Source organism: Methyloceanibacter methanicus (assembly GCF_001723285.1).
In the GTDB taxonomy this organism is placed as follows: domain Bacteria; phylum Pseudomonadota; class Alphaproteobacteria; order Rhizobiales; family Methyloligellaceae; genus Methyloceanibacter; species Methyloceanibacter methanicus.
This window is the reverse complement of the sequence record NZ_LPWG01000001.1, coordinates 1-56,368: the sequence shown is the minus strand read 5'-3', so window position 1 is coordinate 56,368 and position 56,368 is coordinate 1. Positions and strand designations below refer to the sequence as shown.

49 protein-coding genes and 3 pseudogenes (1 of these 52 cut by a window edge) are annotated in these 56,368 nt (G+C 65.8%); 24 read left to right on the top strand and 28 right to left on the bottom strand.

Annotated features, from left to right (window positions below):
- Nucleotides 1-489, top strand: partial view of a vWA domain-containing protein gene (locus AUC68_RS00255; protein WP_204376929.1) — the 3' portion only. It extends 282 nt beyond the left edge of the window; 489 of the gene's 771 nt are visible here — the last part of the coding sequence; its start codon lies beyond the left edge, outside the window; it ends in the stop codon at nucleotides 487-489.
- Here AUC68_RS00255 and AUC68_RS00250 read toward each other — a convergent pair.
- Nucleotides 483-1,640: an exo-beta-N-acetylmuramidase NamZ family protein gene (locus AUC68_RS00250; protein WP_083240246.1), complete on the bottom strand. Its 1,158-nt coding sequence runs from the start codon at nucleotides 1,638-1,640 to the stop codon at nucleotides 483-485. The genes AUC68_RS00255 and AUC68_RS00250 overlap by 7 nt on opposite strands.
- Before the next feature lie 348 nt (nucleotides 1,641-1,988).
- Here AUC68_RS00250 and AUC68_RS00245 point away from each other — a divergent pair, with 348 nt between their 5' ends.
- Complete coding sequence (locus AUC68_RS00245) at nucleotides 1,989-2,990, top strand: Gfo/Idh/MocA family protein (protein WP_069435812.1); 1,002 nt, start codon at nucleotides 1,989-1,991, stop codon at nucleotides 2,988-2,990.
- Nucleotides 2,991-3,003: 13 nt separating this feature from the next.
- Here AUC68_RS00245 and lpxB read toward each other — a convergent pair whose 3' ends face one another.
- Nucleotides 3,004-4,170: a lipid-A-disaccharide synthase gene (lpxB, locus tag AUC68_RS00240; protein ID WP_069435811.1), complete on the bottom strand. Its 1,167-nt coding sequence runs from the start codon at nucleotides 4,168-4,170 to the stop codon at nucleotides 3,004-3,006.
- A gap of 368 nt (nucleotides 4,171-4,538) precedes the next feature.
- Here lpxB and AUC68_RS00235 point away from each other — a divergent pair, with 368 nt between their 5' ends.
- The 4 genes from AUC68_RS00235 to AUC68_RS18475 are packed head-to-tail and all read left to right on the top strand — an operon-like array spanning nucleotide 4,539 to nucleotide 6,562.
- Nucleotides 4,539-5,411, top strand: coding sequence for a xanthine dehydrogenase (locus tag AUC68_RS00235; protein WP_069435810.1), 873 nt, complete (start codon nucleotides 4,539-4,541; stop codon nucleotides 5,409-5,411).
- Between the two features lie 11 nt (nucleotides 5,412-5,422).
- Nucleotides 5,423-5,791 (top strand): ArsC/Spx/MgsR family protein, encoded by a 369-nt coding sequence (locus AUC68_RS00230; protein WP_083240244.1) that lies wholly within the window; start codon nucleotides 5,423-5,425, stop codon nucleotides 5,789-5,791.
- A gap of 49 nt (nucleotides 5,792-5,840) precedes the next feature.
- On the top strand, nucleotides 5,841-6,395 hold the full coding sequence (locus tag AUC68_RS00225) for a DUF2478 domain-containing protein (protein ID WP_069435809.1): 555 nt from the start codon (nucleotides 5,841-5,843) through the stop codon (nucleotides 6,393-6,395).
- Nucleotides 6,392-6,562: a hypothetical protein gene (locus tag AUC68_RS18475; protein ID WP_425283201.1), complete on the top strand. Its 171-nt coding sequence runs from the start codon at nucleotides 6,392-6,394 to the stop codon at nucleotides 6,560-6,562. The genes AUC68_RS00225 and AUC68_RS18475 overlap by 4 nt, the downstream gene beginning before the upstream one ends.
- A gap of 165 nt (nucleotides 6,563-6,727) precedes the next feature.
- On the opposite strand, the gene AUC68_RS00215 is transcribed toward AUC68_RS18475, so the two are convergent.
- Nucleotides 6,728-7,240: a TOBE domain-containing protein gene (locus tag AUC68_RS00215; RefSeq protein ID WP_083240243.1), complete on the bottom strand. Its 513-nt coding sequence runs from the start codon at nucleotides 7,238-7,240 to the stop codon at nucleotides 6,728-6,730.
- Between the two features lie 32 nt (nucleotides 7,241-7,272).
- On the opposite strand from AUC68_RS00215, the gene AUC68_RS00210 reads away from it, so the two are divergent.
- Nucleotides 7,273-7,479, top strand: coding sequence for a TOBE domain-containing protein (locus AUC68_RS00210; RefSeq protein WP_069435808.1), 207 nt, complete (start codon nucleotides 7,273-7,275; stop codon nucleotides 7,477-7,479).
- Between the two features lie 15 nt (nucleotides 7,480-7,494).
- On the opposite strand, the gene AUC68_RS00205 is transcribed toward AUC68_RS00210, so the two are convergent.
- The 8 genes from AUC68_RS00205 to AUC68_RS00170 all read right to left on the bottom strand — a co-directional run bounded on the left by AUC68_RS00205 (nucleotide 7,495) and on the right by AUC68_RS00170 (nucleotide 14,961).
- Nucleotides 7,495-8,415, bottom strand: a complete 921-nt coding sequence (locus AUC68_RS00205; protein WP_083240242.1) for an aldose 1-epimerase — start codon at nucleotides 8,413-8,415, stop codon at nucleotides 7,495-7,497.
- Between the two features lie 25 nt (nucleotides 8,416-8,440).
- Nucleotides 8,441-9,352 (bottom strand): PhzF family phenazine biosynthesis protein, encoded by a 912-nt coding sequence (locus tag AUC68_RS00200; RefSeq protein WP_083240241.1) that lies wholly within the window; start codon nucleotides 9,350-9,352, stop codon nucleotides 8,441-8,443.
- Nucleotides 9,349-10,206 (bottom strand): N-carbamoylputrescine amidase, encoded by an 858-nt coding sequence (gene aguB, locus AUC68_RS00195; RefSeq protein WP_069435807.1) that lies wholly within the window; start codon nucleotides 10,204-10,206, stop codon nucleotides 9,349-9,351. The genes AUC68_RS00200 and aguB overlap by 4 nt, the downstream gene beginning before the upstream one ends.
- A gap of 76 nt (nucleotides 10,207-10,282) precedes the next feature.
- Nucleotides 10,283-11,338 carry an agmatine deiminase family protein gene (locus AUC68_RS00190; RefSeq protein ID WP_069435806.1) on the bottom strand — a complete coding sequence of 352 codons (1,056 nt, stop codon included), beginning with the start codon at nucleotides 11,336-11,338 and terminating at the stop codon, nucleotides 10,283-10,285.
- A gap of 248 nt (nucleotides 11,339-11,586) precedes the next feature.
- Nucleotides 11,587-11,799 carry a hypothetical protein gene (locus AUC68_RS00185; protein WP_069435868.1) on the bottom strand — a complete coding sequence of 71 codons (213 nt, stop codon included), beginning with the start codon at nucleotides 11,797-11,799 and terminating at the stop codon, nucleotides 11,587-11,589.
- 227 nt (nucleotides 11,800-12,026) lie between these two features.
- Complete coding sequence (locus tag AUC68_RS00180) at nucleotides 12,027-12,980, bottom strand: NAD-dependent epimerase/dehydratase family protein (RefSeq protein WP_069435805.1); 954 nt, start codon at nucleotides 12,978-12,980, stop codon at nucleotides 12,027-12,029.
- A 144-nt stretch (nucleotides 12,981-13,124) separates the two neighbouring features.
- Entirely contained in the window at nucleotides 13,125-14,093 is a 969-nt protein-coding gene (locus tag AUC68_RS00175) for a SphA family protein (protein ID WP_069435804.1), read from the bottom strand.
- A gap of 175 nt (nucleotides 14,094-14,268) precedes the next feature.
- Nucleotides 14,269-14,961, bottom strand: a complete 693-nt coding sequence (locus tag AUC68_RS00170) for a Crp/Fnr family transcriptional regulator (RefSeq protein WP_069435803.1) — start codon at nucleotides 14,959-14,961, stop codon at nucleotides 14,269-14,271.
- Nucleotides 14,962-15,141: 180 nt separating this feature from the next.
- On the opposite strand from AUC68_RS00170, the pseudogene AUC68_RS00165 reads away from it, so the two are divergent.
- The 5 genes and pseudogenes from AUC68_RS00165 to AUC68_RS00145 all read left to right on the top strand — a co-directional run bounded on the left by AUC68_RS00165 (nucleotide 15,142) and on the right by AUC68_RS00145 (nucleotide 20,848).
- Nucleotides 15,142-16,811: pseudogene (locus tag AUC68_RS00165) on the top strand (arylsulfatase).
- A 101-nt stretch (nucleotides 16,812-16,912) separates the two neighbouring features.
- Nucleotides 16,913-17,953 (top strand): HAD family hydrolase, encoded by a 1,041-nt coding sequence (locus AUC68_RS00160; protein ID WP_069435802.1) that lies wholly within the window; start codon nucleotides 16,913-16,915, stop codon nucleotides 17,951-17,953.
- 14 nt (nucleotides 17,954-17,967) lie between these two features.
- Nucleotides 17,968-18,360, top strand: coding sequence for a hypothetical protein (locus tag AUC68_RS00155; protein ID WP_069435801.1), 393 nt, complete (start codon nucleotides 17,968-17,970; stop codon nucleotides 18,358-18,360).
- A 170-nt stretch (nucleotides 18,361-18,530) separates the two neighbouring features.
- Nucleotides 18,531-19,700: a patatin-like phospholipase family protein gene (locus tag AUC68_RS00150; RefSeq protein WP_069435800.1), complete on the top strand. Its 1,170-nt coding sequence runs from the start codon at nucleotides 18,531-18,533 to the stop codon at nucleotides 19,698-19,700.
- Between the two features lie 122 nt (nucleotides 19,701-19,822).
- Nucleotides 19,823-20,848 carry a class I fructose-bisphosphate aldolase gene (locus tag AUC68_RS00145; protein WP_069435799.1) on the top strand — a complete coding sequence of 342 codons (1,026 nt, stop codon included), beginning with the start codon at nucleotides 19,823-19,825 and terminating at the stop codon, nucleotides 20,846-20,848.
- 181 nt (nucleotides 20,849-21,029) lie between these two features.
- Here the strand turns inward: AUC68_RS00145 and AUC68_RS00140 are convergent, their stop codons facing one another.
- From AUC68_RS00140 to AUC68_RS00125, 4 genes are all read right to left on the bottom strand, one after another.
- Nucleotides 21,030-23,705 carry an HAD-IC family P-type ATPase gene (locus tag AUC68_RS00140; protein ID WP_244500310.1) on the bottom strand — a complete coding sequence of 892 codons (2,676 nt, stop codon included), beginning with the start codon at nucleotides 23,703-23,705 and terminating at the stop codon, nucleotides 21,030-21,032.
- 183 nt (nucleotides 23,706-23,888) lie between these two features.
- Complete coding sequence (locus tag AUC68_RS00135; protein WP_069435798.1) at nucleotides 23,889-25,136, bottom strand: ABC-type transport auxiliary lipoprotein family protein; 1,248 nt, start codon at nucleotides 25,134-25,136, stop codon at nucleotides 23,889-23,891.
- A gap of 31 nt (nucleotides 25,137-25,167) precedes the next feature.
- Nucleotides 25,168-25,947, bottom strand: coding sequence for an ABC transporter ATP-binding protein (locus AUC68_RS00130; RefSeq protein ID WP_069435797.1), 780 nt, complete (start codon nucleotides 25,945-25,947; stop codon nucleotides 25,168-25,170).
- A gap of 7 nt (nucleotides 25,948-25,954) precedes the next feature.
- On the bottom strand, nucleotides 25,955-27,103 hold the full coding sequence (locus tag AUC68_RS00125; RefSeq protein ID WP_069435796.1) for an ABC transporter permease: 1,149 nt from the start codon (nucleotides 27,101-27,103) through the stop codon (nucleotides 25,955-25,957).
- Nucleotides 27,104-27,968: 865 nt separating this feature from the next.
- Between AUC68_RS00125 and AUC68_RS00115 the strand changes: the two genes are divergently transcribed.
- A complete protein-coding gene (locus AUC68_RS00115) occupies nucleotides 27,969-28,277 on the top strand; it encodes an Rdx family protein (RefSeq protein WP_069435794.1) in 309 nt (102 codons plus the stop codon).
- A 55-nt stretch (nucleotides 28,278-28,332) separates the two neighbouring features.
- On the opposite strand, the pseudogene malQ reads toward AUC68_RS00115, so the two are convergent.
- From malQ to AUC68_RS00090, 5 genes and pseudogenes are all read right to left on the bottom strand, one after another.
- Nucleotides 28,333-30,011, bottom strand: a pseudogene (malQ, locus tag AUC68_RS17260) (4-alpha-glucanotransferase).
- Between the two features lie 157 nt (nucleotides 30,012-30,168).
- A complete protein-coding gene (gene treZ / locus AUC68_RS00105) occupies nucleotides 30,169-31,977 on the bottom strand; it encodes a malto-oligosyltrehalose trehalohydrolase (protein WP_083240238.1) in 1,809 nt (602 codons plus the stop codon).
- A gap of 97 nt (nucleotides 31,978-32,074) precedes the next feature.
- Nucleotides 32,075-34,048: pseudogene (glgX, locus tag AUC68_RS00100) on the bottom strand (glycogen debranching protein GlgX); the annotation flags it as partial.
- Nucleotides 34,049-34,088: 40 nt separating this feature from the next.
- Nucleotides 34,089-37,382: a maltose alpha-D-glucosyltransferase gene (gene treS, locus AUC68_RS00095; protein ID WP_069435793.1), complete on the bottom strand. Its 3,294-nt coding sequence runs from the start codon at nucleotides 37,380-37,382 to the stop codon at nucleotides 34,089-34,091.
- 200 nt (nucleotides 37,383-37,582) lie between these two features.
- Complete coding sequence (locus AUC68_RS00090) at nucleotides 37,583-39,013, bottom strand: alpha,alpha-trehalose-phosphate synthase (UDP-forming) (protein WP_069435792.1); 1,431 nt, start codon at nucleotides 39,011-39,013, stop codon at nucleotides 37,583-37,585.
- 390 nt (nucleotides 39,014-39,403) lie between these two features.
- Here AUC68_RS00090 and otsB point away from each other — a divergent pair, with 390 nt between their 5' ends.
- The 3 genes from otsB to AUC68_RS00075 all read left to right on the top strand — a co-directional run bounded on the left by otsB (nucleotide 39,404) and on the right by AUC68_RS00075 (nucleotide 42,684).
- Nucleotides 39,404-40,135, top strand: coding sequence for a trehalose-phosphatase (gene otsB / locus AUC68_RS00085; RefSeq protein WP_069435791.1), 732 nt, complete (start codon nucleotides 39,404-39,406; stop codon nucleotides 40,133-40,135).
- 200 nt (nucleotides 40,136-40,335) lie between these two features.
- The gene (locus AUC68_RS00080; protein WP_069435790.1) at nucleotides 40,336-41,661 is read left to right on the top strand and encodes a hypothetical protein; all 1,326 of its coding nucleotides are present in this window, start codon (nucleotides 40,336-40,338) and stop codon (nucleotides 41,659-41,661) included.
- 753 nt (nucleotides 41,662-42,414) lie between these two features.
- Nucleotides 42,415-42,684 (top strand): hypothetical protein, encoded by a 270-nt coding sequence (locus tag AUC68_RS00075; RefSeq protein WP_069435789.1) that lies wholly within the window; start codon nucleotides 42,415-42,417, stop codon nucleotides 42,682-42,684.
- On the opposite strand, the gene AUC68_RS00070 is transcribed toward AUC68_RS00075, so the two are convergent.
- Nucleotides 42,671-43,606: a metallophosphoesterase family protein gene (locus AUC68_RS00070; RefSeq protein ID WP_069435788.1), complete on the bottom strand. Its 936-nt coding sequence runs from the start codon at nucleotides 43,604-43,606 to the stop codon at nucleotides 42,671-42,673. The genes AUC68_RS00075 and AUC68_RS00070 overlap by 14 nt on opposite strands.
- A gap of 149 nt (nucleotides 43,607-43,755) precedes the next feature.
- On the opposite strand from AUC68_RS00070, the gene AUC68_RS17255 reads away from it, so the two are divergent.
- Both AUC68_RS17255 and AUC68_RS15370 read left to right on the top strand, forming a co-directional pair.
- Nucleotides 43,756-44,052, top strand: a complete 297-nt coding sequence (locus AUC68_RS17255; protein WP_069435787.1) for an NUDIX hydrolase — start codon at nucleotides 43,756-43,758, stop codon at nucleotides 44,050-44,052.
- A complete protein-coding gene (locus AUC68_RS15370; protein ID WP_244500309.1) occupies nucleotides 43,989-44,354 on the top strand; it encodes an NUDIX domain-containing protein in 366 nt (121 codons plus the stop codon). Before AUC68_RS17255 ends, AUC68_RS15370 begins: the two co-directional genes overlap by 64 nt.
- On the opposite strand, the gene wrbA is transcribed toward AUC68_RS15370, so the two are convergent.
- Entirely contained in the window at nucleotides 44,323-44,940 is a 618-nt protein-coding gene (wrbA, locus tag AUC68_RS00060) for an NAD(P)H:quinone oxidoreductase (protein WP_069435786.1), read from the bottom strand. The genes AUC68_RS15370 and wrbA overlap by 32 nt on opposite strands.
- A 367-nt stretch (nucleotides 44,941-45,307) precedes the next feature.
- On the opposite strand from wrbA, the gene AUC68_RS00055 reads away from it, so the two are divergent.
- Nucleotides 45,308-45,808, top strand: a complete 501-nt coding sequence (locus tag AUC68_RS00055) for a GNAT family N-acetyltransferase (protein ID WP_069435785.1) — start codon at nucleotides 45,308-45,310, stop codon at nucleotides 45,806-45,808.
- 15 nt (nucleotides 45,809-45,823) lie between these two features.
- Here the strand turns inward: AUC68_RS00055 and AUC68_RS00050 are convergent, their stop codons facing one another.
- The 5 genes from AUC68_RS00050 to AUC68_RS00035 all read right to left on the bottom strand — a co-directional run bounded on the left by AUC68_RS00050 (nucleotide 45,824) and on the right by AUC68_RS00035 (nucleotide 52,717).
- Nucleotides 45,824-47,917 carry a hypothetical protein gene (locus AUC68_RS00050; RefSeq protein WP_069435867.1) on the bottom strand — a complete coding sequence of 698 codons (2,094 nt, stop codon included), beginning with the start codon at nucleotides 47,915-47,917 and terminating at the stop codon, nucleotides 45,824-45,826.
- 3 nt (nucleotides 47,918-47,920) lie between these two features.
- The gene (locus AUC68_RS00045; protein WP_069435784.1) at nucleotides 47,921-50,770 is read right to left on the bottom strand and encodes a DUF4159 domain-containing protein; all 2,850 of its coding nucleotides are present in this window, start codon (nucleotides 50,768-50,770) and stop codon (nucleotides 47,921-47,923) included.
- On the bottom strand, nucleotides 50,767-51,291 hold the full coding sequence (locus tag AUC68_RS17250) for a DUF58 domain-containing protein (protein WP_244500321.1): 525 nt from the start codon (nucleotides 51,289-51,291) through the stop codon (nucleotides 50,767-50,769). The genes AUC68_RS00045 and AUC68_RS17250 overlap by 4 nt, the downstream gene beginning before the upstream one ends.
- Nucleotides 51,267-51,428: a hypothetical protein gene (locus AUC68_RS17245; RefSeq protein ID WP_244500320.1), complete on the bottom strand. Its 162-nt coding sequence runs from the start codon at nucleotides 51,426-51,428 to the stop codon at nucleotides 51,267-51,269. Before AUC68_RS17245 ends, AUC68_RS17250 begins: the two co-directional genes overlap by 25 nt.
- Before the next feature lie 293 nt (nucleotides 51,429-51,721).
- A complete protein-coding gene (locus AUC68_RS00035) occupies nucleotides 51,722-52,717 on the bottom strand; it encodes an AAA family ATPase (protein WP_069435783.1) in 996 nt (331 codons plus the stop codon).
- Between the two features lie 238 nt (nucleotides 52,718-52,955).
- Between AUC68_RS00035 and AUC68_RS00030 the strand changes: the two genes are divergently transcribed.
- The 5 genes from AUC68_RS00030 to AUC68_RS00010 all read left to right on the top strand — a co-directional run bounded on the left by AUC68_RS00030 (nucleotide 52,956) and on the right by AUC68_RS00010 (nucleotide 55,793).
- Nucleotides 52,956-53,429 carry a DUF1285 domain-containing protein gene (locus AUC68_RS00030; protein ID WP_083240236.1) on the top strand — a complete coding sequence of 158 codons (474 nt, stop codon included), beginning with the start codon at nucleotides 52,956-52,958 and terminating at the stop codon, nucleotides 53,427-53,429.
- A gap of 123 nt (nucleotides 53,430-53,552) precedes the next feature.
- Complete coding sequence (locus AUC68_RS00025) at nucleotides 53,553-53,813, top strand: DUF6111 family protein (RefSeq protein WP_069435782.1); 261 nt, start codon at nucleotides 53,553-53,555, stop codon at nucleotides 53,811-53,813.
- A 30-nt stretch (nucleotides 53,814-53,843) separates the two neighbouring features.
- A complete protein-coding gene (locus AUC68_RS00020) occupies nucleotides 53,844-55,115 on the top strand; it encodes a CCA tRNA nucleotidyltransferase (protein WP_069435781.1) in 1,272 nt (423 codons plus the stop codon).
- 67 nt (nucleotides 55,116-55,182) lie between these two features.
- The gene (locus AUC68_RS00015; RefSeq protein ID WP_069435780.1) at nucleotides 55,183-55,437 is read left to right on the top strand and encodes a type II toxin-antitoxin system HicA family toxin; all 255 of its coding nucleotides are present in this window, start codon (nucleotides 55,183-55,185) and stop codon (nucleotides 55,435-55,437) included.
- An 8-nt stretch (nucleotides 55,438-55,445) separates the two neighbouring features.
- Complete coding sequence (locus AUC68_RS00010) at nucleotides 55,446-55,793, top strand: type II toxin-antitoxin system HicB family antitoxin (RefSeq protein WP_193407067.1); 348 nt, start codon at nucleotides 55,446-55,448, stop codon at nucleotides 55,791-55,793.
- A gap of 130 nt (nucleotides 55,794-55,923) precedes the next feature.
- Here the strand turns inward: AUC68_RS00010 and AUC68_RS00005 are convergent.
- On the bottom strand, nucleotides 55,924-56,368 hold a 445-nt coding region (locus tag AUC68_RS00005), incomplete at its 5' end, for a TCP-1/cpn60 chaperonin family protein (RefSeq protein ID WP_280138487.1).

The following is a 56,368-nucleotide window of genomic DNA, read 5'->3' as shown; positions in this document are numbered from 1 at the left end:
CAGAACCGGAAGATCGGTTTGGTGACCTACGGTGCCGGCGCCTACAATCAATGCAACGTGTCGCTGGACCTGCGGCCGACACCAAACGCGGCGGAGCCGATCATGCGCGTCGTCGATGGCCTCCGTCCCGCGGGCAAGACGCCGCTGACGCAGGCGATCGAACAGGCCGCAGAGGTGCTGGACTACCGCAACAAGCCTGGCGTTATCGTCGTCCTGACCGATGGCCAGGAGACATGCGACGGGCATCCTTGCGAGCTGGGCAAGAGATTGGGCTCAGAGGCGCCCAACCTGACCGTCAACGTGATCGGCTTTCGGTTGCAGTCCGACTCGTGGCTCGGTGCGCAGAGCTATCTCGACGCGAAGTGTCTCGCCGAAGAGACGGGCGGAACGTATCTGAACGTGCACGGCGAGGACGATCTCGTCAAAGCGTTCGAGCAGACGCTGGGGTGCCCCATGATGTCGGCCTGGGATGGGCGTGTGCCTCAGTAGAGCAGGTAGGGCGCTCTCAGCGCTTCGAAGTCGGCGACGCCTTTCGTCCAGCTCGCCGCGATTTCGGCGACCGGAACCTGCGCTTCGACCTGTTCGCGCAGCTGGGGCGAGCCGGCGAGAATGTCGATCGGCATCTTTTCGTGCTCATACTCGTACGGCCCTTCGCGCCATTGGAACTGGTCCGGTGCCAGGCCAATGCATTCGCGGATCAGCGCGGCGCCCGCAATGACGGGTGCGAAGGTTTCGCGCGCGGTGACATGCAGCTGACAGCCGCCGCACGGCGTCTTGGCGTGCTTCTGGAACGTGGGCTCGAACACGGCCGGCCGGAAATAGACGCCTTGGAGCCCGTGCGCGTTCATGCGCATAGCGAGGGCGTCGGCATCGAGATAGGGCGCGCCGATCAGCTCGAAGGGCCGTGTCGTGCCGCGTCCCTCCGAGACCATCGTGCCCTCGAACAGGACGGTTCCGGGATAGACGATTGCCGTATCCAGGGTCGGCATGTTGGGGGAGGGCATGATCCACGGCATGCCGGTCTCGTCGAAATACTGCGCGCGCGACCAGCCCTCCATGGTCACGATCTCGAGCGGCGCGCCGATTCCGAAATGCTCGTTGAAGAGCTTTGCGAGCTCGGCCACGGTCATGCCGTGGCGCATGGGAATGGGATACTGGCCGACAAAGGACTCGTAGCCCGGTTCCAGCATCGGCCCTTCGACCTGCAGGCCCCCGATGGGATTGGGACGGTCGCACACGATCACCGGCGTGCCGGTCTTGGCGGCGGCCTGCAGGCAGTTCGCCATCGTGTAGATGAAGGTGTAGATGCGCGCGCCGACGTCCTGGAGATCGATCACGAGGACGTCGATCGGATCGAACATCTCCTTGGTCGGCTCGCGGGTCTCGCTGTAGAGCGAGAAGATCGGGACGCCCCGTTTGGGGTCCGTCGCATGGGGCGTCTCGATCATGTTGTCCTGAAGATCGGAATTGAAGCCGTGCTGAGGACCGAAGATCGCCGCGAGCTTGATGTCGGCCGCGGCCGCGAGCCGGTCGACGATATGGCGGTAGTCGCGGTCGACCGAGGCCGGGTTGGCCAAGATCCCGACATTCAGTCCCTTGAGCCGGTTCGAGGCGAGCAAGCGTTCGGAGCCGAGCAGCATGGACTAGAGCCCTCCGCGGGGGCCGTGACACCGTCGCCGGGACGCAAGCCGGGCAGACGCATCGAGAATCGAGTGGTGCGGCATTCTGTTCTCCCTCGCTGGCCGGCCGGGTCTCGCGGCCAGGCCCTGCTTATCGCCAAGCGCCGCCAAGGACTTAACCGGAGTCGCCCAAACTTTCCACGGCACAATTTCCGCCCGCCCCGCTGAGGCCGCCGTCTAGGGGCTGGCGAAGGGGCCAATTTTGCGACAAAAAGCCCGGCAAGGAACATCCTCACAAGAGGGGCAGCGGGCCCGGCAGGGTCGTGACCCCGCCCGGGGCGGGCGGACAGTATCAAAAGGAAGATGGGAATGGCGGATCAGATTCGCACCGCGGTCGTGGGCACGGGGTATTTCGGGCGGTTCCACGCCAATCACTACACGAAGAACGCCGATGCGAAGCTGGTCGCCGTGGTCGATGCCGATCCCGAACGCGCCAAGGCCATGGCCGAGGAGTTCGGCGCCGAGCCCCTGACGGACCACCGGGACATCTACGGCAAGGTCGACGCGGTGAGTGTCGCCGTGCCGACGCCGTTCCATTTCGATGTGGCGCGCGATCTGATCGATGCGGGGCTCCACGTCAATATCGAGAAGCCGATCACCGAGACGGTCGAGCAGGCGCAGATCCTGACGAAGCTTGCGGAGGAACGCGGCACCGTGCTCCAGGTGGGCCATATCGAGCGCTACTCGGCCGCCTATCGGGTCATCTCGGAAAAGATCGATTTGCCGCTCTATCTCGAGAGCTACCGCATCGCGCCGTGGAAGGCGCGCGGGGTGGACGTGGACGTCATCCTCGATCTCATGATCCACGACATCGACATGATCATCGGCCTGGTCGGCTCGCCTGTGTCGAGCGTGGACGCGGTCGGCACCGGCGTGATGGGCCGCAAGGTCGACATCGCCAATGCGCGGATCAATTTCGAGTCCGGCTGCGTGGCGAATGTCACGACGAGCCGCATCAGCTACAAGACCGAGCGTCGTCTGCGCGTGTTCTCGCACAGCCAGTACCTCAATTGCGATTTGGGGGAGCGCAAGATCTTCGGCTACAGCCTCCGCGGCGATCCCATGACGGAGGGGCTGGCGGCCATCGCCACCGATACCGTCGACATCCCGCAGGAGGACAGTCTCGGCAACGAGATCGCCTCGTTCCTCGATTGCGTCAGGACCGGCAAGAAGCCGTTCGTCGACGGCTATGCGGGCTCGGAAGCCTTGCGGGTCGCGGTGATGATCAACGAAAGCATCGATGCGCAGCTGAAGAAGGTGCAAGCCTGGCTTACGCCCGGTTCGCCCGTCACGGTGACCGCAAAGGCTTAAGCGCCGCGCGCGGTCAGGTTTCCCGCGTCCCGATCAGGTCGAGCACGAGCTGCGCGGCGCGCCGGCTCGGCGGCGGATCCGCGTCGCCAAGGACGTGCAGCACCTCTTCGAAGCCTTCCTGTTGCGCCGCCCGCGCCTCGGCCGATCCGAGCAGGTGTCCGACCGCGTCGGCCACGGCTTCGGGCGTGCAGGCCTCCTGGATGAGTTCCGGCACAACGTCGCGGTCGGCGAGGAGGTTCACGAGCGAGGCGTATTTCACGGCGATCGGCATGCGCCGCACGATGAACGCGGTGAGAGCGCTCACCTTGTAGCCGACGGCCATGGGGACGCGCGCAAGGCCGAGTTCCAGGGTGACCGTGCCCGACTTCGCCATGGCCACGTCGGACGCCGCGAACGCATGAAACCGTTCGGCGGGGTCCGTCACGCGCACGACCGGCAGCGGCCAGTCCTTCGTCTGCGCTTCCACCAGGTCGGCGACGTTGGGCGCCACGGGGATCACGATTTGAAGATCGCGATAGCGCTCCGACAGGCGGCCTACGGCCTCGGCGAACACCGGCAGCATGCGCCGCACTTCGCTCGTGCGGCTGCCCGGGACGACGCACAGGATTCTGCGCGTCATCGGCGATGCATGGGCTTTGCGGAAGGACTTGCCGTCGCCGGCCAGCGCCGACTCGATGGCCGGGTGGCCCACGTAAGTCGTCGGCAGTCCGTGCTCGGCAAAGAAAGGGACTTCGAACGGCAGCAGCGCCATGAGATGGTCGACGCGTTTGCCAAGGGTCTTGGCGCGGCCCGCGCGCCAGGCCCAGGCCTGCGGCGCCACGTAATGGACGATGGGAATGCCGGACCCGCGCAGCTTGTTGGCGACCCGTAAGGTGAAACTCGGCGCATCGACCGTCACCACGATGTCGGGCCGCATCTCGCGGATGGTCGCGGCGGTCTGGTTGATCCGTTTCACGAGGCGCGGCAGGTGCGGCAGAACCTCAGCGATGCCGATCAGGGCCAGCTCGCGCATGGGGAACAGGCTTTTCAGCCCCTGAGCTTCGCTCTGCGGGCCGCCGATGCCGGCGATCCGGATGCGGCCGTCCGTCAGCTCCCGCAAGGCGCCGATTAGCCGCCCGGCGAGATTGTCGCCGGACGGTTCGCCCGCGATGATGAAGATCAGCGGCTCCCGCCGGCTCATCGTGCGCTTCTCCCCACTCTCATGCCGGGTAGGACTTAGGCTAGGACCGCCGCGCGGCGCTAGGGGTTTTCGTCACAAACTTCGTCAATGGGCCCTTCCATGGGCCGTTCCATGGGCCCTTCCATGGGCCGAGATTCTCGGCGCGCCCCGTCCCGGGAGCCCGATTTGTTGTATTCGCGACAATATAGGTTCTCTCGTAAGGGCCGGGTTTGTTGTATCCCCGACAATATAGCAGGGGCGTTCGTGCGAGGGCACAGGCCGGTCTGGCGCCTGTCGTACAAATGACTGAAATTACGGTATTTTTTAGGGGGCGCTTGGGTTGGCCTGCAGCTTGCTACGAGGACCGTGAACCGAACCACGCCACGCCCATGAACCGCAATCGTCAATCTCCCGTCCCGTCAGCGCGCCAGCCCCTCGCCGTGGTGCTCGGCACCAACGAGATCGCTTCGGCCGTGGCCGTCCATCTCAAGGGCGGCGGCTTTTCCGTCGTGCTGAGCCACGATCCGTTTCCGCCGGTCATCCGGCGCGCGATGGCGTTTCACGACGCGCTCTATGGCGACCCGGCGGTGCTGGCGCTCCTTCATGGCGAGCTTGCGGAGACGGGGCCCGAGCTTGCGGTGGTCTCGGAAAAACCGGATCGCATCGCCGTGTCGCCGCTCCATCTCAGCGAGATTCTCGCTTGGCGCACGCCGCAGGTCTTGATCGATGCGCGGATGCAAAAGCACCGCGTGACGCCGGACTTACGCGGGATCGTGCGGCTGACGGTCGGTCTCGGACCCAATTTCGCGGTCGGGCGCAATTGCGACGTGGCGATCGAAACCCGGCCCCGGAAAGCGGGCGGCATTGTGGTTCGCGGGCGCACCGACGCTGCGGACGGCGTCCCGCCTGCTCTCGGCGGCGTGGGCAAGGAACGGTTCGCCTATGCCGAGACCGACGGGCTCTGGCACACACCCATCGAGATCGGCATGCGCATCTACAAGGACTTCGTCGTCGGACATCTGGGACGCTGTGCGGTGCGCGCGCCGATCGACGGTCACGTGCGGGGCATCGTCCGCGATTCGGTCAAGGTCGAGGCGGGCGGCAAGCTGCTCGAAATCGATCCACGCGGGCGCAAAGCGGTGTGGACGGGCATGGACGACCGGGGCCGCGCCATCGCCCGCGCCACGATGAAGGCGATCCGGCTCTATGCCGGGGAGCGCGCGAACGCACGCGAGGCGGCCGAGCCGCGGGCACGAACCTAAGGAGGCCGGCGATGGCGAAGGTGATCTTCTACGAAAAACCGGGTTGCGGGGGAAACGCGCGGCAAAAGGCGCTGCTCCTCTCGTCGGGCCACGAGCTCGAGGTGCGCGACCTGCTCACGGAGCCCTGGACGCCCGAGCGTTTGCGTCCGTTCTTCGGGAACCGGCCAGTCGCCGGCTGGTTCAATGCCTCGGCGCCGGCCATCAAGTCCGGCGAGATCGACCCGGAGACGCTGACGCCCCAGCAGGCGATCGCCCTGATGCTGGCCCAGCCGATCCTGATCCGTCGACCCTTGATGCAAGTGGCGGAGCGGCGCGAAGCCGGTTTCGACGCTGAACTTGTCGATGCTTGGATCGGTCTCGAAAGACCGCCACGCCTGTGACCGACGCCTGTCCGAAAGACGCCGCTACGGCCGACCGGGAGGTGCCGTGATGGCGAGAATCGCCGCACTGCGCGGGTCGTCGTCGGCCCATCAGGCGCTGCTCGCCGCGTTCGCGCGTCAGGTCAGCCACAAGGGCTATCGCGTGGCGGGACTGGTGCAGATCGCCAAGCCGTGTCCGAGCGGGTGCGCCGGCCTCGCCCTGCAAGACCTCTCGACTGGCGACATTGTCCCGATCTCGCAAGATCTCGGCCCGGGATCGAGCGCGTGCAATCTCGATTCGGCCGCGCTCGCCGATGCCTGCGGGCGCGTGGAACGAGCGATCGCCTGCGGCGCCGATCTCGTGATCCTGAGCAAGTTCGGCAAGCTCGAGATCGCGCGCCACGGCCTTGCCGATGCGTTTCGCGCGGCGCTGCTGGCCGGCGCCCCCGTCGCCACGTCGATCGCTGCCGAGGCGTTTTCCGCCTGGCAGATCTTCGCCGGGCCGCTCGCGGACTTCGTCCCCGCCGATGTGGACAGCCTCGATGCGTGGTGGGCGGCCGCGCGGGATTTGTCCGGACCGGAAGCGTTGGCGGACTCGATGAGCGGCGAGGGAGGCCTGGCGTGATGGGACGTAAAGCACCGGACGCGACGCAGTTGGAGCTCACCATCCGCTTCGCCAATGGCGGAACCGTCACGGCGGAGGATATCGATCTCATCGAAGCCGTCCGCCGGGCGCGCTCGATCCTCGCGGCGAGCAAGGCAACGGGCGTGCCTACCGGAAATGCTGGCTGACGGTGGATGCGCTCAACCGCTGCTTCGAGACGCCCGTGTTCGAGACGTTTCCGGGACGGCGCGGCGGCGGCACGGCGCTCACGGATTTCGGTGCCCGGCTTGTGGCGCTTTACCGGTCCGTCGAGAGGCGCGCGGGGAACGCCGCGGCGCCCGCCCTCGCCGAGCTCACGTCGGCTCTCGATCCGGACTATCGGTCCCGCGCCACGTCCGGGGCCGAGGCAGGTCGTGCGGCTCAACCGCGTCCTTCCCGATGGCAACGGTCTTGATCATGGCCCAGGCATTGAGATGCGGCTCCAGACCGAGCCGCTCAACGGATTCGCTGGTGACCAAAACATCGAGCACGGTCGAGCCGAGATTGAACCCAATCCGGACGAACGGAAGCGCCAGCGGTTCGAGCGCCACGATCGTGCCTGGCAGACGATTGGTGATGGAGACGTCCATGGGCCGGGACAAGGCGATGGAGACGTCGCGCGCGCAGATCGTCACGCGCACCCCTGAACCGGCCGGTGCGTCGACCAGGGGAACCCGCAACTCTCCGTCACCGAAGAAAAGCGTCGAGAGGCCGTATCGCGTGTCGTGGCGCAGGACGCGCGCCACAAGGGTCGTCGACAAGGCCGGCGGCGTCCCCGGCGCTTCAGCAACGTCCGCCGTGCCTGGGGTCTCGGTGACGTGAGTCATGACATGTTTATTACCACCAAGGAGCACACAGCATGAAGATATCTGCACGCAACGCGATTTCCGGCAAGGTCGTCGAGATCAAGACGGGAGCCACCACCGCGCATGTGCGCATTGACGTCGGGGGCACCGTCGTGACCGCCTCCATCACCAACGAAGCGGTGGAAGATCTCGCCTTGGAGGTGGGCGACGACGTTCGCGCCATCATCAAGGCGTCCGATGTGATGGTCGCGAAGGGCTGAGGCGAAGGCCGGGTCTCAATCGACGCAGATACGGAATGTCGCGCCGAACGTATCGCCAGGAGACACCAGCCGCAGCCCGTCTCGGCTGATGAGCGCGTTGGCCGGCGCGGTCATGGGCTCGAAGGCGATGTAGTTCTGGTCGTGCGGCGCATAGACCTGCGCGTGGGTGTAGCCCTCCAGCAGGTCGACGGAGATTTGGTGTCCGCCATAGCCGATCGAGAGCGTGGCGCTGGGCTCCAGCAAGGCAAAGCCGTCGTCGAAGCTTCGTGTACGGAGCAGATCGTCTAGTCCCGGAAATGGAACCGACGTGCCGGTCGGGATCTGCCGCGCATCCAGCGTGAGGTGGCGCATCCGTGGAAGGCGGATGCGCCAGTCCGCACGATCCGCGTCGAACCCGAAATAGGGATGGAAGCCGAAGCTCACCGGCACATCGATATCGCCCGTCGCGGACAGGGCCGTCTCGATCGTCAGGCTGCCCGGCTCGAGACTGGCGCTCATGGACAGCAGGCACGGATAGGGGAACACCGCGAGGCCTTGCGGGTGAGACCAGTTCAACCGGGCCGACACCGTCGAGTCCGACGTGCCGATGACCTCCCAGCTGAGATGGGGCCACATCAGCCCGTGCATAGGCAGGCCGTTCTCGTCGTAGCGCAGCACGAGGGATTGCGGCGGCAAGGTCACGCCCCTCCCGGCGACCTCGTAGCGGAAATCTGCGAGCCGGTTGGCGAAGGGAAACAGAAACGGGATCCCGACCGTTCGGTTGGCCGCCGCGGCGACGATGAGGTTGTCGATCCGCCGCAACGCCTCGATTCCGTCCCTCTTGAGGGAAATGCCGATCATCCCGTAGCCGGGCAGGAAAATGGCCTCGGTGTCGCCCGCAACGATGCGCGTGGCGTTGGGATCGCCGAGCAGGTTCGGAACGGGTCTCTGCGTCACGTGCGCCTCCTTCCGCGTGGCGCGATCAACGGAGCGTCAGCGTACCGCTCATCACCGGGATACACCGCCCGCCCACCTGGGTCGCTGTGACGACGCCATTGCGCTTCGCCGCCATGGCCTGGAGAAGGCTCGGACGCCCCATGTCGACGCCTTGCCCGATACGGGCTTTCAGGACCAAGTCCGGCTTGCTGTTAAGATGCGCCAAAAGGCCGATCAGCGCCACATTTCCGGCGCCCGTCGCCGGGTCTTCGGGCACGCCCAGCAGCGGCGCGAACATCCGGGCCTGGATGGGCGGGTCGCTCTGAGGCTCGCGCACATACAGGAACAGACCGCTCGCCAGGTCGGGCGGAAGGTGCTGGAAGAACGCATCGCGGTTCGGGGCCGCCGCCGAGAGGGATGCGCGGTCCCTCAGCTGGGCGAAGACGAACGGCATGCCGGCACTCGCGATCAACGGAAGATGCCGGCTCTGTTCGATGCTATGCGTCGGCAGGCCGCAAAGGGCCGAGACCGATGCCGGGCGCGAGGCCCGAGCCGACGCTGAGCGGTTTCGGCGCCGCGACCTGGGCCCCTTCGATCCCCGCGCTGTTCCGCAACACGTTGACCGTGACCAAGCCGCCCGCTCTTCGAAGATCAGCCTGTCGTTCGCCAAGGGACGTCCCCGGCGTTCCGCTTCCGTGGCCAGCACATAGGCGGTGCCCACATTGGGGTGGCCCGCGAACGGCAATTCCGCGCGCGGCGTGAAGATGCGGACCCGCGCCGCGTTCGCGGGGTCCTGGGGCCGTTGCACGAAGGTGGTCTCCGACAGATTGAATTCCGAGGCGAGCCCCTGCATTTGCTCCGTGGTCAGCCCATCCGCGCCATGGACGACCGCAAGCGGGTTGCCGCCGAACTGCTGCTCGGCGAAGACATCGACGGTGTTGAATCGAAGCAGGGTCATGTCAGCGCGGGTCCATAGAGGTCGGTGCGGCGGTCCCGGAAGAACCCCCAATCGGCACGATAGGCGGCGATGTCGTCGAGGTCGAAGCGCGCCGTCAGCACGCCTTCGGTTTCGTCTCCGAGACCGGCGACGATCGCGCCCGTATGGTCCGCGGCGAAGGAGTGTCCGTAATAGCGTTGGCGCGTGCCGTCATTGTCTTCCTCGCCGACGCGGTTCGTGGCGACGACAGGGACCGCATTGGCGACGGCGTGGCCCTGCATCACCCGCCGCCAGCGCTCATGGGTGTCGAGCGCGGCGTCATAGGGTTCCGAGCCGATGGCCGATGGATAGAGAAGGATCTCCGCGCCCTCGAGCACCATGGCCCGCGCCGCTTCCGGGTACCATTGATCCCAGCAGATCCCGACGCCGAGCGTGCCGTGCTTCGTGCGCCAGGCTTTGAATCCGGTGTCGCCCGGACGGAAATAGTATTTCTCCTGGTAGCCCGGACCGTCGGGGATATGGCTCTTGCGGTAGACGCCCAGGATCGCACCGTCCGCGTCGGCCACGGCGACGCTGTTGAAATAATGCGGGCCGTCCTTCTCGAAGAAGGAGATCGGAATGACGATGCCCAGCGCCTTCGCGAGTGCGCTGAGAGAACGAACGCAAGGGTGCTCGTCCGCGCGATGCGCCGTCGCGAACCATTTCGGATCCTGGCGCGTGGGGAAATAGATGCTCTGGAACAGTTCCGGCGGCAGGACCACCTGCGCGCCCCGGCCTGCGGCCTCGCGGATCAGCGCTTCGATCCGTTCGAGGTTCGCGGCCATGTCGTGACCGAAGGCGGCCTGGACCGCCGCAACCGTCAATTCGCGCGCCATGGACTGTCCTGGTTGTTCCGGCCTGACGTGGTCTTCACAGATTGGTTTTCACAGATTGGTACTCACCGATTGGCTCTCACCGAGATCCGAGGCTTCCCCGAGCGAAGACGGGTTCCTCACGGGTGATGCAATGGAAGGCGCCGCCTCCGGCGTCTCCGGCACCTAGCAGGCCCGAGGCGGGAAGCCCGACGACTTTGCGGTCCGCAAACACCGCTTGCAAGCACGCGAGCGCGTCCGATTGCGTATTTGTGCCGAAGACCGGCACCACCACAACGCCGTTCGCGATGACAAAGTTAAGGTGCGAGGCCGGGGCGATCTCGCCCAGCGCGTTGAGGACGCGCCCGGGACTTGGCACCTGGACGATCTCGATCGGCCGCCCTTGCGCGTCGGTCGCGCCTTCGAGCGCGCGCGCGGCAGCCTCCAGCACGGCGGCATTGGGGTCGTCCGGTCCGGCCGGCCGTTGGCAGACGATGCGGGCGGGCCCCACGAACCGTGCGATATTGTCGACGTGACCGTCCGTATGGTCGCCCGCGAGCCCGTCGTCGATCCACAGAATCTTTTTGGCGCCCAAGGCGGCGCCGAGCGCGGCTTCCGCATCTCCTTGCGACCAGCCGTTCCGGTTCGCGTTTAGCAGCGTCTGCCGTGTGGTGACGATCGTACCCGCGCCGTCGTGGTCGATGGCGCCGCCTTCGAGAACGAAATCCGCCCTGCGCGCAGGCACGCCCGCAAGCCGTGCGATCTCGCGACCGACGGTCTCATCGCCCGGCAGCGCGAACTTGCCGCCCCAGCCATTGGTGCGGAAGCACAGCGCAACGGGGCCGGTCGGGCCGGCCGCGAAGAGGGGCCCCGTATCCCGGAGCCAAATATCCCCGTAGGAGGCCGCCACGATGTCGGCGACGTCACCCAGCGCATCTTGCGCCGAGTTGAGCGCTTCGTGGCCATTGGCGAGAACGCGGACGCGATTGTCCGGTGCCAGCGTACGCACGAGCGCGGCAACGTCGCGGCGCGGGGCCTCGAGGTCGCCGTTCCATTCCTCATGCGAAGCCGGCCAGGCCGTCCATAGGGCGTGCTGCGGCGCCTCGGCGACAAGGCGCGCATCGGGCACAAGGCTCACGTCGGGCAGGAGGCTCATATGGGGCACGGGTCTATCGGTCGTGGAGGGTGGCGGCGGTGGCCGGAGACAAGGAGCGCAGGAAGGATGGCGTCAGCGTGCGACCGAACAGGCAGGCGCCGCCGCGCGCAGGAGCGATGTTAAGGACAAGAAATTCGGTTCGGCAAGGACGCAGTTCCACAGATGCAGGGTCAGCGCGGCGGCTGAACTCCGGCGCAGAGGCGTTCGCGCGCGCCAAGGAGCCCGTTCGAATGTCCTTTTCTCGAAACCTAGGCCGAAGCCACCCACACGCCGGCAACGTAACCGAACGCCACTGCGTCGGGATTCTTTTGCGCGGCCGCCAACAGCTGCTCTTCCGCGTCGACCTTGAGGCGATAACCGCCAAGCCGTTGCGCCTCGCGAACACCCTTATGGTCGTCTTTGCAGTAGCCGCTCAGCAGAATGACCTGCTTGCCGCGAACGACAATCTTCGGGAGTGCCATACCCGCCTCCAAATGCGCCATCCTCGAGATGCGCCCCGCTCGTTCAAGCGTCGGAGACGGTTCATGCTCTCAGACAGCAATTCTACAACAGCGACCCCCACGTCAGCCTTATTGGACTATAGGGGCAGAATGCGACATTGGTAAGACGCATAACACGAAAAGTACTTAAAAATCCGTGTGTTGCGCGGTGCAACATCGACGCGGTGCAGCATGGGCGTAGCGCTTGATCAGTCAGGCATTTGCCGGGCGAGCGCGGCCAGTCCCTGTTGCGTTGCAACAGGGGGCGCCCAGTCCAGCGCCCGCAAGGCGGCCGGATCGGCGATGAGGGAGTCGAACAGCGCGGCGGTCTCGACAGGCGCCCCGACGGCTCTCAGCGCGGCCTTGAGCATGGGCGGGGGCACGTAGAACAGACCGGCCCGCCGTCCGAGCCCCTGGCGCAAGGCGCGGACGATCTCGGCGATCGTGACGGGGGCGGGATCGGCCACGATAAAGGGCCGGTTGAGCGGTGCGGGCGCGGCCAGAACCCGATCCACGGCCTCCACCAGATTGTCGAGACCGAGAAGCGAATGGCGGGCTTTCAGTCCGGCCAGCGGCAGCGGGTAGGGCGCGCGGGCCAGTTTCAGGAGCTTGGCCACATTGCCGCCCACGCCCGGGCCGTAGACCAGGGCCAGCCGCAAGGCGGCCCAGTCGAGGCCCGTCTCGGCGAGGCCTCTTTCCGCTTCGAGCTTGGAGCGTCCGTAGGCGTCGGTCGGCCGTGGCTCCTGATCTTCGGTCAGGACGCCGGACGCGGCCGGTCCCGACTGGGCGCGGATCGACGACAGGAAGAGGAACCGCTTCACGCGGGCGCGCTTCGCCGCCTTCGCGAACTGGACCGTCGCCTCAGTATTGAACAGGCGGTAGTCGTCTTCGGGGAGGCCGGTCATGGCGCGGGGAATGCCGGCCGAGTGGATCACGGCATCGACGTCCGCGAGGGCCTCGGACATGTTGTAGGGCTTGGTGATGTCGCCGATGAGGACGCTGGCGCACGACTCCGGCATCATGGTGGGACGCCGCAGCAAGACCCGCACCCGGTAGCCCCGCGCGGTGAGACCCTGCAACAGATGCCGGCCGATGAAACCCGTCGCGCCGGTGAGCGCCACCAGCGGTCTCCGGTCCGGTTGCTGTCCTCGCGCTCCGGTCATGCCGTTCCACGGTTCCCGGCGGGCGGGCGCCCGCTTCCGATGGCAGAGTTCACAACCACAATTGGGCCAGAGCAAGCCCTGGGACGGAAGAGGCGGGGCGGAACGAGGGGAGGCCGGCGGTCCGGGAGGCCGGACGCGGACTAATCAGAACTTGAAGCTGATCGCCGCATCGAAGGTCTCGCCTTCGAATGCGTTCTTGGCGTCAAACTCCTTGTAGTACTTCAAGATCACGGTCAGGGCCTTGGTCGGATCGGCGCTGGTGGTGAAAGTCGCGATGGGCCCGAGGCCATAGATCTCCGACTCGAACGACCCCAGGCGCGCCCCAGCGCCGCTGTCGCCGGTCACCTGGACCATGCCGTAGCCCACGACGCCCAAACCCAATGGGCCGAAATTCTTGGTGATCGACCCTTCGAAATTGACGAGGTCACCGGTGGTGTAGTTCGTCGCGGTGTTCTCCGTGTTCCAGGTGTAGAGCACGGCGCCCGTCGCCTGCCAGCCGGTCTGCGGATCGAAATAGGTGGCGGCGAAACGCGGCATGAAGGACCAGTGATTGAGGCTCGTGTTCGCGAGCTGGCGGGTGCTGTAGTCCCCGGTCGGCGCGAGGACGAACATGGCGACGTTCCAGTGGAAATTGCCCTCGTCCCAACCGAGGATCGCCGGCGCGAACACGGTGTCGCCCAAGTCCAGATTGGTGTCGCCCCGGTTCACGGTGAAGCCGCCGAACGTGTTGCCGCGCGGTCCCGTGAAGGTGGGAATCCCCAGGCCGAGGCCGACGTCCATGGTGACGACTGTCGGTGTGACGTTGACGGCGAAGGTGCCGCCGAGGGGTTTCCACGGGGTCACATAGGTCAGAGAGGCGACGGTGGCGGTGAAGTCCTGATCGACGCCCAAGTTGACCAGCCCGTTGAAGATCGTCGCGCCGGCGCTGCCGCTATAGGTGTAGGCGTCGGCGCGGAAATAGAAGCCCGGGACGGACGGGATGACCCCCCCGAAGATATCCGTGTAGCCCTTGAGCCACGGGCTGGCGCCGAACTCGGCGCTTTGCGCCGCACCCGGCACGGACATGGCGGCCATCAGCGCCAACCCGCCCGCAACGAGACTCCGCTTTGCCATTTCCCCCGCCTCCGAACGATGCTTCCCCGTTGTTTTGGCGTCAGTCTAGCGCCCCCGCGCCGTGCGTCACCATGGCATTTTGCGACAGCATCACCGACCGCGTGCGGGCGTGCAAATTTGCAACAGCCTGTGCCCCCAATAATACGCGCTATGGGCCCGCGGAACGACCGCGCCGTCAACAACCGGTGAGTTTCCGGAGGCCCTTTGGGTCGATGAGTTTGACCCGGCCATAGCCTTGCTCCACGAGTCCGGCGTTCGCCAACCGTCCAATCGTCCGCCGCAAGGTCGGCAGGGAGACCGCCAAGAGTTGCGCCAGTTCGGGCTGGGAGATCTGAATCCAGCCATCGGCCTTGGGATGGGCGGCCGCTTCGAGGAGCAGCCGGTCGGCCACGCGCTTGTCGACGGAGACGATCGCCAGGTTTGCGATGATGTCGAGCGCAGTCCTGAAGTTCTCGTATGTCAGGACGTAGAAGTCCGTATGCAGCCTCGGATCTTCCCGCAAGAGTCGCTTGATCCCCTGGGGCTGGAGCTGAACCATCGTTGTCGGTTCGGCGGCATGGATCGAGACGAGCCGGGGTGCGCTGGCAAAGAATGCGAGGTCGCCGGCCCAAAAGCCCGAACCGGCGTGGTGGGCAATGTAGTCCTCGCCGTCGTTCCTGGGAAAAGCGATCTTGATCGACCCATCCACGAGACCGAAGACGCCGTTCGGAACCTGGCCGGTCAAATAGATTGGTTGACGGGTGTCGAAAGTCCGAAGCCTGGCTATGCCCGCCAGCTTCTTCTGCGTTTCCTTGCTGCGTTCGGAATACCAGCCGTGCGCTTGCAAAACACGAAGGGCGCCGTCCAGGTCCCAAGGGGCCTTCTTCATGGAGGAATCTCGTCAGGTGAGCAGGTTTTGATTGGGCGAGCAGAGTACCATCCGGTTATTCTCTTCGCGAGAGGAGGCGTTCCGTACGGTTCTTTTCACGGTCCGGACGTCGCCTGCGGCCCTTCTCTTCGCGTCTCCAGACTTCGCACAACGTGTATCAAAGCAAGAAGGAGTGCTAGCATGAGTCTCGGCTTACATAAGCAGCTATGGGGCTTGGCGCTTGGCGCGCTGGTGGCCTGCGGGGGCGTTGCCCACGCGCAGGATACCCAGAGCAGTTCCGGCGGGGAGGAAAAGAAGCCCAATATTCTTTTGATTGTTTCAGACGATACGGGTTGGGGCGATCTCGGGCCCTATCTCGGCGGTGCGGCGCGCGGCATGCCGACGCCGAATTTCGACAAGCTTGCCGAGGAAGGCATGGTCTTCACCAACTTCTACGGCCAGCCGAGTTGCACGCCGGGCCGGGCCGCGATCCAGACCGGACGCATCCCCAACCGCTCAGGCATGACTACCGTGGCCTTCCAGGGTCAGGGCGGCGGCCTCCCGCACGCCGAGTGGACCTTGGCGTCGGTGCTGAAGAAGGCCGACTACAACACCTACTTCACCGGCAAATGGCATCTGGGCGAAGCGGACTATGCACTGCCGAACGCCCAAGGCTACGACGTGATGAAATACGTCTTCCTCTACCATCTCAACGCCTACACCTACCCCGATCCCAAATGGTTTCCGGCCATGAGCCCGAAGCTGCGTGAGATGTTCCAGAAGGTGACCAAGGGTGCGTTGTCCGGCAAAGCCGGCGAACCGGCAAAAGAAGATTGGAAGGTCAACGGCGAGTACGTCAACACGCCGGAGAAGGGCGTGGTCGGCATCCCCTATCTCGATGAGTATGTCGAGAACGCCGCGCTCGAGTTCCTCGACGAAGCGGCGAAGTCCGACAAGCCGTTCTTCATCAATGTCAACTTCATGAAGAACCACCAGCCGAACATGCCGGCGCCGGAGTTCGAGCATAAGTCGATCTCGAAATCGAAATACGCGACTCCGTCGTGGAGCTCGATGCGCGTGTGGGCAACGTCCTCAAGAAGCTCGACGATCTCGGTCTCGCCGACAACACGATCGTCTTCTACACCGTGGACAACGGCGCCTGGCAGGATGTCTACCCCGATGCCGGTTATACGCCGTTCCGGAGCACGAAGGGCACCGATCGCGAAGGCGGTAGCCGCGTTCCCACCATGGTGCGTTGGCCCGGACATGTGAAGCCCGGTTCCAAGAGCGACGATATTGCTGGCGGGCTCGACCTCATGGCCACCTTCGCCTCGGTTGCCGGCGTGGATCTGCCGAAAGAAGACCGGGACGGCCAGCCGATGATCTTCGACAGCTACGACATGACGCCTATCTGGGAAGGTACCGGGAAATCGGAGCGTAACTGGTGGTTCTACTTCACCGAGGACGAGCTCTCGCCCGGAGCCGTGCGGCTCAACCAGTTCAAGTACGTGTTCAATCTCCGTGGCGACGATGGCGCACACACCGGCGGCCTGGCCGTGGACACGAATCTCGGCTGGAAGGGCGCCAGCAAGTATATCGCGACGGTGCCGCAGGTGTTCGACCTTCTGGCCGACCCTCAAGAGCGCTACGACATCTTCATGACGACGTTCACCGAGAGCACCTGGGCGGTCGTTCCGGCCAACGAGACGGTGGCGAAGCTCATGAAGACCTACGTGAAGTACCCGCCGCGTAAGCTTCAGAGCGAGACCTATACCGGTCCGATCACCATCTCGAAGTATCAGCGCTTCGAGTCCATTCGCAAAGAACTGGAGAAGCAGGGCTTCAGCATCGGAATGCCGACGGGCAATTAGGCTGCGAACGGCGAGGCTCCGGCTAACGAGGCTTCGAACAATAGGCTATAAGAGGGGCGGTCCGGCGACGGGCCGCCCTTTTTGCGACCGGAGTAGCGTCAATGTTCAACACTGTCCGCTTGGCGACGCTCGCGGCCCTGCTTGCCGTCCTGATCGCGCCGTCCCCTCTGCGCGCCGACGACGAGGCCGATCCGTTGCCGTCCTGGAACGAAGGCGGGGTCAAGGCGGCCATCCTCGACTATGTCGCGCGCGTGACGACCGAGGGGAGCCCGGATTTCGTGCCGGCAGCCGACCGCATCGCCACGTTCGACAATGACGGCACGCTCTGGGTCGAGAAGCCGCTCTATACGCAATTCGTCTTCGTCATCGACCGGGTGAAGGCGGTGTCGAACCAGCACCCGGAATGGAAGAACAAGGAGCCGTTCAAGTCCGCAATCGACGGCAACACGGAGAAGCTCCTGACCTATGGCGAGAAGGGCGCCATGGCGCTCGTGACCGCGACCCATAGCGGCATGACGACGGTCGAATTCAACGACATCGTGTCGAACTGGCTGAAAACGGCCAAGCATCCGCGCTTCAAGCGTCTTTACACCGACCTCACCTACAAGCCGATGATCGAGCTGCTGGAGTACTTGCGTGCCAACGGTTTCACGACGTTCATCGTCTCCGGCGGGGGCACCGCCTTCATGCGCGCCTACACCGAGCCGTGCTACGGCGTCCCGCCTTGGCAGGTCGTCGGGTCGGCCGGGGAGACCGAGTTCCGCTATTGGGATTCGAGCCCGACGCTGGTGAAACTGCCGGACCTGCTGTTCTTCGACGATGGGCCGGGCAAAGCCGAAGGCATCAACACTATATCGGGCGGCCAGCCGGTCTTCGCCTTCGGCAACTCCATCGGCGACAAGGAAATGCTCGAGTGGACGGCGAACTGCAAAGGCCTGTGCTTCATGGGCCTCGTGCATCATGACGATGCGGCGCGCGAGTATGCGTACGGGCCGGAGTCCGACGTGGGGCGATTCCCGGTCGAACTCATGGAGCATGCCTTGGCGAACGGATGGAACGTCGTCAGCATGAGGGACGACTGGAACCAGATCTTTTCCTGGGGCGAGGCGGAGACGCCGGGCGCCGAAGCCGGACCGCAATAGGAGGGGCAAACTCGATGGTGCCGCTGCTCGTTCTCGTCTCCGGATGCATCGAACTTGCGTTCGGCGTGTCGGCGATCCTGATGCCGGCCATGGTCGTCGCGGGCGTCGGCGGGGCCGAGGCCGATTTGGCGAGCCTGTCGCTGATCCGGTTGCTCGGCGTCGCAACCTTCGCGCTCGGCGTGGGGGCCTTGCTGGGGCGGAATTGGGCGGCCGCGAGCGGCGATCATGCCATGGCCTACGGGCTCGGTTCCTACGCAGCGATTTCGCTCGCCGTCTACAACATTCTCGCCGCGCCCGCGCTGCTTTTCGGCGCGCTGCAGACGGGCAGCCAAGGCCTTTGGGCCGGTGGTCTGCTCCATGGCGTGATCGGGTTGCTGTTCCTCTATGCCTTGGCGAGGCGCCGCTGACGGGCGTCCGCGCTTGCCCCCGTGGAACTGTCCACTAGCAAAGCCCGCCTGCACTGCTGTAAGTTGCCGGCGGGTAAAGGAAAGCCGGGTCCGTTGGCCGCGTTTCCGGGGGGAAAGACTTGGGGACATCACGTATTGCGTTTGCCGCCCGGCCATTGGGGCGCGCTCTTATGCTTCTGACGGTTGCATCCGTGCTTGTGGGCTGCGCCGTCGCGGGCGCCCGCAATGCCGTTCCGGTCGCGCTTGAGAGCGACGCAAACGTGGCCGGGATGGGGCCCGAGACCATCCGCTTTTGGGGCGATGAACTTCCTCCCAACGCGGCCGCTTATCAGGCGAAGCGCGCATCCCAACTGGCTCGGAGCCGTCCGGAATTGCGCGGCGGCGGGGGCCGGCCGGTGCTGAATTCCTTGGCGCTGTCCGGCGGAGGCCCTTATGGAGCCTATGGTGCGGGTCTCCTGGCGGGTTGGACGGCGGCCGGCACGCGGCCCAAGTTCGATGTGGTGACCGGCGTCTCCACCGGCGCGCTGAGCGCGCCGTTCGCCTTTCTCGGGCCGAGATACGACCACGCACTGAAACAGGTCTTCACCCATTCCCACACCAACGACATCGCCATCATGCGCCCGGTCAAGGGCTTGCTCGGCGGCAGTTCGCTCTCCAGCAATGCGCCGCTAGCCAAGTTGATCGCACACTATGTGACGCCGTCCTTTCTCGCCGAGGTGGCGGCGGAACATCGCAAGGGCCGCAGATTGCTGATCGGCACGACCAACCTCGATGCGGGGCGCCCGGTCATCTGGGATATGGGCGAAATCGCCGCGAGCGGCCGTCCGGGGTCCGTCGAGCTCTTCCGTAATGTGCTGCTGGCCTCGGCCGCCATTCCGGCCGCGTTCCCGCCGAGCTTCATCAAGGTCACCGCCGAGGGATACAGCTTCGAGGAGATGCACGTGGATGGCGGGGCGACGCGGTCGGTCTTTCTCGCGCCCACCCAACTGACATTGGGAGGGATGGACCGCGATCTTGGCGCCACGCCCATCCGGCGCTTCTACGTGATCCTGAACGGCTACTCGGCGCCCCATTACAAGGCGGTGAAGCCGCATACGCTCGACATCGCCGGCCGGGCGGTTACGACCCTGCTCACAAACCAGGGTGTGGGAGATCTCTACCGGCTGTACGAGTTTTGTCGCCGCAACGGTGTTGCCTACAACCTGGCCTATATTCCCGAGGACGTTCCGGATACGAGCACCCAGGCCTTCGATCCGGTGTTCATGTCCCATCTCTACGATGTCGGCTACCAGATGGCCCGGCGCGGCTATCCCTGGCAGCACCAGCCACCCGGACTGTAGCCGTGCGACCGGCGGGCATAGGTCCGCCGAAGTTCCAATTCGTGGCTTGTAACGCACGCGCGAGCATGGCTTATGGGCGTCAAAACTGGGCTGAAATTTTTGCGTGATAGGGAGAATACGACATGGACCTCGCGGCCTTGAACAAAGTCGCCACCGCCATGACCCAGCCGGGCAAGGGGCTCCTTGCGGCGGACGAATCGAGCGGCACGATCAAGAAGCGGTTCGATGCGATCGGCGTTGAATCGACGGAAGAAAACCGGCGCGACTACCGCGAATTCCTGTTCCGGACCGAGCCTGCCATGAAGGACCGGATTTCGGGCGTCATCCTGTTCGACGAGACCATCCGCCAGAAGGCCGCCGACGGTACGCCGCTGGTGAAGGTCATCGAGGCGGCCGGGTCCATTCCGGGGATCAAGGTGGACAAGGGCGCCAAGCCGCTTGCCTTCTGCCCGGGCGAGACCATCACCGAAGGCCTCGACGGCCTGCGCGACCGCCTGATCGAGTACCGGGAGCTTGGCGCCAAGTTCTGCAAATGGCGCGCCGTGATCGATATCGGCGCCGGCATCCCCAGCCACGACGCCATCAACGCCAACGCCCATGCGCTCGCCCGCTACGCCGCGCTCTGCCAGGAACAGCAACTCGTGCCGATCGTGGAGCCTGAAGTCCTGATGGACGGCGACCACACGATCGACCGCTGCGAGGGCGTCACCATGTGGACGCTGAAGACCGTGTTCATGGAGCTGTACTACGCTAAGGTCCAGCTCGAAGGCATGGTGCTAAAGCCCAACATGGTCCTGCCGGGCAAGAAATGCGCGACGCAGGTCTCCGACGAGGAGATCGCCGAGACGACCGTGCGCGTCTTGAAGGATTGCGTGCCGGCGTCCGTGCCAGGGATCGCGTTCCTCTCGGGTGGCCAGGACGATGTGGAGGCTACGGCGCGCTTGGACGCCATGAACCGCATCGGCGGGTTCCCCTGGCATCTCAGCTTCTCTTACGGGCGGGCGCTGCAGCACGCACCGCAGGTCGCCTGGTCGGGCAAGGCGGACAACGTGGCGGCGGCGCAGGCGGCGTTCTCTCATCGTGCCGAAATGAACGGCCTTGCCACTCTCGGCGAATGGACGGCCGATATCGAGAAGAAGGCCGCCTAGGCCGGGCGCACGAGATACCGCAGAGACGAAAAGGGCGGGGGCTGGGCTCCCGCCCTTTGTCTTGCAGGCTCGGCCGAACCCGTTCGCGTTGCCTTGCCCGTGTGGGACCTGGAGCCTTAGCGGCTTGCGCGACCGCGCCGTGCGAAGAAGTGGAAAATGGCCTTCTCCAGCTCCACGATGATCAGAGCGCCGCGCCGATCCCGACGATTAGCAGCCCGTCCAGTGGCGCGATGGGCTCGGTCGCGAACACGGCTTGCAGCGGCGGCAGGTAGGTGAAGGCAAACTGCGCGACCACGGTGATCGCGACACCGGCCAGCACGGCCGGTGTGCCCAACACGCCCTGCCATGTGAGCGAAGCGCCGTGGACGTAGCGCACGCTGAACAGATAGGCCATCTCCATCACCACGATGGTGTTGACCACCATGGTGCGCGCTACCCCGACGCTCAGGCCGCGTTCGATTGCATAGTAGAAGATGCCGAAGGCGCCCAGTACAAAGAGGAGCGAGACGAACAGCGTTCGCCACACGAGCGTTCCCGAGAGCAGCGACTCGCCGGCTTTGCGCGGCGGACGGGTCATCGTGCCCGGTTCCGTGGGCTCGAAGACGAGGGTGAGGCCGAGCGCCACCACCGTGACCATGTTGATCCACAGGATCTGGATGGCGGTCATCGGCAGGGTGAGGCCGAAGGCGATGGCAGCAATCAGCGCGGCGCCTTCGCCACCATTGGTGGGTAGTGTCCAAGCGATGACTTTGCGGAGATTGTCGTAGACCGTGCGGCCCTCGCGCACGGCCGCGACGATGGACGCGAAATTGTCGTCGGCCAGGACGATCTCCGCCGCCTCCTTGGCTGCGTCCGTGCCCTTCCGGCCCATGGCTACGCCCACGTCGGCCCGCTTCAAGGCGGGCGCGTCGTTGACGCCGTCGCCGGTCATGGCGGTCACGGCCTGCTCCTCCTGCAGGGCCTTGACGAGGCGGAGCTTGTGCGAGGGGGTGGTGCGGGCGAACACCGTGGTCGTGCGAACCCAGTCCGGAAGGCCAACGTCGTCGATATCGTCGAGCTGGTTTCCCGTGAGGGTTTGCGGCTCGGGTGCCAGCGCGAGCTCTCGGGCGATGGCCGTCGCCGTGGCGGCATGGTCCCCGGTGATCATCTTCACGTCGATGCCGGCGGCGCGGCACTCCTGGATCGCCGGGAGGACTTCCTCGCGGGGCGGGTCGATGAAGCCGACCAAGCCGATAAGGGTCGCGCCGGTAGTCACATCGGTGACGTTCAAGTCCTGCTGCCCCGCGGGCAGGTGCTTCATGGCCAGGGCCAGCATGCGCTGGCCTTGGTGGGCGAGGGAATTGGTCCGCGCGTGCCAGAGCCCGGCATCCAGCGCGTCGGGCTCGGGCCCGATCTGCCGGTCGCACATATCCAAGATCTGTTCCGGCGCGCCCTTGATGTAGGCGACGCTGCCCCCGTCTTCGTGGCCGTGATGGAGCGTGGCCATGAAGCGATGCTCGGTATCGAAGGGAATCTCGTCGGTCCGCGGCAATTGCTTGCGCAGGAGCGCGGGATCGAAACCGGCTTTCATGCCGAAACAGACCAGCGCCCCCTCCATCGGGTCGCCGTGGACGGTCCATTCTTCGCCGCTGTGGCGCAGTTCGGCGTCATTGCACAGGATGGCCGCGCGCGCCGCCTCAATAAGTGCGGTGCGACTGCCGGGATCGACGGGCACGTCGCCCGCGCTGAAGCCGCCATGCGGCCGGTACCCGGCGCCCGATACCTCGATCAGGCCATCGGCGGTCTGCACGCTCCGCACCGTCATCTCATTGCGGGTGAGCGTGCCAGTCTTGTCCGAACAGATCACCGACACCGAGCCGAGCGTTTCCACGGCCGGCAGCCTGCGAATGATGGCGTTCCGGGCCGCCATGCGCTGAACCCCGATGGCCAGCGCGACGGTCATGACGGCGGGCAGTCCTTCGGGGATCGCCGAGACGGCAAGGCCGATCACGACCATGAACGCCTCCTGCCAGGGGTAGTCGCGCACATAGACCGCGAACAGGAAAACCGCCGCGCAGCCGGTGAGGATCACCACGGTGAGCAGGCGGGCGAAGTGGTCCATCTGCCGTAGGAGCGGCGTGGTGAGCTTCTGCACCGTGCCCACAAGTGCGCTGATGCGGCCGAGCTCGGTTTGAGGTCCCGTGGCGACGGCGACGCCCGTCGCCGTGCCGTTGGTGACGAACGTGCCGGAGAACGCCATGGAGGTTCGATCCGCGAGCGCCGCCTCGGGGGGGACCGAGTCGATACGCTTGTCGACGGGCAGGGATTCGCCGGTCAGCGCGGCCTCGTCGATGCGAAGATTGCGGGCGCGCACGAGGCGCAGGTCCGCCGGCACGCGGGTCCCCGGTTCCAGCAAGACGAGATCGCCCGGCACGATGTCCTCGGCCGCAATATTCAGGCGCTCCCCGTCGCGAATGACGGCTGCACGGGGATCGATCATGCCGCGGATGGCTTCGAGCGCGCGTTCCGCCCGCCCTTCCTGGATGAAACCGATAATCGCGTTGAGGATGACCACGGCGACGATGACCGCCGCATCCACCAGATTGCCGATCACCGCGGCCAGCACAGCGGCGGCAAGCAGCACGTAGATCAGAAGATTGTGGACCTGCAGCAGAAAGCGCATGAGGGCGCTGCGCTGCCGGATATCCGGAAGGCGGTTGGGTCCGCATCGCTCCCGCCGGGTGCTTGCTTCGCCGACGCTCAGGCCGTGTCGAAGGTCGACATCCTGCTCGGCCAGGACTTCGCCGGCGCTCAGCGCGAAGGGCGCGCGCGCCTCGGGCGGTGGCGGATCGTCGCGTTGTGCCGGAACTCGTGCCAATGGTCCTATCAGCTTTTCCGGGAGTCGATCTCGTTGAGGGCTGTTTCGTACCCAAGGTCGTCGTACGGAGCGGTGCGGTGCGGTATGGCTTACCCCGTGGCGACGCGCCCAATCAATCCTACCGTGCCGGGCCCGCGTTGACTCAGATCATGAGTCCGCGCGTCCTGCGACTTTAACGCCATCTTACTGCGCGGTTTCGTCCTGCTCCAGCGGCACGCCCATGTCGTCGAAGTCGGCGGGCGGGGGCGGCATGTCCGCATCGTCCGGCGGGGGCGGTATGTCCGCACCGTCTGGGGGCGCCTGCTCCGCCGCGTTGGCGAGGGTGTTCGTGGTCCAGTCGAGAATGTCGCGCGACGCGGTCTCGAAGGCCGCGCGCATGGCATCGACATAGTCGCTCGGCTCGCTCCCTTGAGCCGGGGCCGTCGCCTCGAACTTCCTGGACTCGATGACGCTTCCGTCCGGCCCCTGAAGCTTCGCCAGAATAACGATGGTGGCCTTCGGGTCGCCGTTCGTGGAGACGTCGAAGCGCCGGATATCGATGGTGAGCTGGTCGCTCTCCGGGAAGTCGCCGAGGGTGCGGCTGACATGGCTGGCATAGCCGGCGTTCTCGAAGGTCTCGATCAGTTTGGCCTGGACCAGGATGGGCAGGCTGTCGCTCCAGCGCGGGCCTTCCAGCGCAAGACTTTGATCGGGCGCCGGACGCGTCATGATCTTGTCGGTGTTGAACGCCAGCAGCGTGCTCGGCTCGGGAACGGTGAGCTTCCAGGCCGGCGGGGTCTCCGGCGGCGCCGGCAGGTCTTGGGCGGGCTTGAGCGAGTAGCGGAGGTCGGTGTCCTTGCCGCCGCCCGTCATGCGTTCGATGCCCTTGAGGATGCCGTCGACCTTATCCGAGTTCCGGGCCAGGGCATCGGTGAAGACCTCGATGTTCTCGATCGCCTCTTTGAGCGGCACCTTGTTCTCGTCCAGGATCTCCTCGACCTGTTGAAACGCGTCTCTCGCGCTTTGGGTCCAATCGCGGCCCACGCTGGGCGGCGCGACCAATGTTGCGACGCCGCCGTCCGCAGGCAGAGGGTCGTTGGATTGGCCGCCGGTCAGGGTCACGGCGACACCGCCGGTCAAGCCCTGCTGCTCCACATTCACATGCGTGTCCTCGCGGATGGGCGTGTTCTTCATAACCGAGATCGTCGCCAGAACTTGCTGGGGCTGGGCGGGATTGAGGCTGACGCTGGTCACGTCGCCCACGCGGATGCCGTTGAAGAGAACCGCCGAACCCACGTAGAGGCCCGGGACCGCGCTTTCGAACTGGATGCGATAGGTCTCGCGTTCGCCGAAGCCGCCTTTGTTCTCCAGCCAGTAGACGAAGCCGAAGCCCGCGCCGATGACGGCGAGGATGAAAAATCCGATCAGGGCGTAACGGGCACGGGTTTCCATCGATCAGCGTCCTTTTCGTTCGGTCACGCGTCTACTGCGTCAGTTCACGGTCGGCAAGGCTGCTGCCCCGCTTCCCTTGGAAATACATCTTCACCCAGGGGTGCTGCGATTCGAGCATGACGGAGATCGTGCCTTCGGCGGCGACCTTTCCGTCGGCGAGAACCGCGATCCGGTCGCACGCGTTGTAGAGACTTTCAAGGTCGTGGGTCACCATGAAGACGGTAATCTCCAAGGTCTGCTGCAGCGTGCGGATCAGTTCGTCGAAGTCGCCGGCCGAAATCGGGTCGAGGCCCGACGTGGGCTCGTCGAGAAACACGATCTCCGGGTCGAGCGCGAGGGCGCGCGCGAGCGCCACGCGCTTGGTCATGCCGCCCGACAGTTCCGATGGGAACTTTTCGCCGTCGCGCGGCGAAAGGCCGACCAACTCGAGTTTGGCGTAGGCCATTTCGTCCATGAGGCGCTGGGAGATATCGAGGTTCTCGCGCATGGGGAACTGAACGTTCTGTTTCACCGTCAGCGAGGAGAAGAGGGCGCCTTGCTGGAACAGAACGCCCCAGCGCCGCTCCAAGGCGCGCCGCTCGTTCTCGTCCACCCGGTCGAGGTCCTTGCCCAGCACCTCGATGGAGCCTTCCCGCCGGGGGATGAGCCCGATAATGGTGCGCAGCAGGACCGACTTGCCCGCGCCCGAGGCACCGACCACGCCGAGAATCTCCGACGGGCGTACGTCCATGTCCAGATGATCGAGGACGGTCTGGGTGCCGAACCCCACGACGAGGTCGCGCACTTTGATGACCGGCGGTGTCTCGCTCATGTGCGGATCACATTCCAATCGAGGCGAAGAAGATCGCGAACAGGCCGTCCAGCACGATCACCATGAAGATCGACTCCACCACGGACTTGGTCGTCTGGATGCCGAGGGATTCGGCGCTGCCTTTCACGCGCAGGCCCTCGGCGCAGGCCACGAGGCCGATCACCAGCCCCATGAACGGCGCCTTGATCATGCCGACCTTGAAATGGGTGAGCGAGATCGCATCCGTCAGCCGTGCGATATAGATGTCGGGGCTCATCCCGCCATAGAGCCAGGCCACGATGCCGCCGCCATAGAGCGCCGCCATGGAACCCAAGAACGTCAGGGCGGGAAGCGCGAGCACGAGAACGATGATGCGCGGCAGGACGAGCACCTCGACGGGGTCGAAGCCCATTGTCCGCAGCGCGTCGATTTCCTCGCGCATCTTCATTGAGCCGAGTTCGGCGGTGTACGAACTGCCGGAGCGTCCCGCCACCATGATGGCCACGATCAGCACACCGATCTCGCGCAGCACGAGGATGCCGACAAGATCGACGGCGTAGAGTTCGGCGCCGAATTTCCGGAAATGAAAGATGCCCTGCTGGGCGAGAATGGCACCGATCAGGAAGGTAATCAGCGCGATGATGGGGACGGCCTGCAATGCGACCCGGTCGAACTGGTGAACCGTCGAGGTGAGCCGGTATTCGCTGGGACGGACCAGGACCCGGGCCGCGGCGAGGCCCGTTTCGCCGAGCATTTGCGCGAAGGTGTGGAAGCTTCCGGCAAAGCCCGTCGTTCCGCGTCCGATCGCGGCGAGAACCGACACGATGGGGTTGTGACGCGGGGCCGGCGGCGGCGGCTCGCGGTTGACCCCATGCATCTCCTCGACGAGGTCGGCGCCGTGCTGGGGCAAGCCCACGACGACCGCGTCGCGGCCCGCACCGGTCCATTGACGGGTCAGGCGCTCGAGCAGCCAGGCGCCGAACGTGTCGAGTTCGCGCACGCCGCCCATGTCGATGGACACGTCCGTGGTCTTGGTGGATTTCGCGCCGGACGGCCCCCCGGCGACCCGGTCGATCTCGGTCTCAAGCTCGCCCGCGTACGGGGCCGTCCAAGACCCGCCGGCCACCAGTTCCAGCCGGTCGCCCACCAGTTTTTGGGTCAGTAACGCCTCGCCCATTGCCGTCTGCTCCTCGTCCCCCGGTTCGCGCCGCCCAACCTACCGCCCGAGAGGCCCGTAAGAAGGGCCCCGGAACGCAGTACACTATAGGGAAATGCGGAAGGCGAGGGCGGCCAATCAGCCGCTGCGGCTGAGCGCCATTGAAACGCCCCGCAGCGATGTGCCCGTCGTCGAGATCGAGACGCTCTGCCGGGACTCGTGTAGTTGACCGTCATGCTTCCGTTGACCGTGCCGGAAATCCGAATGCTCAGCCGGCTCGGTGTGACGGAGCCGGAGGCGCGTCCCTGGGCGTTGAACGTGCGCTCTTCCCAACTGCCCGAGAGCTTGCCGCCGCTCACGCTGAGGTTGCTTCGGATGTGCACTTGGGAACTCGGAGAGTTGCAGATAACGGCCAGCCTCAGACTGGAGCCGCCGCCTGTGTAGTACGCGTTGCAGCTGAGGCGTTCCGTCCCGGAGGTATATCTGGCCGTGCCGCTGCCGCGCCAGGACCCGATGAGTCCGTCGACCGCGCTGGCCGAGGCCACCTCGAAGGTGTGAACATGAAGACGCCCGCAATGACAGCGGTGGCGAGCAGAACGGGGGCAGCTTTGCGAATCAGAGTTATCATGGGGTCGATCTTCCCGCAGTTTTGACGTCTGAAGCAAGTCAGGATGGTGTTACCTGGTGATGGCTGACGCACGGCCGGTGCCGTCCGAAACGGGTTTCATGGAACAGTGATGTTGCGCGCAGGTGACATCCCCTCCGGAAACACCTTCGAACGGTGAACCGATCGCCAGCATGCTCCAATAGGAATGGGGCTGGAATCGGTCGCGCTGCCCAGTCTACAGTCTCCCGCGGCAGTTGGCATCACCTTGGAGCCCGCAGAATGGTCGCGCCTCGTCCCAATATTGCCATAACCTATTGCCGGCTCTGCAATTGGATGCTCCGGGCCGCATGGATGGGGCAGGAGCTTCTCTCCACATTCGCCGAGGAGGCGGGCTCGCTCACGCTGATTCCCGACGACACCGGCGGTGTTTTCGAGGTGCGAATCGACGGAACGCTGATCTGGTCCCGAAGCCAGCAGGGCCGGTTTCCGGAGATCACCGAACTGAAGCAGATCGTACGTGACCGGATCGCCCCGGCCCACGATCTCGGCCATGCGGACAATCGTCCGGAGGGGCCGGACGAGACGTAACTGCCTGTAGTCGTTGGCTTCAAGCCGCTTTCGGGGGCGTGTCCGCGGGCGCGGGCTATGTTTTCGGCCGCTCGATGGCCACGGCGTCAGCAACCGCGCGCAGCAGAGGCTGGTCGTTCAAGGTCTCGATCGGGACTGCGATCTTGCGCCGCCAATTGGGGTGCTCGTCGACAGTGCCGGGCAGGTTGGCCTGTTCCACGGTGCCCAGCGCATCGTCGAGTTGCACCGCGAGCAGGCGGCACGGGGTCGCGGCCAGGAAGCGGTGCACGGCCACGATGACATTGTCCGGCATTTCGGCGGCCCCTGCATAGGCGGGATCGGGGGGCAGCGCTTGCGCGCCCATCAGCGCGTCTAACAGCCGCTTGCGATCCCGCTCGCGATCCTGCCGTTGAAGCACGGCTTCGGTTTCGGTGGCGCGGCCGCACTTGACGCGCCAGTTGATGTCGCCGCAGACCCACCAACCACGAAGTGTGGGCAGGTCATGGGTGGAGGCGCAGACCATGGCCTCACGCCGATAAGCATGGGGCGCGCGCCAGACGTCATCTTCTTCGCTGAAATAGAATACCTGGTAGCTCAACAGCCCCGCGCGGACCATCGTGTCCGTGAAGCCCGGTGGGACGGTGCCCAGGTCCTCGCCGATGACGACGGTCTGGGAAATCCAGGATTCGGCGGCGACGCCCTCCAGGAGTTCGCGGAAAGGATAGGCGACATAGGCGCCATCCACGGCGGTATTGCCCTCGGGAATCCAGTAGAGCCGTTGCAATCCCATCGCGTGGTCGATGCGCAGCGCGCCCGCATGCTGCATGTTCGCGCGCAGCACCGCCTTGAAGGGCTCCAGGCGCGCCTCGGCGAGCCCCACCGGAGAGAAGGGCACAAGGCCCCAATCCTGGCCCTGTGTGCTGAACGGATCCGGCGGACAGCCGATCCGGGCCGAGCGCGCGATCTCCGAGCCGTTCTGCCAACAGACCGACCCGTCCGGCGAGATGCCGACCGCGAGGTCGAGATAGAGGCCGATACGCATGCCGGCCGCGCGGGCGCGCGCTGTGCGTCCGCCAATTGCTTCTCCGCCGTCCATTGCAGCCAGGCGTGGAAGGCGATGCGCGTCTTGGCAGCGCGGGCGAAGTCGCGCACCGCGATGTTGGTTGGATCGTGATAGTGCTCGGGCCACGTGGTCCAGGCCGCGTTGCGTCCTTGCGCGACCATGTGCTCCGACAAGGCTTCGTAGAGGGCGTGGATCTCCAGAGCCCTGCCCCGCTCGTAGCAATAATGTTCGAACACGTCCTTTGCTTCCGCGCTTCCCCCTTTCAGGAAATGGGCGAACAATTCCTCGAGCACAGGAACTTTAAGGGCGGAGACGCCGGGATAGTCGATCAGGTCGGTCTCCCGTAGGGCCTCGCATTGGACGGCGAGCGCCGGTTTCTCGATTTCGGCGAAGCCCGGGACCTGATCCGGCGCGATCAACAGAGGATTGAGGAAGCTGCGCGAGGACGGGCTGTAGGGGCTGGTGCGTTCCGGCTCGGCCAGGAACAGGGCATGCAGCGGGCTGACGCCGACGAAGTCGGCGCCGAGCGTCGCGGCATATTCGGCGAGCCGCGCCAGGTCCTCGAAATCGCCGATGCCCCAATTGCGGGCCGAGCGCAGCGCATAGGCTTGCACGGCGAAGCCCCAGGCGCGCTGTTCCACGAGGAAAGGCGGCCAGAACGCGGAGTCGGACAATCCGGCGATGTCCTCCATACGCGCCGGTTTCGGCATATCCTCTTCGCCGTCCAGCGGCACGCCCATCGCCTCGAGAACCTTGGCCTTGGTCTCGTCGGGGGTCGTGACCCAGTCGCCCTGCTCGCTGACATAGCCCTCGGCGATACCGAAGCGCTTCGCCAATTTCTCGATCGGGTCAGTCATGCGGGCTCCTGAAGGGTGAGACTGGCGACAACCGACCACGGGGGCAGGGCGCCGGCGCCGGGATCGATGCCTGGAGGGGTTGTGAAGAAGGATGTGCCACCCCCCTACGAGGGGTCGTGACAGGCGCGTCCGACAGGTTGGCGGTCAAGACCAGTGCGCTGCCGTCGTCGAGGCTCCATTGAATGCTGAAGGCGGGACCTTCGAGCATGGTCACGGCGCCCGCATGCCCGCCAAGGGACATCAGATGCGGGATGACATGGGTCTTGCGGGCCGTCAGAAGCCGCTTCACCAAGGCGCGGCGCGGGGTGTCCGCAGGCTCCAGGATGCTGCGCTCGAAGGTTGCCACCGCATTGGGATCGGGGATCGCGGCCCCCGTCGCGGCGTTTGCGTAGGACTCGTGGCTCCCGAAATCGGCGCGCCGTCCCTTGACGACGGCCTTGGCCAGCTCACCGCGAAAGTCCGTGAAGAACAGGAACGGCCGCGTCTCGCCGTACTCGTCGCCCATGAACAGCATCGGGATATGAGGCCCGAGCAGCAGCAGCGTCAGCGCTGCGTCCACGGCCTCGGGCGGTGCGAGCGAGACGAGCCTGTCGCCGTGCGCACGATTGCCGGTCTGGTCGTGGTTTTGAACGTAGTTGATGAAGACCGTCGGCGGCAGGTGTGCCGACGGCTCGCCGCGGGTCTTGTCGCCCCGAAACGCCGACACCTCGCCTTGATAGTCGTACCCTTCCGCCATGGTGCGCGCGAGGCGCGCGATGGGTTCGTCGGCGTGGTCCTGATAGTACCCGGTCTCCTCGCCGGTCAGGATCACGTGCACTGCATGGTGCCAGTCGTCGTTCCACTCCGCATCGTAGAGGCGCGGCGCCCCGCTCTCGTCGAATTGGAACAGCCGCGTCGTGTTCTCGTCGTCCTCGATGGTGAGGTGGATATGCTGGTCCGGATTCCGTTCTCGGACGACCCGCGCGATCTCGGCGAGGACTTCTTCCTCGGCCGTGTCCTTGATGTGGTCGACCGCGTCGAAGCGCAAGCCGTCGCAGCGGAACTCCTCGAGCCAATAGAGCGCGTTGTGCACGAAGAACTCGCGCACCGGCACGCGATCGAAGGCGATGGCCGCGCCCCAGGGCGTGTTCCGGTTGGCATCGAAGAAGTGGGGTGCGTAATGGTGGAGATAGTTCCCGTCCGGGCCGAAATGGTTGTAGACCACGTCCATCAGCACCATCAGCCCGCGTTCATGGCAGGCGTCCACGAGACGCTTCAGACCCTCCGGCCCGCCATAGGCGGTGTGGGGGGCATAGAGCAGGACGCCGTCATAGCCCCAGCCGCGATTGCCGCCGAACTGCGCCACCGGGAGCAGCTCGATCGCGGTGATGCCCGTGTCCACGAGACGGTCGAGGTCGCGGGCAGTGCCGTCGAAGGTCCCGTCGTGCGAGAACGTGCCGGTGTGAAGCTCGTAGATGACGGCCTCCTGCCAGGGGCGCCCCGTCCAGTCCGGGCACTGCCATGCATAGGATTTCGGGTCCACCAGCCGGCTCGGCCCGTGGACGTCGGAAACTTGCGCGCGGGCCGCGGGGTCGGGGACTCGCATCCCGTCCGTCAAGACGAACTGATAGCCGCCGCCGACGGGCACGGCATCGGTGCGCACCTCGAACCAGCCGCCGTCCGCCTTCGCCATCGGAATGGTGTTGCCCTGGTCGGTGAGCAGCGACACCGCGCCTTGCGCCGGGGCCCATAGCCGGAAGCGCGCGCCGTCCTCCACGATCTCCGTGCCCCAAGGGAGCGTATGGGCGAAGCGCGCCGTCATCGCTCGGTCCTTTCGAACAGGAGCAGCCCGCTACCGGGAATGATGGTCTTGCCCGTCGCGATCGGGACGCCTCCGGACGGATCAGAGCGTTCGCGGTGTCGCACAGGAGCTTCCAATGCAAATGGCGTTTGCCGAAATAGGGGAAGATGAAGTCGATGGGGTGGGAATCCGCATTGAAGAGCAGCAGCAGGATGTTCCCGCCCCCAGCAAAGGAGGCGCCGATGCATTTAGCGACCGGATCCTCCCAGTGTTCGGCCTGCTGCTCCTCGCCGTCCGGCTTGAACCAGGACACGTTCTTGATGCGCGGCGCGACCGGCTCGCCGTGCAGGAATTTCGACGAGCGCAGGAGCGGCAATTGCTGCCGCAACGACGACAGTCCGCGCACGAATTCCAGGAAGGCCTGGTCGCGCTCCGAGATGTTCTGCCAGTCCATCCAGGAGATTTCGTTGTCCTGGCAGAAGGCGTTGTTGTTGCCGAGCTGGGTGCGGCCGATCTCGTCGCCCATCTGCCACATGGGCGTCCCGTGGCACAGCAAGAGGCTGGCCGCCAGCGCCCGGCGGACGCGGTCGCGCTGATCGAGAATCGCGCTATCGTCGATCGGTCCCTCGACGCCCCAATTGTAGCTGCAGTTATGGGAGTGGCCGTCCTGGTTGTCTTCCAGGTTGGCCTCGTTGTGCTTCTCGCTATAGGACACGACGTCGTTCAACGTGAAGCCGTCATGGGCGGCGATGAAGTTGATGCTGGCCCAGGGCTTGCGGCCGCGGCGGTCGAAGATTTCCGCCGAGCCGGAAATCCGCCGGCCCAGTTCCGGCAGCCGGCCCATGTCGCCCTTCCAATAGGCGCGCAAACCGTCCCGCCACTGATCGTTCCATTCGGCCCACCCCGGAGAAAACGCGCCGAGCTGGTAGCCGTCCATGCCGAGGTCCCAGGGTTCGGCGATGAGTTTCGTGCGCGACAGAACGGGATCCTGGCCGATCGCGTCGAGGAACGACGAACTCGGGTCGAAGTCGCCGCCTTCGCGGGAGAGCGCCGGGGCCAGATCGAAACGGAAGCCGTCGACGCCGCATTGCTCGACCCAATAGCGCAAGGAATCCATCACGAGCTGCAGCACGCGGGGATGGCCGAGATTCATCGTGTTTCCGCAGCCGGTGGTGTCGTGATAGTGGCGCTTGTTCTCCGCGAGCACGTAGTACGATGCGTTGTCGATGCCCCGGAAGGAAAGCGTCGGGCCGAACTCGTTGCCTTCGGCGGTATGGTTGTAGACGACGTCGAGCAGGACCTCGATGCCCGCGTCGTGAAGCTGGTCGACCGTGGTCCGGAATTCGTCGATGTCCGCGCCGGGCGACACGTAGCGCTCGGCGGGCGCGAAAAACCCGATGCTGTTATAGCCCCAATAATTGCTGAGCCCGTGCTCCACGAGATGCCGGTCGTTGACCATGGCATGCACCGGCAGAAGCTCGATGGCGGTCACGCCGAGCTTCACGAGGTGTTCGATCACGGAAGGGTGGGAGAGCGCGCCGAACGTGCCGCGCACAGGCTCGGGAATGTCCGGGTGGAGCGCGGTCATGCCCTTCACATGGGCTTCGTAGATCACGGTCTCGTGCCAAGGCCGATTGAGCCGGTTCGCCAAGGGACGCTCCGTACTGCCCGTAACCACGCATTTCGGCATGAAGGGCGAGCTGTCCGTCCGGCTCTTGACGAGGTCGCCGCGTTTGGCGCCGATCTGGTAGCCGAACAGGCTGTCGTCCCATTTGAGCTGCCCCGCATAGGCCTTGGCGTAGGGGTCGAGGAGCAGCTTGTTGCGGTTGAAGCGATGGCCGTATCGGGGAACATAGGGACCGTGAACGCGATAGCCGTAGCGCTGACCGGGTGCGAGCCCGTGGACATAGCCGTGCCAGATCTCGTCGGCATACTCGGGCAGGGTGATGCGGTCCGTCTCCGTATCGCTGTCGTCGAACAGGCACAGATCGACCCGGGTCGCATGGGCCGAGAACAGCGCGAAGTTCACGCCGGTGCCGTCAAACGTCGCGCCGAGCGGATAGGGCGCACCGGGACCGAGTTTCAGCGACATTGGCGATCGTCCTCGGTCAGGCGGAAAAGACAGGAGGCAGTCACGCGCCGTCCCCGTCGGTCGTGGTGTCGAGCGGTGCGACGAGCTCCAGCGCGGCCCGCAGCGGCGTGGCGAGGTAAACCGGCCGGTTCGCGCCCTCGTACAGAATTTCCTCGAAGAGCTTGTCCGCCAGGAACAGCGGGAGAAGCTCTCCGCCGGCGAGATGAGAGCCTCCCGTGGAGTCGTCCCTCGCCATGCCGTAGGAGCGCAGGAAACGCCGCTCCGCCAGAGAGCGCCAGGTGAGGCCCCGCGTCTCGATCTCTTCGAGATGTGTCGCGCCCCGTTGCCGCTGACGGTCCACGGCCGTGCGCGCCGCGTAGTCGAAGGAGCGCAGCATGGTGGCGATGTCGCGAGAGGCGGGCGCCTTTTGCCGCCGCTCCTCGACGGGCCGGTCCGGTTCGCCCTCGAAGTCGATGATGTAGATGTCGTTCGCGGCCACGAGAACCTTGGCCAGGTGGTAGTCGTTGTGCAGGCGCAGCTTGTTGCCGCGCGCGATCGCCGGAACCAGCGTCTCGATTCGCCGGATCATCGCCTCGCGCAAAGTCAGAAGCTTGCCGGCGAGTTGAAGCGTCTCCGGGTCCGTCGTGTCCGGCAGCCTTGCAAGGGAGTCGAAGGCGGCTTCCGCCCGCGACACGGCCCGCTTCAGCCAGTCTTCGAGATCGGCGTCCGTAACGGGTTCGGGCGCGAAAGCCGGATCGGTTTCGTCGGCGGCGGCAAGGGCGCGATGCAGTTCGCCCGTCCGGCGCCCGATCGTCTCGATCGTGGTCAGGGAATAGGGAAGCCCCCGGTCCTCGCCGTTGCCGGACAGGGTCTCCTCTTCCAATTCCCGGTCGAGCGCATCGACCACGACGGACCAGCCGTCGCCCTGGTTGCGGATGTATTCGAACGCCACGGCCAGCGCGGTCGGAACGCCGTCCTCGTTCATGTGCTCGAGCGTACCGAGCAGGGCCGGGCTGTTGGCGAAACCGGACTTGGCCAGAAAGTGTCCCATCTCGATGCCGGGATCGATGCCCGTACGCAGGCGCCGCGCCAGTTTCAGGACGACGGAGTCGCCGAGCGTGCGCACCGTGTGCGCGTGCTCGCCGGTCGCCACGCGGCGCACTTCGAGCGGTTCCGACAAATCCAGTGTACGGAGCTTTTCGGTCGCGCCGAACCGGAACGTGCCGCCGACCGCCGGCAAGGTCGCGTGCGTCCGCATGGCGTTGAGGAGTGCGCGCGGAAACGTCTCGCCATGCACCGCGTCGAAGGCGATGCCGGATCGAGCGCCGCGCCGGACCTTGCCGAGGACATAGGGCAGGATCGGACTGTCCTGACCCAGGCGTTCCTCGCCCCAGGCCAGCTCCACCGGAATGAAGTAGCGTTGTGCGGTTCCGTCCGCCAAGGTCACATTGCCCAGAAGGAGAAGGAAGCTCTCGCGGGCTTCGCGCGGGATCTCGCCGAGCCGTTCGGGTGTGGCGCGGGTGATCTTGGCGTCTTTCGGCCCGAACCATCTTTGCCGCGCGATATAGGTCGGCAGCATCTCGTTGACGATCCGGTCGATCCGCGCGGTGTCGCTGCGTTGGCTTTCCACCACCCGCCAGCCGTCGGCGAGAATGAAGGTCTCGAGCTCGGGCAGGGATTCAGGCTCCTGTTCGGGGAGCGAGGGCACCTGCGCTGGATCGGCGAGGATGAACCAGTAGAAGCCGTAGGCCGGAAGGGTCAGGAGATAGGGCAACGTCCCGATGGGCGGGAATGCGGAGGCGCCGGTCAGCTCGACCGGAACCTTGCCGCGCTGGCTCGCCAGATCCAGTTCGACCGCCTGGGCCGAGCGGGAGAGGTTGAAGACGAACAGGATGACTTCGCCGTCGTGCTCGCGCAAATAGGCAAGGACCTTCCGGTTCGTCGGGCGCAGGAAGGTCATGTCGCCGTTGCCGAAGGCCGTATGGGTCTGCCGCACGGCGATCATGCGTTTGGTCCAGTTGAACAGGGAACTCGCATGCTTTTGCTGCGCTTCCACGTTCACGGTTTCGTAGCCGTAGATCGGGTCCATGATCGGGGGCAGGTACAGGCGCTGCGGATCGGCGCGCGAGAAGCCGCCGTTGCGGTCGGCCGACCACTGCATGGGCGTGCGCACGCCGTCCCGATCGCCGAGATAGAAATTGTCGCCCATGCCGAGCTCGTCGCCGTAGTACAGAACCGGGGTGCCGGGCATCGACAGGAGGAGGCCGGTCAGCAGCTCGAGCTTGCGCCGGTCGTTGTCGAGGAGCGGGGCGAGCCGTCTGCGGATGCCGAGATTGAGGCGCGCGCGGTCGTCGGTGGCATAGGTCTCCCACAGGTAGTCGCGCTCGGAGTCGGTGACCATCTCCAGCGTCAGCTCGTCGTGATTGCGCAGGAAGATGGCCCATTGGCAATCGTCGGGGATCGGTGGCGTCTGGCTGATGATGTCGGTGATCGGGTAGCGGTCTTCGCGCGCGAGGCTCATGAAGATGCGCGGCATGAGCGGGAAGTGGAAGGCCATGTGGCACTCGTCGCCCTCGCCGAAATAGGGGCGCGTGTCCTCGGGCCATTGATTGGCTTCCGCCAGCAACATGCGGTCCGGATAGCGCTCGTCGATCTCGGCCCGGAACCGCTTCAGGATCTCGTGGGTCTCCGGCAGGTTCTCGTTGTTGGTCCCGTCGCGCTCGATGAGGTAGGGCACCGCGTCGAGGCGCAGACCGTCGACCCCCATGTCGAGCCAGAAGCGCAAGACGCGCAGGATGTCCGACAGCACGCGCGGATTGTCGTAGTTGAGGTCGGGCTGGTGCGAATAGAAGCGGTGCCAGAAATAGGCCTTCGCCACCGGGTCCCAGGTCCAGTTCGACGTCTCCGTGTCGAGGAAGATGATCCGCGTGCCGGGGAACTTCTGGTCCGTGTCGCTCCAGACATAGTAGTCGCGCCAGACCGAACCGGGTTTGGCTTTGCGCGCCCGCTGAAACCAGGGATGTTGGTCCGAGGTGTGGTTGACCACGAGCTCCGTGATGACCCGGATGCCGCGGTCGTGCGCCGCCGCCACGAATTGGCGGAAATCGCGCATGGTGCCGTAAGTCGGATTGATGGAGGTGTAGTCGGCGATGTCGTAGCCATCGTCCCGCAAGGGCGAGGGATAGAACGGCAGCAGCCACACGGCGGTGACGCCAAGGTCTTGAAGATAATCGAGTTTCTTTACGAGGCCCGCGAAGTCGCCGATGCCGTCGTTATTGGCATCGAAGAACGCCTTGATATGCAGTTCGTAGATGACAGCGTTCTTGTACCAGTGCCGGTCGTTGCGATCGATCATGTGGCTTGGGCGATGCGAAGAGGGTTGGCGATTGAGGATTCCGGGGGCGGGCCCTGATAGGCCATCGTATCGCTCAAAGTAAGAGGGTTCATTCGCCGCGACTAGAGGCAAAGATGCGCCGCCAGTCGGTTCTTTCGTCTCACCGGAACGGATCCCGCGACAGCGGCGCCCCGCTTGGTGCCTCCGTCTTGGCGCCTCCGTCAGGCAGCGCCGGCCTCTTTCGGGAACAGGTTGACCGGATTCGTGTCCGACTCCGCGAAGGACTGAATGAAGCTGTCGCGCCAGTTGAACAGATCATAGGTCTCGATGCGCTGCCATAGCCGGTTGTGGCGGGCCCAGCGTTCCTGGCGCGGCATGGTCAGGGCGCCGTCGAGAGCCCGGGCCGTCTCCTGGATGTCGTGCGGGTTGATGAGCAACGCTTCGCGCAGTTGCTCGGCGGCGCCTGCGAAGCGCGAGAGCACCAGCACGCCCGGATCCTGCGCGGCCTGCGCGGCGATATATTCCTTGGCCACGAGATTCATGCCGTCGTGCAACGGGGTCACGAGCCCGACATGGCTCCGCCGGAACAGCCGGACGAGAATGTTCTGCGGAACGCCGCGATGCATGTAGATGACGGGCTGCCAGCTGAGGTCGCCGAAGCGGCCGTTGATGCGGCCGACCAGCCGTTCCACATTTTCGCGGATCTCCTGATAGACCGGCAGTCCTTCGCGCGTCGGGGGCGCGATCTGCACAAGCCGGACCTTGCCCCGGTGTTCGGGATATTGTTCGAGCAGAACCTCGAACGCCCGCAAGCGCTCGGGCAGCCCCTTGGTGTAATCGAGACGGTCCACGCCGATAATGGTCTTCACGTCCTCGCCGGCGTCGGGGAGAAGCGCGCCCTTGGCGTCTTCCTCGTCCGCGAGGGTCTTGAAATGATTGACGTCGATCCCGACGGGGAACACGGACGCCAGCGTCGTCTCGCCCTGCGCGGTGACCCGGTCGCCCTGAAGCTGCTCGCCGTCCAGCGAGGCGGTGACGTAGCGCCGGAAATTGTCCCGGTCCGACGTCGTTTGGAATCCAACCACGTCGTAGACCATCAGCGCGTTGCCGAGACGCTTCTGGCTGGGGATCGCCGCGAAGATCTCCGGCGAAGGAAAGGGCGTATGCAGAAAGAACCCGATCCGGGCCGTGCAGCCGCGCCCGCGCAATTCCTCGGCCAGCGGGATCAGATGGTAGTCGTTGATCCAGATGATGTCGTTCGGCTGCAGCAGCGGCATGAGGGCGTCCGCGAAGCGCCCGTTCACCTGGAAGTAGATCTCGCTCTGCTCTTCGTTGGACTGGGCGAGATCGAGCCGGTAGTGCAACGCCGGCCACAGGCAGCGGTTGGCATAGCCGTAATAGTAGCCCTCCGCCTCCTTATCCGTGAGATCGATCGTGGCGACGGTCAGTCCCGAGATGTTCTCGACGTGAGGCGGCACGGAGAGGGCGTCGTCGCGCGTGTCTCCGCTCCAGCCGAACCAGAGCCCCTTGGAGGCCTTGAGCGCATCGCCGAGTGCGACGGCCAGGCCGCCGGTCTGGAACTTGGCCTTGAAGTCCGCAACGCGGTTCGAAACAACGACAAGGCGGCGGTTATTTTCCGTCTTCTCAGGCATCAGCGTCTGGTTTCACCTTGGCTGGCCGGGCGCGCCACCGGATGCGGGCGCGCGGCCGAATCATTCGTCTGTGGACTTACGTTTGTCATATCCCGTGCGGATGACGTGGCCATGTCCTGCTGCCACGCCCTGCCGCCATGTCCTACTGCCATGTCTTGTTATCATGCCCCGCTGCGAGGTCCCCTGGCGTTTCGCAACCTATCGTATAAGAACCTCGCAGGGCGCGCATCGCGCATGCCGCGGTCGGCACATGATCATAACCGGAATCGTCACAAAGGGTTCGGAACATTTCGAATATTTTTGGCAAGTTGGGCGGCGGACCCCGATTTTTGCTGATCTATGCCGCTTTGCCTGCCTCCTTCCAAGACAACGCCGCGCCAATGGAGAACCATGACCCAGAATTTGCCGGATGTGCCGCGCTCAAGCGCATTTTTCTTTGATTTCGACGGGACGCTGGTGGCGATCGCACCGCGCCCGGACCTGGTTGCCGTCGAGCCGCATGTGCGCGAGATCCTGCGCGCGCTCGCCATCCAGTTCGATGGCGCCGTCGCCGTTGTCACGGGCCGTCCCCTCGAGGTGGTGGACGGGTTCCTGGCGCCGGTCGCGCTCCCCGTCGCGGCCGAACACGGCTCGATCCGGCGCGATTCACGCGGCATGCTTCATATCGATGAAGGGAACGAAGCTGCGGTGGCGGCCGCCCATGCCGCGCTGGAGCCCTTGGCGGAGGACAACGCCGGGCTGCTTTTGGAGCGGAAGCGGTCGTCCATCGCCCTCCACTTCCGTCAGCGGCCGGAGCTGGCGGCCGTTTGCGAAGGCGCCGTCCAGGACGTGGTGGCCGAGAACCCCGGCCTCGTCATTCTGCCGGGCAAGATGGTGTTCGAGTTGAAGCCCAAAGGCATCGACAAGGGCGAGGCCGTGCGGGCCTTTCTGGGGGAGGCGCCGTTCCAGGGGCGGACGCCGATCTTTATCGGCGACGACGTCACCGACGAGCATGCCTTCGAGGTCGTCAACGCGCTGGGAGGCCTGTCCGTCAAAGTCGATGACGGGGATACGCTGGCGCGATTCCGGACGGACCGTAAGGGCTTGTTCGAATGGCTCTTTCGGGTTGTCGACCAAGGCTAGCAGGCGCGCCGGCCCCGCCGACTTACATCAGGCGGGCGCGGTTCCTATATATAACGCAGGTGTGCGAAGGGTACGGGGGCTCTTCCTTCAGTCAGTTCCTACGGTGTCACAGGAGAGGTGTCACAGGACATGCTTGACGACGGACAGCGCGGCACCGCCCTCGTGGAGGCCTACGACGCGGCGTGCACGAGATTGAAGACGTGACATCCGCTCCCCCCGCCAAGGAGGAGTCGTGGCTGTCGCGTGTCACGCGGCGCCGGGACACGCCTGCCAAGGAACGCGAAACGCGCGTCACCCAGAAGGTGGTGAAGCCGGGCCCGCTCGGTATGTTCCTCAAGCCCATCGGGATTGCGATCGGGTTGATCCTGATCGCTTATGCGGTGCTGTCCTTGGGAACCACGTTCTATCGCAGCTATTACCGCCATCTCGATCACACCGCCGCCGTCCATCCCGACGATAGTCTTTTCGATATCTTCACGCCCAGCCGCACCTTGCCGCCCGACGCGGTCGATCTCGTGGTGAAGGATGTCGACGGCAAGCTGCACAAGCTCGTCGTCGGCCAGTCGGAGGCGGACAAGTTCGTCAACGACACGATCCTGATGCTCGACGAGGAGCGCGCGCGCATCAAGCGGGCCGCCCATGAGGACATGGCCCGCAGCTTCGAACTCGCCTTTCAGGATCGCGATGCGGCCATCGAGGCCTATGCAGACTGGTTCTTCGCATGGAAGCGCTCATACATCGTGCTGAAGGAAACCGTGGCGTCCGCGGTCAGCCGGTTCTTCGAGACCGGGAAATACGAGTCGCTCGGCGAGGCGATCGAGGCGGACGTCGACGAGTACTTTCTGAGCAACTACACGGACCAGGTCCTGAAGCCCGAATTGCGCGATCAGACGATCACCAAGGGCGTGGAGCAGGCCGTGCGCCATGCTCATGACAGTTTCCGGCGCGTGATTGCCAACACCGACATGCGGCTGCAGTTGTTCCTCGCCAAGCACACCAGCAACATGGAGGACATTCCGAAAACCACCTCCATGACCAATCTGAAGCTGGATTGGGATGCGCAGAAATGGAAAGCGCCGACGTATCTGATGGAGGACCGGGCCTTTGACGGTGTCGTGGGCGTCGGGGCTGCCGCGGCCGGCGGGACCATCGGTGCGCTCACGCTCGGCCGGGCGATCAACGGCATCGCGGCGCGCAGCTTCGGGCAGATGTCCACGCGTCTTGCCACCTCGCTTGCCACGCGCGCGGGGCCGGCGCTGCAGGGTGCGGCGGTCGGGACCGTCGTCGAGCCCGTGGGCGGCCAGGTGATCGGCGCCGCGCTTGGCGTAGCCATCGGCATCGCCATCGACTACTTCGTCAACGAGGCGAGCGAGGCGATCAATCGCGAGAGCTTCGTTGCCGCCAACGACGAGGCGCTGGACTCCACGATCGCCGCCTGGCAGCTGGGGCTCGACAAGAGCGTCGATGCCGCCATCGACAAATGGTTCGACGATGCGAGAGCGTCCGTTGTCCTGGCGAACCGGTAAGGGCGCGGCCGAGCCGCAGACGCCGTTCGGATCGGATCCGGTCCGGCGCAGACGCTCGGCGGCCAGCTGGCTCACGGTGAATCGGACGCGTGCGGACGATCGAGGCGAAGGCGTGTCTGGCTCCGGTTCGGATGCGTTGTCTGACTCCGACGACGACGCTTGGCCGATGCGCGATTTGAGGTCCTCCAGACCCGTGCTGACCGGTCCGGTCCGCCTGACCCCGCTCTCGCGGGCGCGGGAGGTGGCCGAGGCGGCTTTGGCTGCAGCCCCACTGACGGAAGACGAAGCGTTCGGAGCCGAAACGTCCCACGCCGAACCGTCCCACACCGAAGGGTGGCGGGCCGATGCCAAGCCCAAGTTCGAGGCCGCGGCTTCCCCGACCGAGGCGGCGGCGTCCAGGTTCGAGGCGGCGTTCCGAAGGACGAAAGACGAGACGGAAGAAGAAGAGGACTTTTCGGCGATGGACAACAGCGTCAAGGCAATCGCGCGCCCGGCGGCGAGCCGCTCCTTGCGCGAGGCGATCGGGCGGGCAAGGCTCGAGGAGGCCGAACGGCTCGATCGCACGGCGGACCATCGCGATGGGGAGCTCGCGCGGCTTGAGCTTTTGAAGGCCGAGCTGGACGCGGTCTTCGCGGACATTCCCGGGCACGACGACCGGTTCAACCTGGCGCTGGTTCCGAGCGGCCGGCGCGGCTGTGGGTCGATCTGTTCACCTATGTCACCGTCGATGAGGATACGAACGCCTATCTGTTCATGCGCAACAGCGAGAACGGGCGCCGGACGTTGTTTCGCGCAACCAACGTGGTCGAAACGGCGGACCGTATCACCGACTATGTCGCCGGCGAGATCGTGCGCCGGGAGCGCATGGAGGCGGGTCTGCTTCAGCCGGCCATTCGGCCCCACGGTACCGATGCGGAGCCGAAGCCTCGGCTCAACACGCGCATGGTGATCTTGAGCTTCATCGTCGGATTGCTGACCGGCGCGGTCGGATTGTTCGCCGCGGTCTGGCTCAGCGCGACCTGAGCACGCGTTTCTCGCACTCCCAGACCTGGCCGTCCAACGTGGCCGCGCGGCCGGTCATCTCCACACACCACCCGTTTCCCGCCCGTTCGATGGCGTATTCGTTGTAGCGCGCGGCCGGAACCCGGCCGTCCACCGCCTCGGACGCGGACGGAACGCCCACGACGATCGCCGGGCCGCCGGCGGTCTCGCAGTCGAGGACGCTCTGTTCGTGATTGTGGCCATGGAGGACGAGTTCTGCGCCATGGTCCCGCAGCACCCCTCGAACCTCGCGTGCGTCCCGTAAGCCGCGTCGCCAACCGGCCTGCCCCGGAAGCGGCGGGTGGTGGATCAGGACCACGCGGAACAGTCCTTCGCGGCCGAGCCGGTCGAGGACGTCGGCGAGCGCACGGCGCTGCGTCTCGCCGAGCCAGCCGGCGGCGACGAACGGCGCCGTCGGAACGGCCGAGGACAGGGCGATGAGAGCGATGTCGCCAAACCGCCGCACGAAGGGGAAGCCGCCCGGCGGCGTCTCGTAGAGCGCATGGCCGGCCTCGTTGGCCTCCATGAAGGGGCGCCAATGGGCCGTGGTCTTGTCGGGATGGAGCCGCACATAGGCGTCGTGATTTCCCGGAATGGCGGTGACCTCGTCCGGGGCCCCGAGCTGGCGCAGCCACTCGGCCGCAGGCGGGAATTCCTGTGGCAGGCCCAGATTGGTGAGGTCGCCCGTCACCGCGATGTGGTCGGGACCGCGCACTTTCACATCGCGCGTGAGGAGGTCGAGGACGTCGCGCCGATGCACGAACTTTCGTCCCCGGTGCCAGTTCACGTAGCCGAGGAGCCGCTTGGACAGGAGTTGGTGCCGTTTCACCTTCGGCAGCGGACTCAAGTGAATGTCCGAGAGATGGGCGAGTGTGAACACGGACCGGGCCTCATTGGCGCTCATGGGCTCTGCCTATTGCAAAAAGCCGCATCCGCCAAGAGAACGTGCCCGGCACCCAAGAGAAGCGGCCCGCGCCGAGGCGAACGCTCCCCGCGTCGCGGCCGGCCGCCGCAGGAGGCGGACCGTCTGGACAAGGACCTGCCTGTGCCGTCATGGTGCGGCTCGATTTCAGCACGATGACAGCGGAGACTTTGCGGTTGAGCAAGAACGGACCACGCAGCAAGCGCCTGTCGCGGCTCATGACGGCGGCGTTCCGGCCCGTCTGGCGTCTGCGCCGCGGCATGACGCTGGGGTCCCAGGGCGCGGTGATCGACGAGGCGGGCCGTGTCCTTCTCGTGCGGCATAGCTATCGGGCTGGCTGGTATTTTCCGGGCGGTGGCGTCGAATGGGCGAGACGCTCGAGGATGCGCTCGCACGCGAGCTCGACGAAGAGGTGGGCGTCACTCTGACGGGCCCGCCGAGCCTGCACGGGATGTTCTCCAACAACACGAATTTCCCCGGGGATCACATCGCCCTTTATCTGGTGCGGGACTGGACGCGAAAGGGCGATTACCGGCAAAGGGGCGAGATCGCCGAAACGGGGATGTTCGCCCTGGACGCTCTGCCCGAACCCTTGGATCCGGGCACGAACCGCCGTCTTGCGGAGATCTTCGGCGCGCGCCGGTCAGTCCCCTGTGGTCGGGCTAAACGGCGTCGCGGGACGGACCTCGGCGGGCGCGCTACTCGTCGCCCGTCATCAGTTTCTTGGTGATCTTCGCGACGTGGTGACCCTGGAAACTTGCCAGGTTCAGTTCCTTTTGCGAAGGCGTGCGCGAGCCGTCCGGCGCGGCGATCGTGCCGGCGCCGTAGGGTGAGCCGCCCCTGACCTCGCTGATGTCCGGCAGGTCCGGCGCGGAATAGGGCAGACCCACGATGACCATGCCGTGATGGATGAGCGTGTGGTACACGGACACGATCGTCGTCTCGTTGCCGCCGCCCGTCGAGGTCGAGGTGAAGACGCTTCCGACCTTGCCGATCAGGGCCCCGGCCGCCCAAAGCGGACCGGTCTGATCGAGGAAATAGCGCATTTGCGAGGACATGTTGCCGAAGCGCGTGGGCGTGCCGAGGATGATGCCGTCGTAGTCGGCGAGTTCGGCCGGATCGGCGATCGGTGCGGGCTGTTCGACCTTCATGCCGGCGGCCGCCATGACGTCGTCCGGCATCAGCTCGGGAACGCGCTTCACGGTCACCCGAATGTCTTCCACCGCACGCACGCCGTGCGCCATCGCGTAGGCCAAGGTCTCGGTGTGCCCATAGGATGAGTGATAGAGAACGAGCAGCTTCGCCTTGTCTGCCATGAATAACCCCGCTTAATCTTCGGATCGTGCGTTCACGCCCCACCTTGCCAGAGCCGAAGTCTAGCAATTCCAACACTATAACGTGAGCCGATAACACTTAGTGAACTTGGGGCGGTTCGTAAACGTGCCCGAGCGCTCCGGGCCCTCGATGATGCTGGACCTCTTGGCGTCGTCCGTGATATGGCGAGCGCCCATGATGTGGACGAGCAAGACCATAACCCGTCTTCAGCGACGACGAGCACGCGCCCGCTTTACGCGGAACGCCTGACCCTCGCCGCCGCCTCGCCCTGAACCCACGCACAATCAGCTGGTCACGTTTGGCGCTCGGTAGGGATTTCCCTTCGCCCTTTTTCCTGGTGCCAACCCTATGACGACCTTCGACATTCGCCCCGAAACCGAAACCGACATTCCGGCGCTCAATGCGCTTTCCGAGAGCGCCTTCGGCCCTGGCCGGTTCGCGCGCAGCGCCTACCGCGTGCGCGAGGGCGTCGCGCCCGTGGCCGCGCTCAGCCTGACGGCGTGGAGCGAGGGCAGGGTGGCCGGCGGCGTCCGGTTCACGGCCATCCGGGTCGGCGAACGCGACGGTGGGCTCTTGCTCGGGCCGCTCGTGGTCGATCCGGTGCTCGCGGGCAAAGGCTGGGGCAGGGCGCTCGTCGAGGAAGGGCTGGCGCGCGCCCGCGAAGCCGGGTTCGGCTTCGTGCTGCTGGTCGGGGATATGCCTTATTACGCCCGCTTCGGTTTTCAGCCAACGGCGCAAGGCGCGATCACCCTTCCGGGACCGGTCGATCCGGCGCGCCTCTTGGGCGTGGAGCTCGCCGAAGGCGCACTCGAGGGCGCGGCCGGTCAGGTCAGGGCGTATACGGCCTAGCCCGAGGAAGAGCGCCTAGCGGCCCTCGCGGTACCAGGCCGCGGCGAGGAGTCCGAGCAGCAGGGCCAGTGCCAGGAAGCCGCTGAAGAGCGGGAACAAGCGCACGCCCTTGACGTGATAGGCATCGCGCTTGTGGAGACCGAGCCAGTCGGTGCCGTGCATGACGTGGCCGCTGCGGATCATTGGCAAGCCGGGGAAGGCCACCCCTTCCGTGTCGTCACGGCCCATCCAGAACGCGCCGCCGCCCGTGCCTTCGAGGACCGGCCCGAGCGGTTCGTCGGATGCGGTCACGGCCGCGAACTCGCGGGTGTTGGCCTTGCCCACGGTGGCAAGCCCCGCAAGGTTGCCCGAGGCCACGCGATAGACGCCGTGTTCGTCGACTTGCAGCACCTTGCGCCAGATGCCGCGTTCGCCCTTGTCGAGCTCGACGCTCATCTCCTCGCCCGACGGCGTGGTCACGATCACCGGGTCCACTTCGTCTTCGATGGAGCGCCGTTCGATGATGAGGCTTTGCCCTTTGCTCGAGGCCCTCAGGGTCTCCTGCTCGAGCTCCGGCTCCTTCATCAGCCAATGCGCCAGGCGCCGCAGCAGGTCCGAGTAGGGCCCGCCACCGTCATAGCCGCGCGCCCAGAGCCAGGCCTGGTCGGAGAGCAGCACCGCGACGCGGCCCTTGCCGCGCTCGCCGATGACCAGAAGCGGCCGGCCGTCGGCGCCTTCCATCAGAACCTCCGCCTCGCGCGGGGAGACATCGACCACGCGGAACCAGCGGCCCCAGGTCGGGTCGGTCCCGTGGGCGCCGCCGCCACGGGCGCCTTCGAGATCGCCGGTCACCGGGTGCTTGGTGCCGAGGTCCGACAGGGCCGGGCGGTAGGGCTTTTCGATCACGCGTCCCGAGGGGGCCGCGGGCAGGATCTCGCCGAGCGGGGTGCGGTAGAGGCTCAAGGGCGATGCGTAGTCGTCGCCGGAGGACACCAGCACCGCGCCGCCGCGCTCCACATAGCGCGCGACGTTCTCGAGATAGAGCAGCGGCAGGACGCCCCGGCGCTGATAGCGGTCGAAGATGATCAGGTCGAACTGATCGAGCTTTTCCTGGAACAGCTCGCGCGTGGGGAAGGCGATGAGCGAGAGCTGGTTGATCGGCGTGCCGTCCTGCTTCTCCGGGGGACGCAGGATCGTGAAATGAACGAGGTCCACGGACGCATCGGACTTCAACATATTGCGCCAGGTGCGCTCGCCCGCGTGGGGTTCGCCGGAGACGAGAAGCACGCGCAGGTTCTCGCGCACGCCTTCGACGGTGAGCAAGGCCCGGTTGTTGATCGCGGTCAGTTCTCCGGGCGCGCCATCGACTTCGATCTCCACGATGTTGGGGCCGGCATGGTCGATCTCGACGGGAACCTCGACGCGATCGCCGATGCGCACCGTCTGGGTGCGGGGTTCCTTTCCCTGATGGGTCACGGTCAACGTGGCGATGTCGTCGTCGCGCGGCTTGGATTCGCTGACCTTGACTTCGATCGTCTGTGTGCTGCCGACGATGCCGAACCGGGGCGCTGCCGTGACTTCGAGCCTGCGGTCGAACTCACCCTCCTTGCCGGTCAGCAGCGCGTGCACGGGCGCGTCGAACCCAAGGGCGGCCACCTTGTCGGGCACGTCGTGGACCTGGCCGTCCGTGATCATCACGACGCCGGCCAAGCGGTCCGGCGGCACGTCGGCGAGAGCCTGGCCGAGATCGGTGAAGAGCATCGTCCCGTCCCGTTCGGTCTCGCCCGACGAATTGGACCGCACGACGCGGGTCTCGAGCTTCGGGACCTCCTTGAGGCGGTCTTCGAGCGCCTTGCGGAGCTCGGCCGTGCGATTGGTGCGGCCGGCAAGCGTCTGACTTTGGCTGTCGTCCACGACGACGGTCACGATGTCGTTGAGGGGCTCGCGGTCCTCCCGCTTCAGATGCGGGTTGGCCAGCGCCAGCAGCAGCGCGGCGAAGGCGAGGAGCCGCAGCACGGCGCCGCGCCGGGCGCGCCAGAACAGCAGCGCCAACAGGACGGCCCCGATCCCGGCGATCACCCAAAGAGCGAGCCAGGGCACGAAGGGGATAAAGGTGATGGACCAGTTCATCATCTATTGGCCCAACCTTTCGAGCAGGGCCGGCACGTGGACCTGGTCCGCCTTGTAGTTGCCGGTGAGGGCGTACATCACCAGATTGACGCCCGCGCGGAAGGCCATCTCACGCTGCAACTCGCCGCCGGGCACCACCGGATAGAGCGGGCGGTTGGCCTCGTCGAGCGCCCAGGCGCTGGCCAGGTCGTTCGAGGTGATGACGACGGAGCTGACGCCGTCCGTGCGGCGGGACCGCGCATTGCGCTCCGCCTCGTCCGCGGGCTCGGCCTCGACCCAGAGCGAGCCGCCGTCCCAGCGCCCGGGGAAACTGTTCATCAAGTAGAACGACCGGGTCAGCACATGGTTGCCGGGCACGGGCTCGAGTGCCGGAATGTCGAGCTGGCCGATCAGCCGGGTCAGGGCCTTGCCCTGACTGCCGCCATAGGCCACGCGTTCCTGGTCGCGGGTGTCGAAGACGATCATGCCGCCTTGCTTCATATAGGCGTCAATTTTGGCGAGCGTCTTGTCGGACAGCGGTTCGGCGTCCTCGCGCACGGGCCAGTAGAGCACCGGGAAAAACGACAGTTCGTCGTTCTCGATGTCGACGCCCATGGGCGCGCCGGGCTCGAGGGCCGTACGGGCGCCGAGCACCTTGCTCAGCCCCATGAGGCCGTCCTCGCTGGTGCGGTCGATCTCCCCGTCACCGGTCAGCACATAGGCGAGCCGCGTCTTCAACGTTGCGCGAAGGGCGAAATCCTCCGCGGCTTCGTCCGCGTTCATCGCGCTATCGGGCTCCGCCGCGACGGCCTCGTGCGGCGCGGCCGTGGCCGCGAGCAGGGTGGCAAGGGCGATCGCCGCCGCGGCTCTGTGGTGCCTGCGGATGCCGAGGCCCGTGCTCAGCGCGAGCACCGCAAGGATGTCGAGCGCGAAGATGCCGAGCGCGGCCAGATAGAGCCAGGGCTCCAGGGCGAAGGGCTTCTTCAACGTGTAGAAGCCGACCGTGCTGGCGCCCTCGATGTCGGGGAGCGGCACGAGTTTCGAATTCGTCTTCACGATGTTGAGGGCGCGGGCTTGCCCGGACGGTCCGTAATAGCCCGGCGGATGGTCGGGACCGGCAACCGTCTTGTCGAAACTGTCGGGCGCGATGGGCGCCGCGTTCAGGGGCGGGGGCACGAGCTGGCCGAATCCGTCGAGGGTCTGAACCGGGGCGAGCGCGGTTGTCGCCGAACTGCGCACGGTGCTGGCCGCGGTATCGCCCGCCTCGCCGTCTTCGTCGCTCGGGGCGCCGACCTGGCTCGGTCCCAGGGTGATGGTCTGGCGGAGCATTTCCACGAAGAGGCCGGACAGCGGCAGGTTCGACCAATCGGAATTCGCGGTCACATGGAACAGGACGATCCAGCCGTCGCCGTGATGCTTGGCCGTGACGAGCGGCGTGCCATCGGCCAGGGTCGCCCATACTTCGGCATCCATCGCGACGGCCGGATCCGCGAGAACCTGCCGGTTCACGCGCACGTCTTCCGGAATGTCGAGCCCGCTGAACGGGCTGTCGTCCTCGAACGGCGAAAGCTGTTGCGGCGTTCCCCACGACAGGGCCCCGCCCATGGACCGGCCGCCGCGCCGTAAGGCGGCGGGTAGGAGTTCGTCGCCGCCTTGCTCGAGCCGGGGTCCGGCGAAGCGGATCAGCACGCCGCCCTTGTCGAGCCAGGTCTCGAGCTCTTCCTGGGTCGCCGGAACCAGCTTGCCGATATCGGCCAGCACGATCGTGGAAACGCGCTGTTTCTCGATCAGGTCGTTGACGGCGGTGGCGACATTGCGCTCGGACGGTCTGATCACATCCGCATAGGGCGACAGCGCGCGTCCACGTAATAGAGCGGCGACAGGAGTGGCTGGCTCCTCGCGCGATTCGCCGGACACGATGCCGACGCGGTGCCACTGGGACTGCGCGTCCAGCAGGTGCACTGCTCCGGCAGAGCGCTGCCCCTTGATCTGAAGGCGCGCCACCTGGTTGCGGATTTCGAGAGGCAGGTCGAACGGCGCAATGGCCTCGGTTTCGCCGGCCTTGATTACGAACGGCGCTTCGCCCAGCGGTTCGCCGCGTGCCGTCAGCGCGCGGAGGCGTCCCAACAGAGGGCCTTTGGCACCGGCGACGACGCGGCCGGCGAGAACGCCGCCTTCGGCGCGCGCGTGCCCGACGCCGAGGGCCGCTTCCTGAGGGCCGGGCTTCAGCACGGTGAGGCTGCCGCCCTCGGCCAGCTTTGCGAGAGCGTCCGCGAATGGCTGCGCATGCCCGTAGTCGAGACCGTCGCTCAGCCACATACGCTGTAGCCGGATGTCTCCTTCAGAGTCTCCGCCAGCGACGCGGCCAAGCTCCCGGTCCGGTGCGAAGGGTTGGGGCACGAGTCCGGCGATGCGTTCGCGGACCGCATCCGCCGGCAGCGGTTCGCCGATTTCGTCGGTGGAGGCCGTCGGCACGATCAGGACGGTGCGGTCGTCGCGATCGGCACGGTCGATGGCGGCCTCGATGGCCTCGCGCCGCGCGCTCCAATAGGCCGCGGACGCCCAACCATTGTCGACCACGAGAAGGAGCGTGCCGTCTCCCGTGAAGCGTCCCTCGTCGGGATTGATGACGGGCCGCGCCAGCGCCAGGATCAGCAAGGCGGCGAGCAGCATCCGCATGAGGGTCAGCCACCAGGGGCTGCGCGCCGGCGTCTCTTCGGTGGGCTTGAGCTCCTTCAGGAGACGCGTTGGCGGAAACTCGACGACCTTCGGGCTCGGCGGGGTGAAGCGCAGCAGCCACCAGATCGCGGGCAGGGCCGCGAGGGCCAGCAAGATCCAAGGCTGCATGAAGCCGATGGGGCCGAGCGTCATCATGAGCGGGCGCCCGTTTCGGCGGCGGGCGCGGTGGCGGCGCGCCCGGGGCGGTAGCGGTAATCGCGCTCCTGGCCTGCGAGCTGGCCGTGCACCGCCAGCAGCACTTCCTCGGCGGGCCGGTCGGTGTGATGCAGGACGAAGGACCAGCCGAGTTGCCGCGCCACCTCCTGAAGGTCCAGGCGGTGACGCTCGATCCGCTTGCGGTATTTGTCTCTCAGATCTTCCGCGCGGCCGGCGATCATGGTGTCTCCGCCTTCCGAGGCCTCGAACTCCGTGCGTCCCGAATAGGGCAGGGTCTCTTCGGCGGGATCCAGAATCTGCACCAGATGTCCGCGCACGCCCTGACTGGCGATTTCATGGAAGCGGGCGACGGTGTCCTCGATGGGCTCCAGAAAATCCGAGAACAGGATGCACTCGGAAAAGCGGTTGAGGCGTGCCGGGGGCGGCAGGCTGTCATCCGCCGTTTCGCTCAAGAGGACCTCGGCGATCTTGCGGCTCACATAGCGGCCCGTGGATGGCACTCGCCCATCAGTCCGATCCGTTCGCCCGAGCGCGCCAACAGCTCGGTGAGTGCGAGCGCCAGGACGACGGCACGGCTTTCCTTCGTGTCTTCGACAGGAACGACCGGAAGCGCATCGAAGGCGACAGGTCGAGCCAAAGCCAGACCGTGTGCGCGGCTTCCATTCGCGTTCGCGGACGAACAGACGGTCGGAGCTTGCGGAGCGGCGCCAGTCGATCGCCGCCATGGGATCATTCGTATCGAAATGCCGGAACTGCCAGAAGGTCTCGCCGGGGCCGGGCCGGCGGCGCCCGTGGGTGCCGTGTGTGACAGTATGCGCGACGCGGCGCGCTTCGACGAGCAGCGCGGGCATTCGCGCCGCAAGCCCGTGGGCCTGGGCCTCTTCCGCCAGAAACGGTTGAAGCGCTGCGCGTACGTTTGCCAAGGCAGGCCTACTTCAGCGGCTCGATGAGCCTTGCCATCATGTCGCTCATCTCGATCCCTTCCGCGCGCGCGGCGAAGGTCAGCGACATGCGGTGTTTCAAGACGGGCTCGGCGAGGTCGATCACGTCGTCGACGGACGGGGCGAGCCGGCCCTCCATCATCGCCTTGGCGCGCACGGCCAGCATGAGCGCCTGGCTGGCGCGCGGGCCGGGACCCCAGGCGATCATCTCGTCCAAGGTCTGGTCGATGCCGGTGCCCGGGCGGGCGGAGCGGACGAGTTTCAGAATGGCGTCGACGACCTGGTCGCCCACGGGAAGCTGGCGCACCAGCCGCTGGGCGACCATCAGCTCCTCGGCCGTCAGGATGGTCTTGAGCTTGCGCTCCTCGGTGCCGGTGGTGGCGAACAGCATGCGCCGCTCGGCGTCGATATCCGGATAGGAGACGTCGATCTGCAACAGGAAGCGGTCGAGCTGCGCTTCGGGCAGCGGATAGGTGCCTTCCTGCTCCAGCGGGTTCTGCGTGGCGAGCACGTGGAACGGCAGCGGCACGTCGTGACGCACGCCGGCCATGGTGACGTGGTGTTCCTGCATGGCCTGGAGCAGGGCCGACTGGGTCTTGGGGCTGGCGCGGTTGATCTCGTCCGCCATCAGGAGCTGGGTGAAGATCGGCCCCTTCACGAAACGGAACGCGCGGGAGCCGCTCGAGTCTTCTTCCAAGACCTCCGAACCCACGATGTCGGACGGCATCAGGTCCGGCGTGAACTGGATCCGCTTGTTCTCGAGTCCGAGCACGGCGCCCAGCGTCTCCACAAGGCTCGTTTTCGCAAGGCCCGGCACACCGATGAGCAGGGCATGTCCGCCGGAGAGCAGCGTCACCAGCGCCAAGTCGATGACCCGCTCCTGGCCGAAGATGACGGTCGCGGTCGCCTCGCGCACATCCTGGATTTTGGTTCCGATTTCATCGAGGCGGTCGACGAGCTGGGGGTCGGATTCAAGTGTGGTCATGACTGTCTTATCTTTGCTTCCGTTTTGCTCGATCCACAGGGTGGAGAAAAAATAGGGCCAAAGTCGTATGAAAGCAGAACACTTTGATCGGCTATCGGATCACAATCCCTTGTTCGTATGTTCTAAGGTCTTTGTTGCGAACACCAGGTCGTTTTTGGCGGAATACGACAATGCCTGAGGAGAACACCAACCGACTCGTAGCACCTGCAATGATGGCGGCAAACGAGCCAAGCCTTCATTGCCAAAGCTTAATGTTTGCGGCGACATCGGCCTGAAAATCACGCGCGACGGCACGTGGTTCTACGAGGGCTCGCCCATTGGCCGCAAGCCCTTGGTGAAGCTCTTTTCCACCGTGCTGCGGCGCGAAGAGGACGGCTTTTACCTGGTCACCCCGGTCGAAAAAGTGCCGATCGAGGTCGAGGGAGAGCCGTTTATCGCGGTGGCGATGAGCCGGGACGGGGAGGGCGCCGATCAGCGCCTGACCTTCACCACCAATGTGGACGATGTGGTCACGGCGGGACCCGGGCATGCCATCGGCTTTCGTCGCGAGCCCGAGGGCGGGCGGGCCCCGTACGTGGAGGTGCGGGACGGCTTGCGGGCCCAGCTCTCGCGCGCGGTCTATTACGAACTCGCCGACATGACGGTGGAGACCGAGCAGGGACCGGGCGTGTGGAGCAGCGGGGTGTTTTTTCCCTTCCCGATGGACGAGTAGGCCTGACCCGCGCGGCCGGGGGAAAGCGCGCTCGCCTTCGGCGCATCGCGCCGCTAAGCTCCCGCACCAAAGGCGCGTCAAGACCCGTGCCGAATAACCGATTTGGGGAGACTGCCGGGACAGATGTTGCGCGTTATTCTGATCAACATCCTGTTGTTTCTGCTGCCCTTCCTAGTCTACGCGGCCTACGTGGTGTGGGTGAAGGGCGTCGCCCCCAACCGCGCGATGGCGGGGGCCCCGTTCCTGTGGCTCGTCATCGCCGGCCTCGTGGTCTTGTTCGTGGGGCTCTTCACGCTGGTCGACTTCACCGGCGGCGATCGCGAGGGCCGCTATCAACCGTCCGTTCTGGAAGACGGCGTCATCAAACCGGGCGGCATCAATTGACCTTCCGCCCTTCCTGTCGGACCCAGTCCCATGGCCGAGCACGACACACCGCAAGACAAGAGCAACGACTTGGCGCCGCCGTCGCTCGATGCTGCCCCGTGGCTCGCGCGGCCCGAGACCGTCCGCCTCTTTGAGGCGCTGTCGGGGGAGACCGGTGCGACCCGCGCGGTGGGCGGCGCCGTGCGCGATGCCTTGCTCGGACTGCCGGTCTCGGACGTCGATTTCGCCACAACCATCGTTCCCGAGAAAGTCATCGCGCGGGCACGCAAGGCCGGCCTGAAGGCCATTCCGACCGGCATCGCCCACGGCACGGTGACGGTCGTCGTCGACGGCGTCTCGTTCGAGGTCACGACTTTGCGGCACGATGTGGAGACGTTCGGCCGCCACGCCACGGTCGCCTTCACGGAGGACTGGGCGGAAGACGCAGCAAGGCGGGACTTCACCTTGAACGCGCTCTATGCCGGCATGGACGGGACGCTGTTCGATCCGCTCGGCGGCTATCCGGACCTGGTGGCCGGGCGCATCCGCTTCATCGGCGACCCGGCATCGCGCATCAAGGAAGACTATTTGCGCATCCTGCGCTTCTTCCGGTTCAACGCGTGGTATGGCCGGGGCCCGTTCGATGCGGCCGGGCTGTCGGCCTGCGTGCGGGCGCGGGCGGGCATGCGCCGGCTTTCGGCGGAGCGGGTGGCGAGCGAGGTGAAGCGGCTGCTGGTGGCGCCGCGCGCGGCCGAGGCGATGTCGGTCCTGTTCGACCATGGGCTTATCTGCGACATCCTTGGCGGCGTGCCGCGTCTCACCCGTTTCGCGCGCCTCATCGGCATCGAAGATGCGCTCGACCGCCAGCCCAGCGCCATTTTGCGCCTCGCCGCCCTGGCGGTGTTCGTCCCCGAGGACGCAAAGCGCCTCGCGCGCCGGTTCAAGCTCTCCAACGCCGAACAGGCCCAGCTCGCACTCGGCGGCGTTCCCTTCGACGAGGCCTTGCCGGACGAGGCCGCGGCCAAGCGCAAGCTCTATGCGCTGGGGCCGGATGCCTACACCGCGCGGGTGATGCTGGCCTGGGCGACGGGCGATGCCCCCGTGACCGATCCGGACTGGCACCGCGCCGCGACCTTGGCCGCGCGCTGGGAGGCTCCGGTCTTCCCCTTGCGCGGCACGGACATCGCCGCGCTCGGCAAATTCTCCGGGCCCGAGATCGGCGCCATGCTGCGCGAGGCCGAACAGCGCTGGATCGACGGCGGTTTTGCGGAGGATCGCGAAGGGCTTCTGGCCTTGGCGAGAGAGCTGGCCGGGGTGCCCTGAGTATCGGTGCGCCGATTGCTATCAAATTATGATAGCATCCCGCAATTTGATAGCATAGAATGCTAGCATGAACAGCAAGCACAAGAAGACCCTTGCGGCTCTGTTCAACGACCCTCTCAAGGGGACGCTTGCTTGGGCCGATATCGAGCGCTTGCTGATCGCCGCGGGAGCGGAGGTGGTCGAAGGGCGCGGTTCGCGGGTCCGGTTCGAAAAGGAGGGCGTGTCTGCCTTCTTCCATCGTCCGCACCCGGACAAGGAAGCCAAGAAGTACCAAGTGAAACTCGCGCGAGAGTTCCTGATCAAGATCGGAGTGAAGCCGTGAGCAATGCAATGTCCTACAAGGGCTACCAGGCTCGAATTGAGTACGACGACGACGACCGTATCTTCTGGGGCCGCTTGGCTGGCATCAACGACATCATCAGCTTTCATGCCGACAACGTCGAAGCGTTGCGCATGGCCTTTGAAGAGGCCGTGGACGACTATTTGGAGACGTGTGCGACGCACGGCAAAGAGCCTCAAAAGCCGTACTCCGGCAAGATGATGTTCCGCGTTGCGCCCGAGGTCCATCGGCGCGCGGCCCTGGCGGCGGAACTCGCGGGCAAGAGTCTGAACCAATGGGCCGAGGAGTTGATCGACAGCGCTACTCGGGACGCGGACGACGGGCAGCGCGCGGCCTGAATTGCGCCGACAAAGACTTGGCTCGGAGGATCGGTCGCTGTCCCCCGTGTGCCCGCAAAAAAGCCGCGCCCGAAGGCGCGGCTCGTTGTTCTCAGGCGCGTCCGAAGAGACGCGATGGACCGGGTGGGGCTTAGAAGCCCATGCCACCCATTCCGCCCATGCCACCCATGTCGCCGCCGGGCATGGCAGGACCGGACTTCTTCGGAATCTCGGCCACCATCGCCTCGGTGGTGATGAGGAGGCCGGCCACCGAAGCGGCATCCTGCAGCGCGGTGCGGACGACCTTTGCGGGATCGATCACGCCCTGCTTGACCAGGTTGCCGTACTCGCCCGTCGCGGCGTTGTAGCCGAAATTGTACTCGGCCTTGTCGAGGATCTTGCCCACGACCACGGCGCCGTCTTCGCCGGCATTCTCGGCGATCTGACGGAGTGGAGCCTGGAGTGCGCGGCGAACGATGTTGATGCCGACCTTCTGGTCGTCATTGCCGGCGCGCAGGGACTCGATCGCCGTCAGCGCACGCAGCAGCGCCACGCCGCCGCCCGGCACGATGCCTTCCTCGACGGCGCGCGGGTCG

Bases quoted from the DNA above. Each gene is read 5' to 3' on its own strand.
- AUC68_RS00225 (WP_069435809.1), top strand. From the start codon at position 5,841: ATGGCGAGAATCGCCGCACTGCGCGGGTCGTCGTCGGCCCATCAGGCG.
- AUC68_RS00245 (WP_069435812.1), top strand. From the start codon at position 1,989: ATGGCGGATCAGATTCGCACCGCGGTCGTGGGCACGGGGTATTTCGGG.
- AUC68_RS00210 (WP_069435808.1), top strand. From the start codon at position 7,273: ATGAAGATATCTGCACGCAACGCGATTTCCGGCAAGGTCGTCGAGATC.
- AUC68_RS00025 (WP_069435782.1), top strand. From the start codon at position 53,553: ATGTTGCGCGTTATTCTGATCAACATCCTGTTGTTTCTGCTGCCCTTC.
- AUC68_RS00185 (WP_069435868.1), bottom strand. From the start codon at position 11,799: ATGGCACTCCCGAAGATTGTCGTTCGCGGCAAGCAGGTCATTCTGCTG.
- AUC68_RS00115 (WP_069435794.1), top strand. From the start codon at position 27,969: ATGGTCGCGCCTCGTCCCAATATTGCCATAACCTATTGCCGGCTCTGC.
- AUC68_RS00090 (WP_069435792.1), bottom strand. From the start codon at position 39,013: ATGCCTGAGAAGACGGAAAATAACCGCCGCCTTGTCGTTGTTTCGAAC.
- AUC68_RS00020 (WP_069435781.1), top strand. From the start codon at position 53,844: ATGGCCGAGCACGACACACCGCAAGACAAGAGCAACGACTTGGCGCCG.
- AUC68_RS15370 (WP_244500309.1), top strand. From the start codon at position 43,989: ATGGGCGAGACGCTCGAGGATGCGCTCGCACGCGAGCTCGACGAAGAG.
- AUC68_RS00180 (WP_069435805.1), bottom strand. From the start codon at position 12,980: ATGACCGGAGCGCGAGGACAGCAACCGGACCGGAGACCGCTGGTGGCG.
- AUC68_RS00125 (WP_069435796.1), bottom strand. From the start codon at position 27,103: ATGGGCGAGGCGTTACTGACCCAAAAACTGGTGGGCGACCGGCTGGAA.
- AUC68_RS00050 (WP_069435867.1), bottom strand. From the start codon at position 47,917: ATGAACTGGTCCATCACCTTTATCCCCTTCGTGCCCTGGCTCGCTCTT.
- AUC68_RS00130 (WP_069435797.1), bottom strand. From the start codon at position 25,947: ATGAGCGAGACACCGCCGGTCATCAAAGTGCGCGACCTCGTCGTGGGG.
- AUC68_RS00045 (WP_069435784.1), bottom strand. From the start codon at position 50,770: ATGATGACGCTCGGCCCCATCGGCTTCATGCAGCCTTGGATCTTGCTG.
- otsB (WP_069435791.1), top strand. From the start codon at position 39,404: ATGACCCAGAATTTGCCGGATGTGCCGCGCTCAAGCGCATTTTTCTTT.
- AUC68_RS00150 (WP_069435800.1), top strand. From the start codon at position 18,531: ATGCTTCTGACGGTTGCATCCGTGCTTGTGGGCTGCGCCGTCGCGGGC.
- AUC68_RS00155 (WP_069435801.1), top strand. From the start codon at position 17,968: ATGGTGCCGCTGCTCGTTCTCGTCTCCGGATGCATCGAACTTGCGTTC.
- lpxB (WP_069435811.1), bottom strand. From the start codon at position 4,170: ATGAGCCGGCGGGAGCCGCTGATCTTCATCATCGCGGGCGAACCGTCC.
- AUC68_RS00055 (WP_069435785.1), top strand. From the start codon at position 45,308: ATGACGACCTTCGACATTCGCCCCGAAACCGAAACCGACATTCCGGCG.
- aguB (WP_069435807.1), bottom strand. From the start codon at position 10,206: ATGGCGCGCGAATTGACGGTTGCGGCGGTCCAGGCCGCCTTCGGTCAC.
- AUC68_RS00010 (WP_193407067.1), top strand. From the start codon at position 55,446: ATGTCCTACAAGGGCTACCAGGCTCGAATTGAGTACGACGACGACGAC.
- AUC68_RS00035 (WP_069435783.1), bottom strand. From the start codon at position 52,717: ATGACCACACTTGAATCCGACCCCCAGCTCGTCGACCGCCTCGATGAA.
- treS (WP_069435793.1), bottom strand. From the start codon at position 37,382: ATGATCGATCGCAACGACCGGCACTGGTACAAGAACGCTGTCATCTAC.
- AUC68_RS00250 (WP_083240246.1), bottom strand. From the start codon at position 1,640: ATGCTGCTCGGCTCCGAACGCTTGCTCGCCTCGAACCGGCTCAAGGGA.
- AUC68_RS00170 (WP_069435803.1), bottom strand. From the start codon at position 14,961: ATGAAGAAGGCCCCTTGGGACCTGGACGGCGCCCTTCGTGTTTTGCAA.
- AUC68_RS00015 (WP_069435780.1), top strand. From the start codon at position 55,183: ATGAACAGCAAGCACAAGAAGACCCTTGCGGCTCTGTTCAACGACCCT.
- AUC68_RS00160 (WP_069435802.1), top strand. From the start codon at position 16,913: ATGTTCAACACTGTCCGCTTGGCGACGCTCGCGGCCCTGCTTGCCGTC.
- AUC68_RS00190 (WP_069435806.1), bottom strand. From the start codon at position 11,338: ATGAGCCTCCTGCCCGACGTGAGCCTTGTGCCCGATGCGCGCCTTGTC.
- AUC68_RS00200 (WP_083240241.1), bottom strand. From the start codon at position 9,352: ATGACCCTGCTTCGATTCAACACCGTCGATGTCTTCGCCGAGCAGCAG.
- AUC68_RS00175 (WP_069435804.1), bottom strand. From the start codon at position 14,093: ATGGCAAAGCGGAGTCTCGTTGCGGGCGGGTTGGCGCTGATGGCCGCC.
- AUC68_RS17255 (WP_069435787.1), top strand. From the start codon at position 43,756: ATGGTGCGGCTCGATTTCAGCACGATGACAGCGGAGACTTTGCGGTTG.
- AUC68_RS00145 (WP_069435799.1), top strand. From the start codon at position 19,823: ATGGACCTCGCGGCCTTGAACAAAGTCGCCACCGCCATGACCCAGCCG.
- AUC68_RS00075 (WP_069435789.1), top strand. From the start codon at position 42,415: ATGCGCAACAGCGAGAACGGGCGCCGGACGTTGTTTCGCGCAACCAAC.
- AUC68_RS00070 (WP_069435788.1), bottom strand. From the start codon at position 43,606: ATGAGCGCCAATGAGGCCCGGTCCGTGTTCACACTCGCCCATCTCTCG.
- treZ (WP_083240238.1), bottom strand. From the start codon at position 31,977: ATGACGGCGCGCTTCGCCCATACGCTCCCTTGGGGCACGGAGATCGTG.
- AUC68_RS00135 (WP_069435798.1), bottom strand. From the start codon at position 25,136: ATGGAAACCCGTGCCCGTTACGCCCTGATCGGATTTTTCATCCTCGCC.
- AUC68_RS00230 (WP_083240244.1), top strand. From the start codon at position 5,423: ATGGCGAAGGTGATCTTCTACGAAAAACCGGGTTGCGGGGGAAACGCG.
- wrbA (WP_069435786.1), bottom strand. From the start codon at position 44,940: ATGGCAGACAAGGCGAAGCTGCTCGTTCTCTATCACTCATCCTATGGG.
- AUC68_RS00235 (WP_069435810.1), top strand. From the start codon at position 4,539: ATGAACCGCAATCGTCAATCTCCCGTCCCGTCAGCGCGCCAGCCCCTC.
- AUC68_RS00215 (WP_083240243.1), bottom strand. From the start codon at position 7,240: ATGACTCACGTCACCGAGACCCCAGGCACGGCGGACGTTGCTGAAGCG.